At 44.4% G+C, this 56,455-nt stretch carries 58 protein-coding genes and 1 pseudogene (1 of these 59 only partly in view); 33 read left to right on the forward strand and 26 right to left on the reverse strand.

The window, feature by feature from the left end:
- On the forward strand, window positions 1-713 hold the 3' portion of the coding sequence (locus tag ACWYVB_RS06650) for a cytochrome c oxidase subunit 3 (protein WP_161444679.1). 172 nt of this gene lie to the left of the window's left edge; the window shows 713 of its 885 coding nt (coding positions 173-885); its start codon lies beyond the left edge, outside the window; its stop codon occupies window positions 711-713.
- Window positions 714-726: 13 nt separating this feature from the next.
- Here the strand turns inward: ACWYVB_RS06650 and ACWYVB_RS06655 are convergent, their stop codons facing one another.
- Window positions 727-963: a DUF2909 family protein gene (locus ACWYVB_RS06655; RefSeq protein ID WP_005391169.1), complete on the reverse strand. Its 237-nt coding sequence runs from the start codon at window positions 961-963 to the stop codon at window positions 727-729.
- Between ACWYVB_RS06655 and ACWYVB_RS06660 the strand changes: the two genes are divergently transcribed.
- The 4 genes from ACWYVB_RS06660 to cyoE are packed head-to-tail and all read left to right on the forward strand — an operon-like array spanning window position 956 to window position 4,203.
- On the forward strand, window positions 956-1,753 hold the full coding sequence (locus ACWYVB_RS06660; protein ID WP_457528429.1) for an SURF1 family protein: 798 nt from the start codon (window positions 956-958) through the stop codon (window positions 1,751-1,753). The genes ACWYVB_RS06655 and ACWYVB_RS06660 overlap by 8 nt on opposite strands.
- Complete coding sequence (locus ACWYVB_RS06665) at window positions 1,743-2,279, forward strand: hypothetical protein (RefSeq protein ID WP_047008370.1); 537 nt, start codon at window positions 1,743-1,745, stop codon at window positions 2,277-2,279. Before ACWYVB_RS06660 ends, ACWYVB_RS06665 begins: the two co-directional genes overlap by 11 nt.
- Window positions 2,280-2,291: 12 nt before the next feature.
- Complete coding sequence (locus ACWYVB_RS06670; RefSeq protein ID WP_193447324.1) at window positions 2,292-3,311, forward strand: COX15/CtaA family protein; 1,020 nt, start codon at window positions 2,292-2,294, stop codon at window positions 3,309-3,311.
- Entirely contained in the window at window positions 3,304-4,203 is a 900-nt protein-coding gene (gene cyoE / locus ACWYVB_RS06675) for a heme o synthase (RefSeq protein WP_457528432.1), read from the forward strand. The genes ACWYVB_RS06670 and cyoE overlap by 8 nt, the downstream gene beginning before the upstream one ends.
- 81 nt (window positions 4,204-4,284) lie before the next feature.
- Here the strand turns inward: cyoE and ACWYVB_RS06680 are convergent, their stop codons facing one another.
- Both ACWYVB_RS06680 and ACWYVB_RS06685 read right to left on the reverse strand, forming a co-directional pair.
- Complete coding sequence (locus ACWYVB_RS06680) at window positions 4,285-4,758, reverse strand: FKBP-type peptidyl-prolyl cis-trans isomerase (protein WP_005391162.1); 474 nt, start codon at window positions 4,756-4,758, stop codon at window positions 4,285-4,287.
- Window positions 4,759-4,771: 13 nt separating this feature from the next.
- The gene (locus tag ACWYVB_RS06685) at window positions 4,772-5,404 is read right to left on the reverse strand and encodes a thiol:disulfide interchange protein DsbA/DsbL (protein ID WP_134645874.1); all 633 of its coding nucleotides are present in this window, start codon (window positions 5,402-5,404) and stop codon (window positions 4,772-4,774) included.
- Between the two features lie 279 nt (window positions 5,405-5,683).
- On the opposite strand from ACWYVB_RS06685, the gene ACWYVB_RS06690 reads away from it, so the two are divergent.
- Window positions 5,684-6,310 (forward strand): OmpA family protein, encoded by a 627-nt coding sequence (locus ACWYVB_RS06690; protein ID WP_048625248.1) that lies wholly within the window; start codon window positions 5,684-5,686, stop codon window positions 6,308-6,310.
- 191 nt (window positions 6,311-6,501) lie between these two features.
- Here the strand turns inward: ACWYVB_RS06690 and ACWYVB_RS06695 are convergent, their stop codons facing one another.
- The 4 genes from ACWYVB_RS06695 to ACWYVB_RS06710 form a co-directional block, all read right to left on the reverse strand.
- Window positions 6,502-6,861 carry a glutaredoxin family protein gene (locus tag ACWYVB_RS06695; protein ID WP_193447321.1) on the reverse strand — a complete coding sequence of 120 codons (360 nt, stop codon included), beginning with the start codon at window positions 6,859-6,861 and terminating at the stop codon, window positions 6,502-6,504.
- 111 nt (window positions 6,862-6,972) lie between these two features.
- Entirely contained in the window at window positions 6,973-7,515 is a 543-nt protein-coding gene (locus ACWYVB_RS06700; RefSeq protein WP_124007598.1) for a hypothetical protein, read from the reverse strand.
- Window positions 7,502-8,047, reverse strand: a complete 546-nt coding sequence (locus ACWYVB_RS06705) for a YaeQ family protein (RefSeq protein ID WP_005391156.1) — start codon at window positions 8,045-8,047, stop codon at window positions 7,502-7,504. The genes ACWYVB_RS06700 and ACWYVB_RS06705 overlap by 14 nt, the downstream gene beginning before the upstream one ends.
- A 91-nt stretch (window positions 8,048-8,138) precedes the next feature.
- Window positions 8,139-8,348, reverse strand: a complete 210-nt coding sequence (locus ACWYVB_RS06710) for a cold-shock protein (RefSeq protein ID WP_005375625.1) — start codon at window positions 8,346-8,348, stop codon at window positions 8,139-8,141.
- A gap of 365 nt (window positions 8,349-8,713) precedes the next feature.
- Here ACWYVB_RS06710 and ACWYVB_RS06715 point away from each other — a divergent pair, with 365 nt between their 5' ends.
- From ACWYVB_RS06715 to ACWYVB_RS06755, 9 genes are all read left to right on the forward strand, one after another.
- On the forward strand, window positions 8,714-9,010 hold the full coding sequence (locus ACWYVB_RS06715) for an alternative ribosome-rescue factor A (protein WP_193447320.1): 297 nt from the start codon (window positions 8,714-8,716) through the stop codon (window positions 9,008-9,010).
- Window positions 9,011-9,197: 187 nt separating this feature from the next.
- A complete protein-coding gene (locus tag ACWYVB_RS06720; protein ID WP_193447319.1) occupies window positions 9,198-10,640 on the forward strand; it encodes a transporter substrate-binding domain-containing diguanylate cyclase in 1,443 nt (480 codons plus the stop codon).
- Window positions 10,641-10,757: 117 nt separating this feature from the next.
- Window positions 10,758-11,504, forward strand: coding sequence for an outer membrane lipoprotein-sorting protein (locus ACWYVB_RS06725; RefSeq protein WP_193447318.1), 747 nt, complete (start codon window positions 10,758-10,760; stop codon window positions 11,502-11,504).
- A gap of 34 nt (window positions 11,505-11,538) precedes the next feature.
- Complete coding sequence (locus ACWYVB_RS06730) at window positions 11,539-12,768, forward strand: ABC transporter permease (protein WP_005391149.1); 1,230 nt, start codon at window positions 11,539-11,541, stop codon at window positions 12,766-12,768.
- Window positions 12,758-13,993, forward strand: a complete 1,236-nt coding sequence (locus ACWYVB_RS06735; protein ID WP_457528437.1) for an ABC transporter permease — start codon at window positions 12,758-12,760, stop codon at window positions 13,991-13,993. Before ACWYVB_RS06730 ends, ACWYVB_RS06735 begins: the two co-directional genes overlap by 11 nt.
- On the forward strand, window positions 13,993-14,709 hold the full coding sequence (locus ACWYVB_RS06740; RefSeq protein ID WP_005391145.1) for an ABC transporter ATP-binding protein: 717 nt from the start codon (window positions 13,993-13,995) through the stop codon (window positions 14,707-14,709). Before ACWYVB_RS06735 ends, ACWYVB_RS06740 begins: the two co-directional genes overlap by 1 nt.
- Window positions 14,699-15,907, forward strand: a complete 1,209-nt coding sequence (locus ACWYVB_RS06745; RefSeq protein WP_457528439.1) for a hypothetical protein — start codon at window positions 14,699-14,701, stop codon at window positions 15,905-15,907. The genes ACWYVB_RS06740 and ACWYVB_RS06745 overlap by 11 nt, the downstream gene beginning before the upstream one ends.
- Window positions 15,908-16,051: 144 nt before the next feature.
- Entirely contained in the window at window positions 16,052-18,052 is a 2,001-nt protein-coding gene (locus ACWYVB_RS06750) for a HAMP domain-containing methyl-accepting chemotaxis protein (RefSeq protein WP_301657016.1), read from the forward strand.
- Window positions 18,053-18,352: 300 nt separating this feature from the next.
- Window positions 18,353-18,832 carry a Dps family protein gene (locus ACWYVB_RS06755; protein ID WP_457528441.1) on the forward strand — a complete coding sequence of 160 codons (480 nt, stop codon included), beginning with the start codon at window positions 18,353-18,355 and terminating at the stop codon, window positions 18,830-18,832.
- A 98-nt stretch (window positions 18,833-18,930) separates the two neighbouring features.
- Here ACWYVB_RS06755 and ACWYVB_RS06760 read toward each other — a convergent pair whose 3' ends face one another.
- The 5 genes from ACWYVB_RS06760 to ACWYVB_RS06780 form a co-directional block, all read right to left on the reverse strand.
- The gene (locus ACWYVB_RS06760; RefSeq protein WP_046873693.1) at window positions 18,931-19,551 is read right to left on the reverse strand and encodes an HAD family hydrolase; all 621 of its coding nucleotides are present in this window, start codon (window positions 19,549-19,551) and stop codon (window positions 18,931-18,933) included.
- A 142-nt stretch (window positions 19,552-19,693) separates the two neighbouring features.
- Complete coding sequence (locus ACWYVB_RS06765) at window positions 19,694-20,770, reverse strand: PQQ-dependent sugar dehydrogenase (RefSeq protein WP_457528444.1); 1,077 nt, start codon at window positions 20,768-20,770, stop codon at window positions 19,694-19,696.
- A gap of 138 nt (window positions 20,771-20,908) precedes the next feature.
- Entirely contained in the window at window positions 20,909-22,057 is a 1,149-nt protein-coding gene (gene yiaY / locus ACWYVB_RS06770) for an L-threonine dehydrogenase (protein ID WP_005391135.1), read from the reverse strand.
- Window positions 22,058-22,390: 333 nt separating this feature from the next.
- On the reverse strand, window positions 22,391-23,041 hold the full coding sequence (gene elbB, locus ACWYVB_RS06775; protein ID WP_046873691.1) for an isoprenoid biosynthesis glyoxalase ElbB: 651 nt from the start codon (window positions 23,039-23,041) through the stop codon (window positions 22,391-22,393).
- Between the two features lie 12 nt (window positions 23,042-23,053).
- Entirely contained in the window at window positions 23,054-23,203 is a 150-nt protein-coding gene (locus ACWYVB_RS06780; RefSeq protein ID WP_006742043.1) for a hypothetical protein, read from the reverse strand.
- 120 nt (window positions 23,204-23,323) lie between these two features.
- Between ACWYVB_RS06780 and yddG the strand changes: the two genes are divergently transcribed.
- The gene (gene yddG / locus ACWYVB_RS06785; protein WP_457528446.1) at window positions 23,324-24,226 is read left to right on the forward strand and encodes an aromatic amino acid DMT transporter YddG; all 903 of its coding nucleotides are present in this window, start codon (window positions 23,324-23,326) and stop codon (window positions 24,224-24,226) included.
- A gap of 90 nt (window positions 24,227-24,316) precedes the next feature.
- Here yddG and ACWYVB_RS06790 read toward each other — a convergent pair whose 3' ends face one another.
- Window positions 24,317-25,213, reverse strand: a complete 897-nt coding sequence (locus tag ACWYVB_RS06790; protein WP_457528448.1) for a cation diffusion facilitator family transporter — start codon at window positions 25,211-25,213, stop codon at window positions 24,317-24,319.
- 176 nt (window positions 25,214-25,389) lie between these two features.
- Window positions 25,390-26,268, reverse strand: a complete 879-nt coding sequence (locus tag ACWYVB_RS06795; RefSeq protein WP_006742040.1) for a LysR family transcriptional regulator — start codon at window positions 26,266-26,268, stop codon at window positions 25,390-25,392.
- A gap of 171 nt (window positions 26,269-26,439) precedes the next feature.
- On the opposite strand from ACWYVB_RS06795, the gene ACWYVB_RS06800 reads away from it, so the two are divergent.
- Window positions 26,440-27,015, forward strand: coding sequence for a class I SAM-dependent DNA methyltransferase (locus ACWYVB_RS06800; RefSeq protein WP_006742039.1), 576 nt, complete (start codon window positions 26,440-26,442; stop codon window positions 27,013-27,015).
- Between the two features lie 155 nt (window positions 27,016-27,170).
- Here the strand turns inward: ACWYVB_RS06800 and ACWYVB_RS06805 are convergent, their stop codons facing one another.
- Entirely contained in the window at window positions 27,171-29,144 is a 1,974-nt protein-coding gene (locus ACWYVB_RS06805) for an acetoacetate--CoA ligase (RefSeq protein ID WP_457528450.1), read from the reverse strand.
- Between the two features lie 222 nt (window positions 29,145-29,366).
- Between ACWYVB_RS06805 and phhA the strand changes: the two genes are divergently transcribed.
- On the forward strand, window positions 29,367-30,161 hold the full coding sequence (phhA, locus tag ACWYVB_RS06810) for a phenylalanine 4-monooxygenase (RefSeq protein ID WP_005391119.1): 795 nt from the start codon (window positions 29,367-29,369) through the stop codon (window positions 30,159-30,161).
- A complete protein-coding gene (locus ACWYVB_RS06815) occupies window positions 30,151-30,489 on the forward strand; it encodes a 4a-hydroxytetrahydrobiopterin dehydratase (protein ID WP_005375563.1) in 339 nt (112 codons plus the stop codon). Before phhA ends, ACWYVB_RS06815 begins: the two co-directional genes overlap by 11 nt.
- Before the next feature lie 70 nt (window positions 30,490-30,559).
- Here ACWYVB_RS06815 and ACWYVB_RS06820 read toward each other — a convergent pair whose 3' ends face one another.
- Window positions 30,560-32,329 carry a choice-of-anchor I family protein gene (locus tag ACWYVB_RS06820; protein ID WP_457528452.1) on the reverse strand — a complete coding sequence of 590 codons (1,770 nt, stop codon included), beginning with the start codon at window positions 32,327-32,329 and terminating at the stop codon, window positions 30,560-30,562.
- 199 nt (window positions 32,330-32,528) lie between these two features.
- Here ACWYVB_RS06820 and ACWYVB_RS06825 point away from each other — a divergent pair, with 199 nt between their 5' ends.
- Complete coding sequence (locus ACWYVB_RS06825) at window positions 32,529-32,873, forward strand: HopJ type III effector protein (RefSeq protein WP_046873686.1); 345 nt, start codon at window positions 32,529-32,531, stop codon at window positions 32,871-32,873.
- Window positions 32,874-32,911: 38 nt separating this feature from the next.
- On the opposite strand, the gene ACWYVB_RS06830 is transcribed toward ACWYVB_RS06825, so the two are convergent.
- Entirely contained in the window at window positions 32,912-33,220 is a 309-nt protein-coding gene (locus ACWYVB_RS06830; protein WP_080955956.1) for a cysteine-rich CWC family protein, read from the reverse strand.
- 143 nt (window positions 33,221-33,363) lie between these two features.
- Between ACWYVB_RS06830 and ACWYVB_RS06835 the strand changes: the two genes are divergently transcribed.
- A complete protein-coding gene (locus ACWYVB_RS06835; protein WP_104972767.1) occupies window positions 33,364-33,579 on the forward strand; it encodes a DUF3820 family protein in 216 nt (71 codons plus the stop codon).
- A gap of 40 nt (window positions 33,580-33,619) precedes the next feature.
- Window positions 33,620-33,865, forward strand: a complete 246-nt coding sequence (locus ACWYVB_RS06840; protein WP_017821096.1) for a hypothetical protein — start codon at window positions 33,620-33,622, stop codon at window positions 33,863-33,865.
- 140 nt (window positions 33,866-34,005) lie between these two features.
- Here the strand turns inward: ACWYVB_RS06840 and ACWYVB_RS06845 are convergent, their stop codons facing one another.
- Together ACWYVB_RS06845 and ACWYVB_RS06850 are read right to left on the reverse strand one after the other, a co-directional pair.
- Window positions 34,006-34,254 carry a hypothetical protein gene (locus ACWYVB_RS06845; protein WP_012842472.1) on the reverse strand — a complete coding sequence of 83 codons (249 nt, stop codon included), beginning with the start codon at window positions 34,252-34,254 and terminating at the stop codon, window positions 34,006-34,008.
- Between the two features lie 779 nt (window positions 34,255-35,033).
- On the reverse strand, window positions 35,034-36,638 hold the full coding sequence (locus ACWYVB_RS06850; RefSeq protein ID WP_457528455.1) for a S8 family peptidase: 1,605 nt from the start codon (window positions 36,636-36,638) through the stop codon (window positions 35,034-35,036).
- A gap of 421 nt (window positions 36,639-37,059) precedes the next feature.
- On the opposite strand from ACWYVB_RS06850, the pseudogene ACWYVB_RS06855 reads away from it, so the two are divergent.
- Both ACWYVB_RS06855 and ACWYVB_RS06860 read left to right on the forward strand, forming a co-directional pair.
- Window positions 37,060-37,409, forward strand: a pseudogene (locus tag ACWYVB_RS06855) (IS1-like element transposase); the annotation flags it as partial.
- 340 nt (window positions 37,410-37,749) lie between these two features.
- Window positions 37,750-38,064: a Fis family transcriptional regulator gene (locus ACWYVB_RS06860; RefSeq protein WP_225492073.1), complete on the forward strand. Its 315-nt coding sequence runs from the start codon at window positions 37,750-37,752 to the stop codon at window positions 38,062-38,064.
- A 495-nt stretch (window positions 38,065-38,559) separates the two neighbouring features.
- On the opposite strand, the gene ACWYVB_RS06865 is transcribed toward ACWYVB_RS06860, so the two are convergent.
- On the reverse strand, window positions 38,560-39,435 hold the full coding sequence (locus ACWYVB_RS06865; RefSeq protein ID WP_225492093.1) for a LysR family transcriptional regulator: 876 nt from the start codon (window positions 39,433-39,435) through the stop codon (window positions 38,560-38,562).
- A 160-nt stretch (window positions 39,436-39,595) separates the two neighbouring features.
- Between ACWYVB_RS06865 and ACWYVB_RS06870 the strand changes: the two genes are divergently transcribed.
- The 6 genes from ACWYVB_RS06870 to ACWYVB_RS06895 all read left to right on the forward strand — a co-directional run bounded on the left by ACWYVB_RS06870 (window position 39,596) and on the right by ACWYVB_RS06895 (window position 45,479).
- Window positions 39,596-40,390 carry a putative hydro-lyase gene (locus ACWYVB_RS06870; RefSeq protein WP_406707489.1) on the forward strand — a complete coding sequence of 265 codons (795 nt, stop codon included), beginning with the start codon at window positions 39,596-39,598 and terminating at the stop codon, window positions 40,388-40,390.
- Between the two features lie 21 nt (window positions 40,391-40,411).
- Entirely contained in the window at window positions 40,412-41,146 is a 735-nt protein-coding gene (locus ACWYVB_RS06875) for a 5-oxoprolinase subunit PxpA (protein WP_225492071.1), read from the forward strand.
- Window positions 41,143-41,862, forward strand: coding sequence for a 5-oxoprolinase subunit PxpB (gene pxpB, locus ACWYVB_RS06880; protein ID WP_182035735.1), 720 nt, complete (start codon window positions 41,143-41,145; stop codon window positions 41,860-41,862). Before ACWYVB_RS06875 ends, pxpB begins: the two co-directional genes overlap by 4 nt.
- Window positions 41,859-42,821: a 5-oxoprolinase subunit C family protein gene (locus ACWYVB_RS06885; RefSeq protein ID WP_225492070.1), complete on the forward strand. Its 963-nt coding sequence runs from the start codon at window positions 41,859-41,861 to the stop codon at window positions 42,819-42,821. Before pxpB ends, ACWYVB_RS06885 begins: the two co-directional genes overlap by 4 nt.
- A gap of 69 nt (window positions 42,822-42,890) precedes the next feature.
- The gene (locus ACWYVB_RS06890; RefSeq protein WP_182035733.1) at window positions 42,891-44,132 is read left to right on the forward strand and encodes an NRAMP family divalent metal transporter; all 1,242 of its coding nucleotides are present in this window, start codon (window positions 42,891-42,893) and stop codon (window positions 44,130-44,132) included.
- A 345-nt stretch (window positions 44,133-44,477) separates the two neighbouring features.
- Window positions 44,478-45,479: an alpha/beta hydrolase family protein gene (locus tag ACWYVB_RS06895; protein WP_457528459.1), complete on the forward strand. Its 1,002-nt coding sequence runs from the start codon at window positions 44,478-44,480 to the stop codon at window positions 45,477-45,479.
- 123 nt (window positions 45,480-45,602) lie between these two features.
- Here ACWYVB_RS06895 and ACWYVB_RS06900 read toward each other — a convergent pair whose 3' ends face one another.
- Complete coding sequence (locus tag ACWYVB_RS06900) at window positions 45,603-46,409, reverse strand: sulfite exporter TauE/SafE family protein (RefSeq protein WP_395207863.1); 807 nt, start codon at window positions 46,407-46,409, stop codon at window positions 45,603-45,605.
- A gap of 122 nt (window positions 46,410-46,531) precedes the next feature.
- Here ACWYVB_RS06900 and ACWYVB_RS06905 point away from each other — a divergent pair, with 122 nt between their 5' ends.
- Window positions 46,532-47,326, forward strand: a complete 795-nt coding sequence (locus ACWYVB_RS06905; protein ID WP_457528461.1) for an AraC family transcriptional regulator — start codon at window positions 46,532-46,534, stop codon at window positions 47,324-47,326.
- 181 nt (window positions 47,327-47,507) lie between these two features.
- A complete protein-coding gene (locus ACWYVB_RS06910) occupies window positions 47,508-48,758 on the forward strand; it encodes a DEAD/DEAH box helicase (RefSeq protein WP_457528462.1) in 1,251 nt (416 codons plus the stop codon).
- Window positions 48,759-48,908: 150 nt separating this feature from the next.
- On the opposite strand, the gene ACWYVB_RS06915 is transcribed toward ACWYVB_RS06910, so the two are convergent.
- Entirely contained in the window at window positions 48,909-49,322 is a 414-nt protein-coding gene (locus ACWYVB_RS06915) for a VF530 family protein (RefSeq protein ID WP_185090676.1), read from the reverse strand.
- 486 nt (window positions 49,323-49,808) lie between these two features.
- Between ACWYVB_RS06915 and ACWYVB_RS06920 the strand changes: the two genes are divergently transcribed.
- Window positions 49,809-51,266 (forward strand): DUF3360 domain-containing protein, encoded by a 1,458-nt coding sequence (locus tag ACWYVB_RS06920; protein WP_005391067.1) that lies wholly within the window; start codon window positions 49,809-49,811, stop codon window positions 51,264-51,266.
- A 196-nt stretch (window positions 51,267-51,462) separates the two neighbouring features.
- Here the strand turns inward: ACWYVB_RS06920 and trpB are convergent, their stop codons facing one another.
- The 4 genes from trpB to ACWYVB_RS06940 all read right to left on the reverse strand — a co-directional run bounded on the left by trpB (window position 51,463) and on the right by ACWYVB_RS06940 (window position 56,397).
- A complete protein-coding gene (trpB, locus tag ACWYVB_RS06925; RefSeq protein ID WP_457528464.1) occupies window positions 51,463-52,686 on the reverse strand; it encodes a tryptophan synthase subunit beta in 1,224 nt (407 codons plus the stop codon).
- 401 nt (window positions 52,687-53,087) lie between these two features.
- The gene (gene rnr / locus ACWYVB_RS06930; RefSeq protein WP_457528466.1) at window positions 53,088-55,334 is read right to left on the reverse strand and encodes a ribonuclease R; all 2,247 of its coding nucleotides are present in this window, start codon (window positions 55,332-55,334) and stop codon (window positions 53,088-53,090) included.
- 294 nt (window positions 55,335-55,628) lie between these two features.
- Window positions 55,629-55,841, reverse strand: a complete 213-nt coding sequence (locus ACWYVB_RS06935; protein ID WP_005375644.1) for a cold-shock protein — start codon at window positions 55,839-55,841, stop codon at window positions 55,629-55,631.
- A gap of 307 nt (window positions 55,842-56,148) precedes the next feature.
- Window positions 56,149-56,397 (reverse strand): hypothetical protein, encoded by a 249-nt coding sequence (locus ACWYVB_RS06940; protein ID WP_005391061.1) that lies wholly within the window; start codon window positions 56,395-56,397, stop codon window positions 56,149-56,151.
- Window positions 56,398-56,455 lie beyond the last annotated feature (58 nt).

Genomic DNA, 56,455 nt, shown 5'->3' on the forward strand with positions numbered 1-56,455 from the left:
TCTTGCTTTACATGTTGGCGGGCTGGTTTAGTAATGTGATTACTGAGTCACTGAGTGGAAAGTACAGCTCGCAAATTACTCGTTCTTTTCGCCAAGGGATGAGCTGGTTCATCTTCTCTGAAGTGATGTTTTTTGGTGCCTTTTTTGGTGCGTTATTCTACGCCAGGATGATTTCTGTGCCTTGGTTAGGTGGGGCAGATAACAACTTCATGACCAACGAGGTTTTGTGGCCAACCTTCGAAGCGATGTGGCCACTCACACTGACTCCGGGTGGAGACACAACGCAAGCTATGCCGTGGCAGGGCATTCCCCTTACTAATACTATTTTGCTGTTATTGTCGTCGATTACACTGCATATGGCGCACATAAGCCTTGAAAAAGACAAAAGAACGGCACTGATTGTTTGGTTGGAAATCACCATCGTGCTTGCGGGCTTTTTCCTATATTACCAAGCGGTTGAGTATGCTCATGCTTATCAAGAAATGGGGCTCACGTTGCAATCTGGTATCTACGGAAACACCTTCTTTATGCTGACGGGTTTTCACGGTTTGCACGTTTGTCTTGGGACGATTTTCTTAATCGTATTATTGCTCCGAATCGCTAAAGATCATTTTTCGTCTAACAACCATTTTGCCTTCCAAGCAGGTAGTTGGTATTGGCACTTTGTGGATGTGGTTTGGTTGTGTCTGTTTGTGTTTGTGTACGTGTTGTAGGTGCATTGGGCGATTAGTAAGGACGGGGATTCGGAGCCAGCCAGCCTGAACTGAGCGCAATAAGTAGAAGGATAACTACTAAAGCGGAGAACATGACTCGACGGCCTAAGTAATGACTCATAGGTTTGTCTCTTTTTTCGGGATTATCTGGGTCTTCACGAACCATTTCGATAAGCGCTTTTGCGAGGTTGAAGATAATGAAAAGCAGCAAAAGGACAAGCGTCAGTTTGAATAGAAATACGGTGGACATAGCACCTCCGGTTTCATCGTTGTTGTTATCGAGACAATTATGGCTATCGAAACGGTTTTGGGTTGCAGTTGGTTTAACTGTGGTTGTGTTTTCTCTTTTGGTCAAACTGGGTTTTTGGCAGCTTGAGAGAGGGCAAGAAAAACAGGCTTTGGAACAAGCCATTCTTGCGCGAGCGGATAGTGCGTACCAAACATTAGGCGAAGTTCTTGAAGAAAACGATTGGAGAGAAGGCAGCATTCTCGGGAAAAAAGTGGAAGCTAATGTTGTTCCTCAGGCGTTTCCCGTGATTTTACTGGATAACCAAACGCATCAGGGCAATGTGGGCTATTTAGCATTTCAGATTGTCTCTATGAGTGATGAATCAGGAACCTATGCATTATTAGAGCTTGGTTTTTTGGAGGGAATAGCAGATCGTTCAGTATTACCAACCGTCACAACACTCGAAGTCTCGACCTTTATCACGGGACGTCTGTACCGAAAATCTGCTAACCCGCTGAGCTCTGAATTAATGCCAGAAGTTGGCGATGCCATTCGTGTGCAGAACCTGAATATCGTGCAACTGAATCAGCTACTTAATATTGAACTTATGCCCGCAGTCTTGCAGCCAGACAATCTAAAAAATTGGCCTTACGACTTTCCTTGGAACCCATTGCCGCTCAACAGCGCCAAGCATTTCGGTTATTCGATTCAGTGGTTTTCGATGGCGGGCGTTTTCTTATTATTGACCTTAATTGTTTTTGTTCGTTGGCAAAGAAAATTGCGTCATATGGAGGTGAAGCATGACATCTAAAGTAACCAAAGGGCGGCTAATGTTGATTGCGTTGGTGTGTACGTTTGCGCTTCCTGCCGTCATCGCTAAGGTCATTCTCACCCAAGGGTGGTATCAAAGCGGTGTGACCAATAGAGGTGTGTTAGTTGAACCATACACAACGTTAGAGCTACTTGGTCAAGAGTCACCGCTCAAGGAGCACAGGTGGCAACTCGCTTATGTTTTACCTAATGAGTGCACAGAACAATGCAGGCAGCAGCTTTACCTGCTTCAGCAAAGCCATGTCGCTTTAGGAAAATATCAAGAGCGTGTGGTGCCGGTGCTTTGGCAGACAGAGTTGTCCGGTACCGTAGATGTATCGATGACGACAATGCAAATGAATCAATCGGTTACCGCCAAAGTGAAACCTGGACAAATGTTAATCGTTGATCCTCTTGGGCAACTGGTAATGTCTTACTCGCCAAAACCGAATGAAGATTTAGTCTCGTTCAACAAAGGTATGTTGGCGGATTTACGCAAGCTCTTAAAATTGTCACGAGTTGGTTAGAAAGGGGCGTATATGAAGTTAATTCAGTTGGTTAAATTCAGTTTGCTCCTAACTTTCGTGGTGATCATGTTAGGCGCGTATACTCGCCTTTCTGATGCAGGGTTAGGTTGCCCTGATTGGCCCGGCTGCTATGGGCATCTTGCTGTGCCTCATCAAGAAGAAGACGTAATACGTGCCAATCTTAATTTCCCTGAACGGGCTGTCGAGCATGAGAAAGCATGGCTTGAAATGATTCATCGCTATTTTGCAGGAACGCTGGGTCTGGTCATTTTTGTTATGACAGTGATATCAACGAGATCTGAGCGCGTGAATCCTACTATTCCGATGCTGCTCAGTGTACTGGTGGTCGGGCAAGCACTTTTGGGGATGTGGACCGTGACGCTCAAATTAATGCCCGTCATCGTAATGCTTCATCTGCTTGGTGGATTTACTTTACTGGTTCTGCAGGCGATTTTTTACTGCCAGTTAAAAGCGCAAAATAATCTCTATTTTTCTCCATCTTCCAGCTCGCTGCGAGGCTTCTCATTATTGGTCTTTCTGGTTGTTTTTATGCAGGTGCTGCTAGGAGGGTGGACTTCGTCAAACTATGCCGCGCTCATGTGCACCTCACTGCCGATTTGTGAGGGAGATTGGATGAGTCATCTCTCATGGAAAGAGGCGTTTTCTTTCTGGCAAACCGGATTCGAGAATTACGAGTTTGGTGTATTGGAGTATCCGGCAAGAATGACCATACATGTTACGCATCGCCTCGGTGCGATGGTCACCGCTACCGTCGTATTGGCTTATAGCATTATGCTCATGAGGCAAGATTCCCATCATTCACAGCGCATTGGAGGATGGTTACTACTCACTTTAGCGTGTCAAGTTATGTTGGGCGTGAGCAACGTTGTATTCCAACTTCCTATTTATGTCGCCGTGGCACATAACTTGGGTGCCGCCATTATGTTGAGTCTTGTTTGTGTGAGTCAGTTTTATTTGTGGCAGGGCAAAAAAGCTTGGAGTTACACCGCGAAAGGAGTTCGCTATGAGTAAAGAAATCGCACTGTCGTTAAATGAGCGAAAGCGACTAAGTGCCGTTTATTTGAAGTTAACGAAGCCTAAAGTAGTCGCATTAATGCTGGTGACGGCCGTTGTCGGGATGAGTTTAGCGCCTGTTCCTGAGTTTCCTTGGTTGCAGGCGGCGGTTGGCCTAACAGGCATTGGTTTGATGGCAGGCTCCGCGGCAGCGTTTAATCACCTGATTGACCGCCGCATTGATGCGAGAATGGCTCGCACACACAAACGTCCGTTGCCATCGGGTGAAGCTAAGCCGTTATCGGTGATAACCTTTGCGACGGCTTTAGGCGTCATAGGATTTGTTCTTTTATATGCGCTCGTCAACCCACTGACGGCATGGCTGACTTTGATGAGTTTACTCGGCTATGCAATGGTGTACACCATGTACCTCAAACGCGCTACTCCGCAAAATATCGTAATTGCAGGTATTGCGGGTGCGATGCCGCCTCTTCTCGGTTGGACTGCCGTAACAGGGCACTTGCATGCGAATGCTTGGCTGCTTGTGATGATCATTTTTATCTGGACGCCACCACACTTTTGGGCACTCGCAATTCATCGCGTAGAGGACTATCGTAAGGTGGATATTCCAATGTTGCCAGTGACACATGGTATCGAGTACACCAAAACTTCTATTCTGTTGTATACGGTGTTGTTGACGTTGGTTTGTGTGCTGCCGGTGTTGGTTGGAATGGTCGGCGTAGTTTATCTTTTTGCCTCGTTACTACTTAACGCTGGCTTTATGTACCATGCATGGAAGCTAAAATACGCGCCAGAGCCCAATACCGCGATGGAGACGTTTAAATTTTCTATCTATCACCTTTTTGCGTTGTTCATTGCATTGCTTTCGGATCACTATATTGGCTTGTAGCCTCTCTTTAAACAGAAAACGCCGCGTGGTTCGCGGCGTTTTTGGTTTTGATAGTTTGGCTTTTATGCAAAGTTTCTAGAATTATTGAATCTCTAACAATTCAACATCAAAGATCAAAACACTTGCTGGTGGAATCGGGCCTGAGCCACTTTTGCCATAACCGAGCGTGCTTGGTACGAAAAGGCGGATTTTTTCACCTTCGACCATGTATTGTAGGCCTTCTTGCCAGCCTTTAATGACTTGGTTAAGACCAAACGAAATTGGCTCACCGCGATTAACGGAGCTATCAAACACAGTGCCATCAATCAACGTGCCGTGGTAGTGCACTTTGACTTTGCTTGTCGCGGTTGGGTGAACCTCACCTTCGCCTTTTTCAAGAACAATGTATTGAAGACCACTTTCTGTTGTAATGACGCCTTCTTTCTTCGCATTCTCGAGCAAGAATGCTTGGCCTTTCGCAAAGTTTTCATCCGCTACTTTATGGTTTGTCCAAGTACGGTAAATGAAAAAGCCCGCCAGAATGAAAATAATGAGAGGAAACAAAAATTTAGACACGTAAGCTCCTTGTCTATTTAGGTTGTTTTAGCAAATAGTTAATGGTTTCTGCCATGGCTTCGACGCTGTCATGACCACCAGTAATGACTTGGTATTTTCCGTTAACGATAAAGGCTGGAACGGAGTTAATTTGGCCGCGAGTCGTGACCGCTTCTGCCTTAGTGATGTACTCAAACAGCGTTTTTTGCTGTGCTTCATCTAAATGGTAAGGGCTGATAAGGTTGCGAGACTCAAAGGCTTTCTCTACGGCGATTTGACGTTCCTCAGCAGTCGCATCAGGACCCATTTGTACGGCAGCAAAAAGATCCGCCATAAATGCTTTGTCAGGTGTCGACTCTAGTTGCATGACTGCAGTGTAGAAGATGATGGCGCTTACTTGTGCACTCTCATTGAAAGTTACATGCATTTTTTCAACGCTTTGCTCAGTTAGCGATTCGATTTGAGGGACAAACTCTTCCATTGAACGGCAGTGGCCGCAAGTTAGGGCAAAAGCTTCTGTCAATGGCGCCAAATCATATTCTTGAAGAGATACAGGCAAAACTTCGTATTGTTTGCCTTGCTGAGGCTGAGTGTTGCCGCTATCGCATGCCGACAAGGCCATCATGGCGGCAATCACAGCAAAGCCTTTCGATATGGTTTTTAACATAATAATGCTCTAAGTAAGAAATTTGCGTTAGTTTATCGGTTAACGATAGTGACTAAAACCATTAAATAACAATAAAGTGAGACGATTGGTAACAGACTTTTCCTGATGTGTAGGCTGCAGGGAGGTATTTTGGCATCGCTTTTTAATTTGAGAGATACTTGATATTGATTCCAGTGGCATGAACGCTGCATATACAAACCAATCGGTGGATAAAAGCGCTAAAGATTCGGCGTGTTTTGTCGACACAATGGACAAGAGTTTTTCTACGTTGGTAATGGTATGAAGCAGTGGTTTTTAATTGTTTGCGGCATTCTGACTGGGTGCAGTAGCCTTGATCAAGACATGGTTCCTGGCGGGAACATTTTAGATACAGCTCCTAAAACAAACACCGAGCTGAGACATCCTGAGTGGGGCTATCCGAGCGCCTCAAGTGTGGCTTCTTCACCTCGCACGTATCAGACTGAGAGGGCATCAGTAAAAAAGTCGCAAAATGTGACCTCTCTGGAAATGTTTCTGAACAGGCACAATATTCCTCATGAGACACTCAGTGGCGGTCACTTAATGATACGTTTGAAAGAGCAAGTGCATTTTCAAACTGGCTCTGCTCAGTTATCAGCGCAATCTCAAGACTGGATTCGAAACATTGGTCACTATCTAGCAGGAAGAACGGATGTGGATGTCGTGATCGATGGCCATGCCGATAGCACGGGAGCTGCCAGCTTTAATGACACGTTGTCAGAAAAGCGAGCTCGTGAAGTGGAAAAGCAACTGCTGGCGACGAGTATTCCTCGTCAACGCGTGTTTTCTAGAGGTTTTGGCGAGTATGTGCCGCAGTGCAGTAATTCGACAGCCAGTGGCAAAGCTTGTAATCGACGCGTAGAGCTAACGCTGATCGTTGATGAGTAAGGCGATGGTTGGTCGATAAACTACGTCGTTTGTTTTCACTAAGCCCTTATGTGTTTACTGGCGTTTCCGCCTGGGAATGAGCAAGAAGAGTGAACCCAAAGGCTAGGCATAGCAACGAGCAGCTAGACTGAATAGAAAAGAGGCACCTGTATGGTGCCTCTTTTACATCCGCCAATGTTCATAGGGGGAACTTAGGCAAATTCTTTTTCAACGTAAGCGACGATGTCAGATGACTCGTATAGCCACTGTGTTTCGCCATCTTTTTCGATACGCAGGCAAGGGACTTTAATTCGTCCACCACCTTGCTCTAGTTCAGCTCGATGAGTCGGGTTATTTTTTGCATCACGTAGCTCAATGTTCACTGATTGACGCTTCATTGCACGGCGGACTTTTACGCAAAAAGGGCAAGCTTCAAATTGGTAAAGTGCGTATTGCTTTGCTTTTGCATCAATACGTTGTTGTTCTTCTGCACTGCGTTTAATACCACGAGGTGAGAACACGGCGTTCAGCAATAAGATAACCTTGCCTAAAATCCAACGGATAAACTTCATAATGATCCCTTGATGTTCATTGGGTAATTGTCCTTTAAAAATGCAATCATGATGCTTGTTGCATTGAGCGTGAAGTCTATCAGTTGTTTGAAATGGATAAAACCATGTATTTTATGCGGAAAACAAGCGTTTTAACCTGCCCCAAAAACCGCTAGTCGAAGCTGGACTGGCTTCTCTACCTAGATAAAAGCTTTGCATCAGTTCGGTTCTGAATGCATCAACATCCATGCGTTTTACAACAAGCTCGTGTTGCAATGTATTCTGAGTTTGCTCGGCATGATCGTGCGCCAAGCTAAAGTCCATATTCAAATAGCCTTGAGTATAAAGCCAAAGGTGGGTTATCAAGATAAGGTCTTCTGCGGACTGGTTAGTGAACTTATCCGCGTGCTCATCACCCAAGGAGTCAGTCAGCACTTGCTGCATTTGCTGGGCAGAATGCGCATGTTGCTCATAGTTAGCGCTGGCTTCAATATGCGACTTAGTCAAAAGACCAAGCAGGTGAAGAGTAGGCGCCGTGGCGGGTTTGTTCTCACAAACTTTTGTAAACAGTTGTGACTGTTCTTTTAACCAACGTCGCTTTGCCGCTTTATGTTCTTTAACGAAGGGAATTTCTTTGAATCCCATCTCTTGACTCAGTTCACTAAGAGACGTCATGGCTTTTTAGTTCCTTCACCGTTACTTCGACGTGTTGATCGTTGATATCAACAAAAATAGAGCTGCCGGTAATCATAACAGAAAGGCTAGTGCCTCGGTCAAGGTGCTGACAAATCAAGTCGATAGCGTCGTAGTCAAAGCTTTCTACGTTGACGGGAAGCATTGAGAACTTTCCTGACATTTTATCCCACCATACCGTCGCTTTAGTGTTATAAGTGTAGACTTTTACGTGTTTTGCTAGGCGAGAGGCTTTCTTAATTCTTTCTGGTTCTGGTTCGCCAATTTCAATCCAGTGAGTAATGCTTTGATCATCGCCAACATGCCATAAATCAGGCTCTTCAATTGTAGAAAGCCCTTTCGTAAACTCTAAGTTACTTTGAGCGTTTAAGCAGTAAGCTAAAACACGAGCCAGCATTCGTTGAGGTTTTTCTGAAGGGTGAAGGGCGATAGTTAGATTTTTAGAATCGTAATAGTCGTTATTCATATCGGAAATGGCGATACGAAATTTATAAATAGTTGGTTTAAGAGCCATGGATTTATATCGTTTTTGTTGGCAAAAATAAGTTATAGACAAAAAAATAGCCAGCTTTAAAAGCTGGCTATCGTATCAAATTCTTTAAGAATTAAAGTACTTTGATTTGCTCTGCTTGAGGGCCTTTTTGACCTTGAGAGATAACAAATTCTACTTTCTGGCCTTCAACTAGAGTACGGAAGCCGTCACCAGTGATTGCAGAGAAGTGAGCAAATACGTCAGGACCGTTTTCTTGTTGAATGAAACCGAAGCCTTTAGTTTCGTTGAACCACTTAACTGTGCCAGTAGCTGTGTTAGACATGTCTATTTCCTAAATATCTAAATAATGTAATCTTTCGCCTCAACGGCGCTTATAGCGTGGAAAAATAAATTGCTATTGCGTACCACAGGACGACGGGTTACAAGTAATCCAACGAAATGTGAAAACAAAGAACTTTCTTTCTAGCCGTGTTTGAGTCTAGGTTAATTCCACGAAGAGTCAACATATATTAGTGCTTTATGGACAAATATTTGTATTTAGTCACTATTTAACCAGCATGTTTTTGATTAAATTTCAAATAAATGACGGTGATGTGAAGTTTTTTAGCATAAAATTCAACTAAATCTATAAATTTGACTTATTTATATAATTATTGTCCAATCTGGTTCGACCATTAAGGAGGATTTATGGCAAAACCTAAAACCAGTCCTCAGCCGAATGAGTTACAACACGAGACCGATTTCGGCAGAGGTGAAATCAAGGACAATGCGTTAAAAGCGGTTGTCACCAGTCAATTGTTCAGAACACGAGTCGTAAAAGCGAAAAAAGGTAAAGGCAGCTTCAGTCGGAAAATGAAGCATAGAGGCAAAGAGCCCTATTCAAAGTTCTCCCCGATGTGGATTTTGAATAGGGCTTTTTTAATGATGCTGGTTTTTATCAAACTATTCAAATTCAATGGTTTAGTGTTAGTTAAATCACTCTGATCTCACCTTATACTGGCTAGCTTTCTTCTTAAAACTAGACGCTGAAAAGTACCAAATAAGTACTAAAACCTACTAAGTTAGATTCATATCAATAGGAGCCACTTCCTGTCCGACACCGCTCTGCTATATCTTTAGATCAGACAAAACAGCCGAGATTATGGTTTAAAAAGACTGGTGAGAAGTAGGTATGTCATCGACGAGTTATGGTACTTATGGTTGCAAGTGTACAAAAGCGTGTGCTTCTTTGTTACTACTATGGCTGTCTATTTGCCCGATGACGTATGCGCACAAGTCAGAGTCTCATTCTTTAATTGTTGCTAACTCCAAAGCTTGGAAGCCATTCTCTTACCTTAGCCCAGACGGTGAACCCAAAGGCATTTTGATCGACTTCTGGAAAGCGTATGCGGCGGACAACCAAATTGATGTTCAGTTTCTGCTTCTTGATTGGGAGGCTTCTTTACAGGCCGTAAAAGAGGGGCGTGCTGACTTTCACGCGGGATTAGTTTACTCATCGGAAAGAGCCGATTACCTGGATTTTGGCGCAGTTATCATGTCCATTCAAACCAAATTATATGTCAATCAAGACGTGCTTTCGATTGATGTCAAAAGTGTTTTAGCTGGTGAAATGACGTTGCCAATTGGTGTCGTTAAAGGAAGTTACGAGTCTGAGTTTATTAAGACGAATTATCCTAATGCGCCTATTGCAGAGTACATTAATAACGACACGATGATACAGGCCGCTGTCGATAAGAAGGTGCTGTATTTCGTCGCGGACCTTCAAGTAGCTAACTTTTATATGGCAACTATGCCGGGAGCAGGCATGTTTGTTCCTGTAATAAATTTATATAGTAAAGACCTTCGGATTGCAGCAGGGTCGCATAGTTCTGCTTCCATTTTGGATGTCTCTCGAGCGTTTGAAAAAGTTATCGATACAGATCGAGAAAGGATCCTCAATCGCTGGAGTGTGGTGAAAACGGTCTATCCTCTTTATCTCCTACCTATTGCGATTTTCATTATGGCGGTCGCGACGCTGTATCATATCTTCGCACTCAAACGCATGGTTGCGCTGCGCACAAGACAATTGACGATTGCCAACCAGCAATTGCTGGAGATGACGTTAACGGATTCCCTAACAAAACTCTACAACCGTAGACACTTGATTGAACAATTGGCACTCTTGAATCACTTGCAGCGAAGCTTGACGGTAATGGTATTTGATATTGATGATTTTAAATCAATTAATGACCAATACGGTCATCTTGTCGGAGATAGAGCGATAGTGGCCGTGGCTGAAACAGCAAAATCAATGACTGATGAACGTATGACATTGGCGAGAATTGGCGGAGAAGAGTTCGCACTCGTGACGGCATCGCTCTCTGAGCGAGAAGCGCGCAACTTTGCTCAAATGCTCTGCAAAGCCGTGTACGAACAACCTATTATCCTTGGCGGGCAAGCGATTCATTTGAGCATTAGCTTAGGCTGCGCATACTACCCTGAATTTACTCACATCGTGAATTTACAAGACGCTGATCAACTGATGTATCAAGGTAAGTCTGAAGGTAAAAATCGCGCTGTGTTTCAAGTCATAACAGACAGCCAGGTTCAACCTGAGCTTCGTCAAGTCCCTTAGCGTTTTTGAGTCACCAATCGCTATTTCTAAATCCTCACTTGCTATACTCAATTGAATTTAAAATTATTATACCCGTTTCGATTCAAATTCTAGGTCGTGTCGGTACAAAGGGAAGGTATGTATAAAACGTTTTGTGTTCTCGCTTGTGTACTTCTCTCTTCTTTTTCTTACGCTGAGAGCGCTTTCGATATAGTCCAAAAGTCTGATCAAGCGATGCGCGGAAAATCCAGTTATAGCGAAGCCACCATGAAAATTGTTCGCCCTGACTGGTCACGTTCAATGACTATGAAGAGTTGGACGAAAGGTACGGAATTATCTTTGGTCTTGGTGACTGCTCCGGCGAAAGATAAAGGTAGCGCCTCGTTAAAACGTCATAGAGAAATGTGGAATTGGGTGCCGAGTATCGAGCGAGTGATTAAAATTGCGCCATCCATGCTCAGTCAGTCTTGGATGGGATCAGACTTCACGAATGATGATTTAATTAACCAATCTTCTATTGTTGTCGATTATCAACATCAACTGCTCCCAAGTGAAACCTTTGATGGTGACAAAGTTTGGGTAATTGATGCACTTGCCAAGCCTGACGCCCCAGTGGTTTGGAGCAAAGTCAGACTGTGGATCTCTCAAACGAGCTTGTTACAGCGCAAAGTCGAGTTTTACGATGAATTTGATGAACTGGTAAATGTTTTGACGACTTACGATGTGCAAACGTTGGGTGGGCGAGACGTTGCGACTCGCATGGAGATGCAGCCGATAGATAAACCAGGAAATAAAACGGTTTTAATTACGCACGAAGCGCAATTTGATTTTGATATCGATGATGACTTTTTCTCCCAGCAGCAAATGAAGGCTCTGCGAGATTAGGGTGGATTTTGGTTTAGATAAGAGGTGAGATCGGATGCTCATCAAGCTCGCATGGCGAAATCTATGGCGGCAAAAACGGCGGACATTGTTAACCGCTTCTGCGTTAGCTCTTGTTCTGTTTCTCTCCTTACTGACTCGAGCGTTCCAAGAAGGAAGTTACTCCTCAAATATTAAAAACGCTGCGAAGTTCTATACGGGATTAATTCAGCTACAACATCCCGATTTTGGGGACTCCTCTAGCATTGATGATGTCCTTCCTCAAACGCCTGCGTTCATTGCATCTGCCAAAAATAATCCTGATATCGACATCGTTCTGCCGAGAATTGAGTCATTTGCGCTTGCCGCCAAAGACGAACGATCCAAAGGCGTGATGGTGCTCGGCGTTGAGCCTGACGCTGAAGATAGCTACTCCAGCATTAGTGACAAAATCGTACAAGGGCGCTTTATTGCATCTGGACAAAACTCGGTGCTTGTTGGTGAGGGCTTGGCAAACTACCTTCATTTGAACGTTGGTGATGAACTGGTGTTGTATGGTTCGGGTTATCGTGGTCAAACGGCGGCTGGACTGTATCAGGTGTCCGGTATTTTGCACTTTCCTTTGCAGCAGTTAGATTCTCAGTTGGTCTACATGCCTCTTGATACCGCACAAGCGTTGTATTCGCTTGATAACCAAGTCACCGCATGGGTCCTTAACACTCAAAGTTTACGCGTGTTGCCTGACATTGTTAAACAACTAAAGCGCCACTACGGGAATGGCGTCGCAGTAAAAAGCTGGCAGGAGCTGTCGCCAGAACTTTCTCAACAGATAGCCTTGGACAAAGCGGGTGGGATCTTTTTGATCTATATCTTGTACGGCATTGTTGGTTTTGGCCTGTTTGCCACGATTTTGATGATGACGTTAGAGCGCCAGCGTGAATTTGCGGTGATGCTCGCGACGGGTATGTTGCGCAGCAAGCTGATGGGGCTCGTCGCCATTGAATCGATGTTTATCTCCGTTATTGGTCTTGTGCTCGGTGTCTTGATCAGCGCGCCTGTGCTTGCGTATTTCTATATCAATCCGATTGAGATTACAGGCGATGCTGCACAAGTGATGCTGGAGAGTGGCTTTGAACCAATCGTACCTGTTTCGCTAGACCCGTATTTGTTAATGGATCAAATTCTTGTCGTTCTCGTTATTTTATCGTTATGTCTGATGTATCCGATGGCTCGACTTCTTCGCTTGCCCATTGCTAGTGGGCTAAAAGGAGGCGCGCATGTTGATTAAATTGGCTTGGCGTAATTTATGGCGGAACAAGCTCAGAACTTCCATTATGCTGGGAGCGATGGTGTTCGGCTTAATGGGCGTTGTTGCCATGATTGGATTCATGAACGGTTTGGTCGACAGCATGATCAAAAACGCGATTGCGTGGCAAACCAGTCATCTACAAGTGCATCAGAAATCCTACCTTAATAATCCTGACCTTAGTGACACAATAACGAATTATCAAACGATAACGGCCGCTTTGGCTGCACATCAAGATGTTAAAGCGGTATCGGCGCGATTTCTTGCTGATGGCATGATTGCTTCTGCGCGTAGTACGAGAGGCGTTCGGATCAATGGCATCAATATTGAACAAGAGCAAAGTATCACACCGCTTAAAAGCCATGTGATAGACGGAGAATGGTTAAACGAAGTGGGAAGAAACCCCATTCTTGTTTCGCAAAAAACCGCAAATCGGTTGAAGCTGCGTGTTGGATCGAAAGTGGTTTTAACATTATCTGACATCAAGGGTGATGTATCTGGCGCAGCTTTTCGCGTTCGAGGTATTTTTAAAACGCCATCCACCACGTTTGATGACGGTAATGTCTACGTCCGTAAAGTCGATCTCGAAACAATCGCAGGCTTGTCGGGTGCGCATGAAATTGGCGTTTTGTTGAACTCCAACGAGACTAAACAGCTAGAAAGTGCAGAGGCATTTACGTTATCAATATTGCCACAAGTCAACCGTGAACAATTGGTCGTGAGAAAATGGCAAGAAATACAGCCTTTACTCGCAACAATGATGAGCTCAATGGATATCTCTAACCAAATTATGTTGGTCGTTTTCGTACTTGCCATGACTCTCGGAATCATCAACATCATGCTGATGTCAGTTTTTGAAAGAACGAGAGAGTTTGGGGTGTTAATGGCGGTTGGCATGCAGCAGCATAAAATTCGCACACTGATTATTTTGGAAACGCTATTCCTTGGTTTGAGTGGTTGCGCGTTAGGGTTATTAGGAAGCGCAGTCATGCTGAAAATACTGAGTATTACTGGCTTATCGCTTGGCGCACTTGCTGATGGATTAGGTGCTTATGGCGTCGATACCTTGCTTTATCCAAGAGTATCGTTTTACGAGTATCAATTGATTATTGTGGCTATTTTTGTCGCGAGCTTATTTGCGGCTTTGTATCCAGCAAGGCAAATTCTCAAACATCGACCTGCGGATGCCATGGCGGAGAAAACGTAATGACGATTAAATTGGAAGGCTTATCCAAGACGTACAACCCAAAGAGTGACTTTCCGGTACATGCGGTTCAGAGCGTAGATTTGGAGATCAAGCAAGGTGAGTTTGTCGCTATTATGGGACCTTCTGGTTCAGGGAAAACGACCCTACTAAACATGTTGGGCGGGATCGATTCTCCTACATCAGGACGCGTGGAAATTGATGGATGCTTAATCTCTGATATGTCAGAAAAAGAGTTGATCGCTTATCGACGCGATAACATTGGCTTTATCTTCCAAGATTATAGTCTGCTCCCCGTACTGACAGCTCTTGAAAACGTCGAGTTTGTTATGCAATTGCAAGGGAAAACAGAAAGGGAATGTCGTGAACGCGCCAGCGCGCTACTGCAACAGGTTGGATTATCACAGCAGATGCATAAACGTCCGAGTAAAATGTCTGGAGGCCAACAACAGAGAGTTGCGGTTGCAAGAGCATTGGCACCAAAACCAAGGTTTGTAATGGCAGATGAGCCTACCGCCAACTTAGATGCAAAAAGTACAGCCGAGCTGCTTGATATCATGGAACAACTCAGTGAAAAAGAAGGCACGACATTTATCTTTTCTACCCATGATCCTAGAGTTATTAAGCGCGCACATCGAATCATAGTATTTGAGGACGGGCGTTTGGCACGAGATTTTGCCAACATTGATAACACCATAGAGAAGAGCCATGCGTGGTAGAGTAGAAGGCGTAAGCTTACTGTCCAAGTTATTGCGGCTTTTTTTTGCGTTAAGTCCTGCGGTAATTTGCATTAAAACTAATGCCAGCATACCGGGTTTGGAGCCTGAAAAAGCATGGGATATCAATGGCTATGTGAAATACATGGCGACCTATAGTATACCTGACGAGCAGGGTAATACCCTTGACCATCTACTCCATAACCGTATTAACGTTGAATATCGTTTTTCTCCTGAATGGCGAATAAATCTTGGTATCAGGAATAGAGCATTGTGGGGCGATGCGCTTGAGAACCCTCGATATGCAGAACTCGTGGCGCTTGATAATGGGTATTTTGATCTAAGCAAAAACTGGCGAGAAGATAATGTAATCCTCAATACCCAACTGGATCGACTCTACGTCTCTTGGAGTGACCAAGATTGGAGTGCAAGGTTAGGGCGGTTCCGGGTCAATTGGTCAATGAACACCATTTGGAACCCAAACGACATCTACAACGCCTATTCTATTTACGACTTTGATTACGAAGAGCGGGCGGGCACCGACGCTGTCATGTTGAGTAAAAAACTTGGGTTTGCCGATGGGTTAGATCTCGTTTTCTCTCCGTCAAAGCAGTCTAAAGAAAACAGCACGTCACTACGATATTTCTCCAACGTTTCTGGTTGGGACTATCAAATCATTGCGGGTCGATCTCGGCAAGACTATGTTCTTGGAGCAGGGTTCGCGACTGATATCTATCAAGCCGGGTTTCGAGGCGAGTTAAGCTGGTTTGATCCTATTGATACAAAGCATCAAGGTCAGCCTACTGAGGATACGACAGTCGCTAGTTTGGAATCAGACTACAGTTTTGGTGGTGTGCGTAACTGGATGGTGAGAGGTGCTTGGTTGTTTATTTCTGAACCAAAGCCAGCGAGCAGCGCATTATCTTACCTCAACCTCCCTCTCTCTGCGAAAACCTTGAGCTTCACGGATCATACTGTTTATGCCGATGCTAGCTTCGACTTAACGGCGCTCAACCGCGTCACCTTATCGGCTAGTTACTATGATGATGGCTCTTACTTTGCTGGATTATCCAGCAGCTATTCACTCAGTGATAATTGGCAACTGCTAACTGTAGTTCAACATTTTAACGGTACGGACGGCAGCTTATTTGGAGAAACACCTGCAACTTTGGTGTTTGCTAATATCCGGTATAGTTACTAGAGACGCCTTTCATTTAGCTGCTATCCCTAAATAATGCAATCAATCACAAATAATGCCTTGTTCTGAAGTTGTTTTTGATACAAGCATTTAACATTTTTATAAACATCGTTATATTTAAGGCTCATCGTTGTCAGGAGTTTATGGATGAACCTTACGATATCAGGGAAGTTGCAGCTCAGTTTTGTGCTGCTAGCCGTACTTTTTATGGCATCAGCGGTATTCACGTATCGCAACGTCACTACTGTAGAGCAATACGCCTCTTCGTTACTTAAATCCGATTTACCGACCGTCGACACCAGTCGCGGTATCCAACAGTCCGTTCAAGCGTCGCTGTCCTCTATTCGAGCCTACATGTTGCTAGGTGGCGATGAAGAGGCGAGCGCACGTCTAAGTGAGGATGTGCGTAATATCATGGCATCTACAGACGAGTCGCTTCCGACGTTGCAGGCTTTGATCTCTGAACAGGATTTTCAAGCGATCCAAAGCCAGTGGGACGCAGTAAAAGTTTCTCTGAACAAGTTGATTGAACTTAGCCACAGTGACGAAAACTTACCCGCGCATAACCTCTTTATTAACGAAGCGGCACCCATTGCAGAAGTAGCACTTGATCAGCTTCAAAGCTTAATCAATGAAGAGTCAGGAAACCCATTTGGTGGAGACAGAAAGCGTCTGTTTAAAGTTTATGCCGACAGCTATACCTCACTCGCCAATGCACTGTCTGCTTTGCGAGATTTCCTGTTGTACGGGCAGCAAGATCATCTGGACAAATACCACGACTTGATTAAGTACCACAATCAGTCCGTGGCGGAAATCGACAGTAAACTCGACAGACTGACTGATAACGACCAATCATTGTGGTCACTGTTTAAAGAAATGCAGCAACTGTACTTTCCTTTAGCAGAGCAGGTAATTGCATTGCGTCAATCGCCAGAGTGGAACGAATCAAACTTGCTGATGGCGAACGAACTGTTGCCAGCAGCAGATGCCCTAGACCAAAGCTTAGAGACGATCGTATTGGCGCAGCAAAGTCGTGCTGATCAAAGCGGACAGGGCATTAATCAGTCCATCAAGAACGTACTCACCACCATGCTGATTGCGGCAGCGTTGGTTTTGTTTGCCGCAGTAGCGATTTCAAAATACATGGGCAACACCATTGGTCGCCGAGTGAAAAACTTATCGGAGCGAGCAAAGACGATCGCTTCAGGGGACGTTTCTCAGCCTTCGCTCACTGTTGTTGGGAAAGATGAATTGGCAGACCTTACCGATTCGATTAACCGCATGAACCAATCGTTAGCGAGCATCGTGGCCGGGGTGAGTGAGAAAGCGCATCAAGTGGATACCAGCATGGGAGCTTTGTTGGAATCGGCGCAAGTCACTTCATCGAATGTTGAACAGCAACAGACCAGCATTGTTGAAATGGGAAGCCAATTGGATGAAATCGCTTTAGCCGCGCGTAACACTCTAGATCAAGCCAATCAATCGGTGCAGAAGCTTTCTGATTCAAAAGGCGAGATTGAACAAGGTCGTGATGCTTTAGAGCAAAATAAAGTCACCATGGAAAGCTTGCACGGCAGCATTGAAACCGCGAGCACGCAAGTAACGCAGTTAAGCAAAGAGAGCGAAGCCATTGGTCGAGTGACGGAAGTGATTGAAGGCTTGGCAGAGCAAACTAACTTACTGGCATTGAATGCCGCGATAGAAGCGGCGCGTGCGGGCGACCAAGGACGAGGCTTTGCAGTCGTGGCAGACGAAGTGCGTATGTTAGCGACGCGAACTACTCAGTCGACGACAGAAATCAACGGTATCATCAATGCGATTCAACGCTCGACCCATTCGGTGGTTGAGGAGATTGAACACAGTCAATCACTTGCGGAGCAGGGCGCTGAGCACATTGAAAAAGCGGTAACTCGTTTGCTTGTCACGACCGAGCAAATTGGTTCTTTGAATGAACAAATGGCAGAGCTTGCGGCAGCGGCAGAGCAGCAATCTCATGCGACCAATTCGATCACTGGATTGATGTCCGGTATTACTCAATCAGTGGATGAGGTTTCGAATAACAGCCAACGTGCATCAGAGACATCATTGCAAGTAAAAGAGCAAGTTACTGAGCTGAATCAACAGATGGCAACTTTTAAAACGGCGTAGATAAGGTTTACGTCTGTTCATCTACTTTTGAACGTTAACCAAATAGTAAAAAAGCCCCAATCCTTTTTACACAAAAAGGGTTGGGGCTTTTTGTTGGATGATACGCCGATATTCGTCTGCTTGCTCATTGGATTTGGCTATTTAAATCATAGCTAAAACCAAATTTTCTTCACCGAGGTGGAGTCGTAATATGACTCCATCGGCAGCAAATACTGCAAAAGAATTTTTAAACTTTATACCAATCCCGGTAAGAGAATCGTTCGTTACTACGATTGGTATCATCCTTCTAGGAGCAAGATTATGAACAAACAAGTAAGCCTAATTGGTCTAGACAGCGAACAATCAGCACAACTAGCTCAACAGCTAAATCAACTACTAGCGCATTACCAAGTGTTGTACATGAACTCACGCGGTTACCACTGGAACATCAAAGGTCAGCAATTCTTCGAACTGCACGTAAAATTTGAAGAGATCTACACGGATCTACAAACCAAAATCGATGAGCTTGCAGAGCGTATTCTTACCTTGGGTCATACACCAGCGCACGCATTCAGCAACTACTTGGAAGCAAGTGAAATTAAAGAACATCAAAACGCGACTTCTGGTAAGGAGTGTGTACAAGGTCTGGTTCAAGGCTTTAGCGTTCTACTTCTAAAACAGCGTGAGATTCTACAAAACGCGGGTGGAGCAGGCGACGAAGGTACCGCGGCATTGATGGGTGACTACATCCGTGAGCAAGAAAAATTAATGTGGATGCTTAACGCTTACCTACAAGGCTAAGCGACGCATCACCGAGCACTCACTTGGGGGCGCATAAATAAATCGGGAATAAGTCAAAGGAGCACGCGAGTGCTCCTTTTGTTTATGAAAGTGCCCAGTTAGTCGTGAATGTGCTTAAAAGACTGAAAATGTTCGAGTAAATCGGTCAGTTCTGTTACAGCAAGAGAGGCGGAGTCGTGGAATTGTGCAGTCGTATTGTGGTGAACAAGGCAGGATGGCATTTGGGCGTTGTATGCGGCTTGTAGGTCATAAAGGAAATCGCCCACATAAAGTACTTCATCTGGCATTAATCGCCACTCTTTGGCTAGGACTTGGAGCGATAAAGGATCAGGTTTTGCTGGGTAGCATTCACGAGTGAGGACATGTTCAACATCAATTCGGTTATGTTCCAACTTACGCTGCGTAGCGATCAAACAGTTGCGCGTTACTATCGCGGTTTTAACTTTATGCTGATGTAAGTATGCCAAAAGCTCGTGGCAACCCAGCATCGGAGATGATTGCTCAGCATCAGAAATTTCATGATCAAAGATAACATTATGGGCATGCTCTCTCTGATGTGGATGGTCAAGCTTATCAACAAAATCCAATAAATCTTCGTTTTGTGGACAGCCTAGTTGCTGACGAAGATCTTTGAAGTTCATATCGGAGCTGACGAGCGTATTGTCTAAGTCGAAAATAACGGCTTTGACTCTTTCAAGTTTTAATGGAAAAGGAACCATGATGACCTCGTACGACTTAAACCAAGCTATCTTTCTAAAAACAAAAGGTTATTGTTAATTTTATATTCAAACGTGTTACTTGTACGAAAATAAATCACTGATACGTCACAAATTAAATAGTCTCAATAATGTTGGTGTTTGATTACTTCTCTTCAAGACGGAAAATTTTGCCTGTATCTGTTGAAAAATAGACATAGCCATCCGGACTGATGGTGATATCTCTGACTCGCTCGCCAAGATTCTCCATCAATCTTTTTGATTCGGTGAGCTTGCCATTCTCAATAGAAACCACGTTGATGTGCGCCAGCTTCAAGGCACCGGCGAGGATTTTTCCATCCAACTCTGGGTACTTATCACCACGATACACCACCATATTGCTTGGCGCGATAGACGGAATATAAACCAACTTTGGGTCTTCCATATTCGGTAAGCTTTTCGCTTCTCCAACGTCTAACGGTCCCCAATACTCTTTACCCTGAGAGACTTTTGCCCAGCCGTAGTTTGCACCTTTCTTAATCAGGTTGATTTCATCACCACCACGAGGGCCATGCTCAATCGACCAAAGTAGTTTTGTTGCTTCGTCGTAAAACATGCCTTGTGGGTTACGGTGCCCGTAACTCCATATTTCAGGGCGAGCCTCAGAAGTCTTGAATGGATTATCTTGTGGCACCGAGCCATCAAGGTTGAGGCGAAGAATAGTGCCTGCATGGGTTTGAGTGTCTTGCCCATCATCACGTTCGCCACGGTCCCCAATTGAGAAGTAAACCTTGTCATCGATAAACGCAATACGGCTGCCGTAATGACGGCTGGTGTCCGTGATGGCGTCGGCGACAAAGACGTCTTTCCAACCCACAAGTTGATTGTTTTTTAATTGTGCGGTCGCTAAGGCTACAGTATTTCCTTTATCGGTACGTTTGCTGTAAGTAAAGAAAAGCTGTGGATTTTGTGGAGCGGTATTCGGCACTAGAGCTACATCTAATAAACCAGCTTGCCCACTGGTGTTCACATTCGGTACTTTGAAGAGGGTTTGCTGTTTTCCCGACGCAATATTAAGTAATGAAACGGTACCGTTTTTTTCATTCACGATCATTTGTTGCTTATCGAGAAATTCAATTCCCCATGGAATTTGAAACCCATTGGCAACCTCATTGGCACGATATTCCGCAGCATCAATAGAAAAAGCTAGGCAAGCGAGTAGGGTCGCAGTGATCGTTCTCATGGTTCCTTCCAATATGAATCCAAGATACTTAAAAACTAACACTAAAAGAGGACGTTTGGCAGGGTATGCGAACATAAAAAATCCCCAATACGAGATCGGGGATTGAATTAAGACTAGAGAACTGTTTACTTAGCGAGCCTACATCGCTTCTTCGAAGATCTTAGAGATCTCTTCGTGCGTTGCTTGTTTCGGGTTAGTGAAACCACAAGCGTCTTTTAGCGCGTTGTCCGCTAGGGTTGGGATGTCTTCTAGCTTCGCACCAAGTTCTTTAATGCCTGATGGGATGCCGACATCTTTAGCGAGCTCAACGATAGCATCAATGGCCGCCGCAGCACCTTGCTCTGCTGACATACCTTCAACATCAACACCCATTGCTTTAGCAACATCACGTAAACGCTCTGGACATACTTGCGCATTGTAACGTTGTACGTGAGGTAGAAGAATTGCGTTACATACACCGTGTGGCAGGTCGTAGAAGCCGCCTAGTTGGTGCGCCATTGCGTGAACGTAACCAAGAGATGCGTTGTTGAATGCCATACCTGCCATGAACTGTGCGTATGCCATTTGCTCGCGAGCTTCAAGGTTTTCACCGTTTTTCACTGCTGTGCGAAGGTGAGCTTGAATCAGTTCAATTGCTTTGATTGCTACCGCGTCAGTGATTGGTGTCGCAGCGATAGATACGTAAGCTTCAATCGCGTGTGTTAGCGCATCCATACCTGTTGCGGCAGTAAGAGACGCAGGTTTAGCAAGCATCAATTCAGGATCATTCACTGACATCAATGGTGTTGTGTGTTTGTCCACAATCGCCATCTTAATGTGGCGCTCTTCATCTGTGATGATGCAGAAACGCGTCATTTCAGAAGCAGTACCAGCCGTTGTGTTGATTGATACGAGAGGCAGCATTGGTTTTGCGGATTGGTCAACGCCTTCGTAATCGCCGATCTTGCCGCCGTTTGACGCCACTAAAGCGATACCTTTTGCACAATCGTGCGGTGAGCCGCCTCCGAGTGAGATAACGAAGTCACATTCGTTTTCTTTTAGTAAAGCTAAGCCATCATTAACGTTGGTGATAGTAGGGTTTGGTTGAGTGCCATCGTACACAACGGTTGCTACGTCGCGTTCAGTGAGAAGGTCTTGAACTTGTTTGACTACACCGATTTGGTTAAGGATCTTATCCGTAACGATCAAACCTTTTTTAAAGCCTTGAGATTGGATGCTGTCTGCTGCGTCTTTTAAACAACCAGCGCCCATTAGGTTTACCGTAGGGATAAAAAATGCACTTGTCATATTGGATAGCTCCGTCGTTATTTTTAATAATCTTTCTTAATTTGCCATTTACTGTCGCACACTCGTTTCCAGATTGAAGTTGATCTGAAGCAAGTTTACCTATTTAGGGGTATTTGCAAGAGAAAAACTGTGACAGTGATCTTGTTGCACAGCGTATAGGTGCAACACAGATATAAAGTAGAACAAATATGAAACCAGTGACGCAATCGATTGGCAAAAATTGATATCTAATACGGATATATCTCTAAATTAGACTAAAGTATAAAAAATCCCCATTAATAACTTAACTATCAATGGGGATGGGAGGTAGGTTTATAAGTTATCTATCAATAATTAGGCAATATCAATCAGCTTTGATACTAACTTTTCGATACCTGATGCTGCTTGAGAGATATTCTCTGCCAACATATAAGCTGGGGTTGATAGAACGAGGTGTGTTTCATCAAAAACGATATCCTCGACAGAGCAAGTGATGTGCTCACCGCCCATTTGATTAAATGCTATCGAGATCGCTTCATCGTTGCCTACGGTGCCTTTCACGCCTTGATCATAAATCATCGGAATAATGACAGGTGAAATACACAGATAACCTGCTGGCTTTTTCGCATGAGCGAATGCGCGACATGCTTGAGCTACGTGTGTATTAATCGAGCACTCAGCTCCTGATACAGCGAAGTCAGTGAGGTTTTTAGCGGCACCAAAACCGCCAGGTAAGAGTAGGGCATCAAACTCATCTGGGTTTAATCTTGCAACATCATCAATATTGCCACGTGCAAGGCGTGCAGATTCCACCAAAACATTTCGTGTTTCGTCCATCTCTTCGCCAGTTAGATGATTAATCACGTGTAATTGATCGATGTTAGGAGCAAAGCAATGCCATGATGCACCTTCTTTTTCAATGGCATGGAGTGCTAATACGGCTTCATGTAGTTCTGTGCCATCGTAAACACCTGAACCACTGAAGATAACTGCGACTTTTTTCATTTGAGAATTCCTTTAGTCTGAGGTTTCCGTTTGTTGCTCTGTTTCTTTTAGATGCTGAGTGCTCGAATCAGTTTCGGCGATTTCGCTATCGTCGTCTTCTTCATCATAGTAGCGCACAACAAAAGGTGTAAGCATAACACTCGAGGGCAGAAAATGTTTCATATCGACTCCAACTGCGTAATGGAGTGATTTTTATACTGATTTTTATAAAACAGTACGTTGAACCTGATCATTTTTGAGTTAAGCTGATGTTTCCTTTGGCATTCGTGAGTGGTAGGTCACATGAAATCAGTGCAATTTCGTTTCACACTTTATGGTTGTATTGCCATCCTCTCTTGGAGTTGCTTACTTGGCATTGCCAGGTTGGTTACCGAGAGCCTAGGTCCCGTGGGCGGGGCGGCCATGTTGTACTCTCTCAGTTCTATTTTCCTTCTTATCGTAGTTGGCATTCCGAAGTTATCGTACTTTTCTCCAAAGTATCTCATGCTTGGTGGCGCGATGTTCGTTTGCTATGAAATATTTCTCGCTTTATCTCTGGGATATTCCAACTCGCGTGCGCAGGCTATTGAAGTGTCGATTGTCAATTACCTTTGGCCAGCACTCACCGTTTTGTTTGCGGTTTTAGGCAGTAACAAAAAAACAAACTTGCTGCTTTATCCAGCGGTTGCGCTGGCGTTTATTGGAGTCGCGTGGACGGTGAGTGGTGAGAATGGCTTATCCGTTACTCAGATTATGTCCAATGTCAGTAGTAACCCTTTGGTTTACTTTATGGCTTTCGCAGGAGCAGTTATATGGGCCTTTTATTGTAATTTAACCCAAAGGCAGCAATCTAAACATAATGCGATTACGTTGTTTTTCATTGCTACTGCTGTTTCGCTATGGGTGAAATATGCGTTTGCTGATGAGCCAGAGATGACTTTTTCATGGGAAGCAATGGGCTACCTTTTTGCTTCTGCGGCGTTGATGGCTGGTGGTTATGGTTTGTGGAACATCGCGATTGTTGGCGGAAACATGGTCTTTCTCGCGACACTTTCTTACTTTACGCCCATTTTCTCTGCGCTATTTTCTTCCATTATTCTTGGTGTGACGTTGAGTCCGAGTTTTTGGCAGGGGGTTGTGATGGTTACGGTGGGCTCTTTGCTTTGTTGGGTTGTCACCAAGGAGAAGCGTGAAGCAGCAGGTTAAAACAAAATTATCTGGTTTTATCTTTGCGCTGTATGCTCAAATGACAGAAAGAAAAAAGCTCCCTCGGTCGGGAGCTTTTTCTTTCGTGTTCTAACAGTTTGCGACGTTTAAATGGAGTTGCAGTTTAAATCTGTGCTTCGACAGACGTTTTGTTAACTGAGTACGAGTTTGTTCCAACTTATCCAATGCAATGGTGTCTTCATCGACGTGCAAATCGATGTTAATGCGAAGCTCTTGGCCCACTTTAGTGATACCTGCTAACTTTAGCTGGTGGTCAGATGTTTTTTCTATCTCTAGTACATCATTGCCAACGACCTGACATAGCTCTTTGCTTGGTGTCATCATTAGTAGCTCACGTAGTGCACCAACCAACATATCAAAAGGAACTTTCAGAAAGTAGAAGCCCATTAGCACCATCATCATAGGATCGGCATAAACCGCATATTCAGCGAATGGCGTTAGTGATACAGCCCAAGCAGCAACAAATCCTACCGTCACCGCTACACTTAATAGCGTATCCATCTGCCACTGTTTTTTCTCTGCTTCAATCAAGCCTGATGAGAAGCGACGGCTGCGTTTAGCCATAAACCACCAAGCGTAACCACAACCGATGACGTTTACGATGCCGAATAGAGTGGCAATAGAAGCATCGACTTCACGGCCTCCGGACATCAATGCTGAAATTGCAGAGTAAAGAGAAAAGCTTACAACCACTAAAATAACAGCCGCTTTTATCGCAATAACGATTGGCTCTAAGACCGCTTTTCCAAATGGGAATACAGATTTTGAGGGCTTGTTAATATAGTAGGAAGCGGCCAGTGACAATAAAGTTAACAGTAAGCTGACCAAAGAGTAAACACCGTCAAAAACGATGACAATTGATCCTACAAGCAAGCCAAGTACCATACCACCAGCAGCGAACCCAGATGCTAAAAGGGCTGAAATGGTTAGAATACGGTTTTCGTTTTTGCTTGTCCTGTCACACATAAAAGATGCCTTTAAATTTTAATACCTTACTATTCTTCTCGCATAAGGTAATTTAGGCAACCACTAAGTGAGCAGGTTCTAATCTAAAAAGTTGCGTTTTTGTTTATACTCTTATAAAACAATGAGTTGCTGTATGATCTTGGTGCCAATAAAATTGGCGCTCACTGATAAAATGTTTAGAAGTCAAATAAATACTCGCTCAATTTATCCGCTAACCATGTCATTGCTGGGTGCTCAGTTTGACCGTTAGGTGAAAACATACAGTAGTCTTCTTGTGTCAATCCGTATGTATGCTTGATAACGGCGAGCTTTTGCTGGCGAAGGTAATGGCGGATTAATGGTTCTGGCAGTACACCCCAAGCGTCTTCTTCTAAGATGGTGTTGAGCATGTAGTCAAAACTCGAAAAGCCAATGTATCGAGTCGAGAAAGGCTGCAGTTCAGGGTTGTCTTTCTCATTTAGGTAAACCATCAACGCTTGCATCTGGCTGCGCAGATCTTCGTCTGAGACTCGGCGCATCTTACTTAGGCGGTGTTCTGCACTGCATACAGACATCATACGTATCTTGCCTAGCGGGTTATATACGATACGAGGATCGTCGACGCGCTCATAATCAACGCCGAAAGCAAAATCCACTTGGTGGGTACTGACTAAGTTGGCCAAGTCGCCACTGGATGCCAGGATTAAGTTGAAGGTTGTGGAAGGGAAGCGGTTATTCAATGTATGCGAAAGCTCTTGCCAGAGATCATCAGGTAAGGAGTCGTCACGTGCAACCCAAACTTCCGCGTTAAAACCTTCTGAGATTTGAGCACAGGTTTTTCTTATCCGCTGTGCGATGATAAGTAGGTGTTCGCAATCTTTGTAAATGGCTTTCCCAGCTTCAGAGAGAGTGAGCTGGTTGCCAGTTCGGGTAAACAACTCAACGTTGAGATCTTTCTCTAAAGCCTTAATCGACATACTGAGTTTGGTGCGATTACAATCGAGTTGCCTTGCTGCTTCAGAAACAGAACCACACTCAGCGATGGTGCAGAAGGCTTCTACTTGAGTTAAGTTCATGATTTGACACAACCAATAAATGAATTCAAATAATTTGGGTATTATGCAGATATGCTCCCAAAGCCGTGAAAGATTATCGAAAAAAACGCGAATCCGCCAGATAAGTCTATGGTCTTTTAACGGTTTTGCGGTAATCTATGTGGGTTACAAAAAGTGAACATGGAGGCCACGATGGCACAAGATTGGGACGGCTTAGCAAAAAACTGGGAATCAAATCCAGCAACAGAGCAATTTGCGCAGTCGGTGTTTGAGCAGTTACAACAGCTAACTCAGCTTGATGGCATTAAAGTACTAGATTTTGGATGCGGAACCGGGCAGTTAAGTCAACGATTGTCACCGATGGTTAAAGACATCGTAGCATTAGACGCATCGGAAGCCATGATTGAAGAACTCGATAAAAAAGAGCTTGCCAATGTAGAACCTGTCGTAGATGCATTGTCTCGCGGCTTGGTCGCTCAGCATCCAGCGTTTCGTGGACAGTTTGACCTAGTAGTTGCATCGTCAGTTTTAGCGTTTGTGGAAGACTTAGATGCGTCATTAAAAATCTCGCATTCTTTACTTAACCACGGCGGTTACTTTGTTCATTTTGATTGGATTGCAGAATCTGAACAAGACGGTTTTACCCTTGCGAAGTCTAAACGTGCTTTGAAAGATGCAGGTTTTACTGAGGTTGAATCGCAACACGTTTTTGACATTACATCTGACGGTAAAACGATGTCGGTATTAATGGGGCTTGGTCGCCGTTAAGACTGAATAAAGAACACTACATGATAAAAGCGAGCTACCTAGCTCGCTTTTTTCTTATCGGTTGAGGGTATGTACCCAAGTTAACCTCACTTGTTCTTCAACCTGTCGCTGCGGGTGTACGCAAAGTGGTTCTGTAACAACCAAGTGTTTTGAGGTTATTTTGGGGCGACTATCCTGCGGATCTCCTCCAATACTTCAGGATTGGCTATTGCGCCTAAATTTTCTACACTCCGGTTGTTAACGACTTGCTTAACGGCTAACTCAACCAGTTTTCCCGAACGGGTCTTAGGTATATCGCTTATTGCGTAAATTGCACTAGGTACATGTCTTGGAGAACATGCAGATTTTAGCTGTGCTTTGATGGAGGCGATCATCTCGTCGTTGAGCTCTATCCCTTTCATTAATTGGACAAACAGCCATATTTTTTCGTTGCGATCGACTTCTTTTCCTACTGCGATGGAATCTAGAATACCGTCTATACTGTTCACTTGCTGATAGATTTCGGCCGTGCCGATTCTTACGCCACCGGGATTCAACGTGGTATCACTTCGACCATAAAACACGTATCCACCAACGCTGGTTTGTTCAACATCGTCGCCGTGGTGCCAAATATTGTCGAACTTATCCCAATAAGCACGATGGTATCTTTCCCCGGTGTCGTTCCAAAAGCCAGCGGGGAAGTTGGGCAATGAATTGGCACAAACCAACTCACCGCGCTCTCCAATTACGCTATTACCTTGTGGGTTAAAGACTCTGACATCGACCCCTAATCCCGCTGATTGGCACTCTCCTCGATAAACGGGAGAAATAGGGTTGCCTAACACAAAGCAGCCACAAATGTCTGTCCCGCCTGAGATCGATGCGAGGTGGACATCTTCTTTAATGTGCTGATAGACATAATCAAACTGTTCTGGATACAGAACTGAGCCCGTTGAGCAAATGGTTTTCAGACTTGGAAATTCATCACTTTTCGGCGGAGAAAAAGAAACTTTTTCCAATGCCTCTAGGTATTTCGCCGAAGTTCCAAACAGCGTCACTTCGGCTTGTTCAGCGAGGTCCCAAAGCACGTTATGAGTGGGATAAACAGGGCTACCATCAAAAATTACTAAACATGCGCCGCTCGCGAGTGAAGAAACGTGCCAGTTCCACATCATCCAGCCACAGGTCGTGTAATAAAACACTCTGTCGTTCGGTTGGATGTCGCAATGCAGTTGATGCTCTTTCAAATGGTTAAGCACTGTTCCGCCGACGGAATGAACGATGCATTTCGGTTTGCCTGTCGTGCCTGAAGAATAGAGCACAAATAGCGGATCGTTAAAATTAACACGAGTAAAAGTCAGCGCTTCAGGTGTGTATTGATTCAGGACGTTTTGCCAATCTTGAGTGCAGACGTCGCATTCAAAAATGTGTGGTTTCAGGTAGCTAATTTGGCAAACCTGTTTAAGACCATCAAGATGATCCGCAATATGCTGGTTTTTCTCAGACATATCGAAAGTTTTGCCATTGAATGTATAGCCATCACAAGTAAACAGGATTTTAGGTTTCACTTGACCAAAGCGCTCCAAAACGCTTTCAACGCCAAAATCAGGTGAGGTAGAAGTCCAGGTTGCCCCTAAACTAGTGGTTGCTAACATGGCTATCACCGTTTGAGGTAAGTGAGGCAAATAGCCAGCGACGACATCACCTTGCTTGATTCCACATTCTTTCAACCATTGCTGGACACTCGAAACTTCTTCACACAATTGTTTCCATGTGTAGGTTTGCTTTTCTTCACGTTCATTTTCAAACCAAATCGCGAGATCATCGGGTTGGTGGCACGCGTAGGTTAGCAAGTTTTCTGCGTAGTTAATTTGTGCGTTAGGGAACCATTTCATGTCCCTATTTTCGACGGGTTGCTGCCAGCGACTTTCTGCTTGCTCCTTTACGGTCTCTCCTTGAGTACCAATGACGTCGCAGAATAACCAGACTTCTTGCCAAAATTTTTCCACATGATCGAGCGACCATTGATGCAGTTCGGCGAAGTTTTCAATGGTATTTCCTTGTCGATTAATGTGTTCAATAAACTGTGTGATGTTGGCTTCTTCGATACGACTTTCGCTCGGTTGCCATACTTTGCTGCTCTCGCGCATAGGTCCCTCTATAACAAAGTGGTAACAGATTTTAGTGTGAGAGGAATACACGATAAAGTCAAACAAGCTAGATATTATATCGTGTCATAAAAATCATGCAGTTACGTCGTGTTGTAAACAATATGTTACATCGAATCGATACTGAGAAAATCGTGTAGGGATTGGAAGCTCTTAAGACTGCAGATAGGCTTAATGTAAAGGATTTGTTAATGGAGATGTGCCATGACTCAGTATCGTTCTAAACCCGTAAACCAGGAAGGCAGGGTTGAATGGAGCCGTGAAGAAGACGCCATTTGGCGAGATTTGGTAACACGACAAATGGGTGTGATCCAAAACAGAGCTTGTAAGGCTTATTTACACGGTTTAACGCTGCTTGATTTACCTCAAGACCGCGTTCCTCAATTGCCAGAAATTAATCGTGTCCTGATGGAGACAACAGGTTGGCAAGTGGAGCCCGTTCCTGCGCTTATTGACTTCGACCGTTTTTTTAATCTGCTCGGTAATAAGCGCTTTCCCGTCGCCACATTCTTGCGTACCAGAGAAGAGTTCGATTACTTGCAAGAGCCGGATTTCTTCCATGAAATATTTGGTCATTGTGCGATGTTAACCAACCCAGATTTTGCTGCATTTACCGAACATTATGGTCAACTAGGGCAAGCCGCTACCCCAAAACAAAGAGCCTATCTCGCTCGCCTCTACTGGTTTACCGTAGAGTTTGGCTTGGTGAAAGAAGGGGACAAAACCAAAATTTACGGTGGTGGTATTCTCTCATCTCCTGGCGAAACCCTCTACGCATTAGAGAGTGATGTAGCAATTCGCGACCCATTTGAATTACAAACTGTGCTGAGAACGCCTTATCGTATCGACATCATGCAACCGAAGTACTACGTGATTGATGACTTTTCTCAGCTCTTTAAAATCAGTCAGTTAAATTTATTGAAACAAGCCGATCTAGCGATTGAAGCCGGACTGCTTCCTCCACTTTTTGAACCAAAGGAACCTGCTCATGTTGAATGAACAAAAATGCGAAGCTTGTAGTATCGATGCCATTGCACTAAGCAAAGAAGAACAACAATCTCTGCTGCTGCAATTGTCTGATTGGCAGATCATTGAAAGAGAAGACATACCTCAACTAGAAAAGGTGTATAAATTTAAGAACTTCAAACAAGCATGGGCTTTCAGTAACAAAATCGCGGAACTGGCAGAAGATGAGTTCCACCATCCTTCTATTTTGTTGGAGTGGGGTAAGGTCACCGTAACTTGGTGGAGTCACTCGATCAAAGGTCTGCATAAGAACGATTTTATCTGCGCATCAAAATGTGACGCGCTAGCATCGGCAGAGTAGGACATTACCTCATACAAAAAACGCCCGGCTTACGTCGGGCGTTTTGGTTCTAAATGACTTTTACATTACTTTATAGATTGATTCGGAAGACGGATGTCGTGCCCGATACCTCATTGCCAACAGCGATAAAATGACCACCACTACGGGTAAAGTAATTGATGGATTCTGGGCCTAAATCGCCTGCTTTTGGATTGTATGTGCCGTTCGCGCATTCACCATCTTCGACTTCTGTACACACTGGCTGATTGTAATCACGACGGTTTACGTAATGTAGGAACTGCGCTTGTTTCGGATCGGTAATGTCATAAATCATGATCCCGCCTTGACGCTCCAAGCCGATAAACGCGTAATGACGACCGTTAATTTGTGCTACTTCAATCGCCTCTGGCTCAATGCCTTTATCATCACTTCGGTCATCGCCACTGTGATTGTTATCGTTGGTACTGTTGAAGTTTTTACCTTCATTCAGCAGCGCGATGGTCGCGAAATCGTCACCACTATCGAACACCAACTTGCCGTTTTCATCCCAAATCGAGAATGAACGTGCGCCAAATGCTTGAACCTTATCTTGTGCAGAAAGCGTTTGTGCCGGCTTAATCACTTTTAAACGCGCGAGTTGTTTGTTGTCTTTTAGTGCCTCTGCCAATGGGTGTTCTGCTGCTACTTTCAGCTTCTTACCGCGCACTTCATCAATATGGCTTAAACAGCTCCCTTGCTCAGATGTGTATTCATCTGTACCAAGGTAATCGTCTTCATCCCACATAAAGCCAGCTTTGTCGCACAGTTCTTGAGTGGTTTTGAATCCGTACTCACGCCCGTCGCCTTCATTTGCGGATACGATGTAAGTACTCCCATTCACTGAGTAGCTGTCGATGGTGTCAGGCATAAATAAGCCAACCAGTTGTGGGTAGCTTTTCAAGTTTCCAATAATTTTGTCTTTGTTAGATGCATCGAGTTTAGCGTCCGACCAAGACTTCTCACCTAAGCCAACAATTTTTTCTACCGATTTGCTCACTGGATTGACGATTGCCATGGCGTTATTTTCTTGTAGCGCGACATAGATTTTACCGTTATCTGCAAAAGTGAGGTATTCAGGCTCTAGATCTTGAGCGATAGTGGCGTTTGGCCCCGAAATACGCACATTCATTGGGAGCTCTGCTTTTCGTGAACCATCAAACTCATTAAAGCCAATTTGTGTCACTTCTGCTTGAGTAACGCCAAGGTTCAGATCGATCAAAGTGACGCTACCTTCAGGATCGACGCTGTAATCGCTGTTTGGTTCGCCCTCATTAGCGGTTGCGATGTATCGGCTATCTTTCGAGAAGCCCACCATGTCTGGCAATGCGCCTGTTGGGAACGTCGTGACTAATGACAAATCGTCGGAGCGGTACAAACCAACAATACCATTCGCTTGTTTATTACTGCTTTCAATCGCAACCGCGACCAAACCATTGAATACAGCGACACTGTTTGCAGCGCCAATTTCAACGCCAGCTGCTTCGCCAGCGCTGTTGAGATCAATGAATGCGGTTTGCGTTGGTACGCCGTTGTCATCCATAGAAAGTACATCGACACGTTTTGCTTCAGCATTGATCACATAGAGCTTATCCGTACAGGCGTCATAACTGACGATTTCAGCTGCCGATGTGTCGAATGGGGCATCAGCAACGGATGTCCCGATAAACGTTAACCCTTGAATTGAAGTTTCCCCAGCAACGGGCGCAGTGGTAGGTTTGCATTGTGTAGCGAATGAAGCCACGGTATCTTCGGGTTGTGATGAACACGCGATGGCAAGTGATGACAATGCGAGTGCACCGATTGCCTTTAAAGGGGTGATCATGATATCTCCTTATCAATCCGATACGTTGTCAATCAGCATGGGGTTTATGCTTCTGTCCATTTCCGCAATTGGAATGATGGAACGCTGAATGACGTGTGATTTGGTAAGGCTCTGAATATATGTATGATTGATGACTCTTATATTGGCTTTTTATGAAACTAATGTGTCATCAAAATGATGAAGTAGGGATAGAGGAATAATGGAATTAAAATCGTTTTTAGATTTGTTGGCAGCTTCACCAGAGCAGGTCGAATTTGAAGCAACGATGGCGGTGATCGAAGAAAACTATACGTTTGAGCCAACCGCTTTTGTTAATGGTGAGACGCAAAACAACGCGGGTGAGAACAACGGTTCGTGTAAGATCTTCGCTTTCGGCTTGCTAAATAACCTAGACAAAGAAGCGACGCTAGCCTGCTTTGGCCGTTTTTATCGTGAAGATGTATTGCAGCATCCAGAGAACAGCGATCACCAGAATATTCGTAATTTTATGGTAACAGGGTGGGATGGTATTAAGTTTGAAGCACCCGCTTTAACCGCTAAATAAACACCAGTCAGAAAACGCAGAACAGTAAGCCAGTCGTATTATGCGACTGGCTTTTTTTCTAGACATTTACGGCACAAACACAGCTGGTTGGCGCTTGGCTTGGGTAAATCACGAGTTTCAATAGTAAAGCACCAGCATGTCTCTTTGCCTGCGGCGATATCACAATGGGCTTGAGTCCCGCACTCAGGACAATTGTGCGTTGAATCTTTCCCTGCGATTTGTTCGATAATCGTATCTCGTTGGAGATCGGTTTTGTCTTTCCATTGGATGATTTCATCCATCGTTCGGTGACAACCAGAGCATATTCCGGCGTTATTTTTACATGCTGCTCGACAAGGTGACTTCATTGCTTTCTCGTTCTCATTTTTTATGCCGCGTACTCTAGCACAAAGCGAGTCAAAGCCGCCAAAATAAACGTGAGTGCGATTTGCTGGTGAGGAGAGGGCGGCAGTGATATTCTTGGACGAGTTACCTCAAATCTTTGTCACTTATGTTAGAAAAAGAAAACCTCATTAAACTCGCTAGAGTGCAAATGCCATTTGGAAAATATGCAGGGCGAGTGTTAATCGACCTACCTGAAGAATACCTATTGTGGTTCGATAAAAAGGGCTGGCCAACTGGCGAGCTAGGGGATTTGCTCAAGCTGTGTTTAGCATTGAAAATTGAAGGCTTAGATAGTGTCGTGAAGCCTTTGAAGCGTATGTAACTAGCCACAGAAACTCCCACTCTTAATGAAAAGACTTATTATGAATTTTGATATCGATGCACTGAAACACCACCAATTGGTCGAAGATGGTAAATTAGAGGGATGTTACATTCATCAGCCAGCTCAAGGTAGCCAGCAAGATGACAAAGCTGTTTTGGCAGAGCGCCAAGCGTTGGAAAAGTTGGGGTATAAGGTAATACAGGTGAAAGCTAAAGGCGGGACAACAACGTTTGCCGAGGCGATGCAAAAGCTTGCGAAGGAAACTGGTCACCTGCCTAAGGAGTAAGTGAGTGTAATCTGCCACAGCCTCCCTAGTTATTCCACGATACCATGTGTTTTCATTCAAAAGAGCCAGACCGTTAGGCTGACTCTTTTTTGCTCCAAACCCGTTGAGAGCTTAAACATTGATCGTATCAATAAAGTCTGTCAGTAGAGAAACCAGTTAGTTGCATAAATAACGAGAAGGACTAGAAGACCTAGAAGGAATGGGAAGGTTAGCATCATTACGAACTTTTTCTTGAAGCTTGGTTTATCGAATACCACGCCTTCGGCCTCCCTTACTCTTCGCTCTTCATCAAAATGCCATTTAATAGCTAAGTAGGCTCCAATACCTAGTACAATAAGCTTAAAAGCGCCAGCAAAGTACGGAAAGAAGTTAGCCCAACTGTCGTTCATTATCCATCTCTCTCAAATTAAATATGGACTTTACGGTAGCAGAATCCAAGGTTTATGTTTAGTGCTCTCCCAATGTCAGGCGCCCTGGCTAGCACAAGCCTACTGATACTGCTAACTGTCCACAACTCTCTTTGCAATATCCTTGGTTATTAATGATTTAATAGAAAAGGACTCGAACATTTATATCCAGAGGCGTGTCGGTATGGTTTGTAACGTTTTTACCCCATTCCAATTTAGCTCGTTTGATCGTCTCTTTGCCTAATAGTTCCCATTTATAATGATCTTGCGTGGTTCAAGGCCCATTTCACCCAATGTTACCGTTGCCAGCCCATCAACATGTGCAGTATAGGGTCTGAGTTTTGAGTGGATACAACCTTCTCGGATTAGCCACTATATCGTTCACGATGATCAACAGCCAAGGTCAGGTCACGCGTTTGTCTCACAGCCTAAAATTGCAAGTGAGAACCGCGGTCACAGTAAAGAATTTGTTTTGAATCATCTTGGGTTTGCCATCATGCCAAGATTTATGATGGAGAAAGAGTTAGCTCGAGGAGATTAAGTTCGCATCCTATTTGATGTACACGACTTGGAGAACCCGACTTATGCGGTGTACTAACTACTAACTAATAGAAAGCTTCGATGCCGCTTCGAGTTGAGTTCTTGAAGAAAAAGGCCGGTGCGTTTGAATAGCATCGAACGCCACCTATTAAACTCAGTATTCCCAAAGCAAAGCCCACCGACAAGTGGGCTTTGTTCTCTTTCAATAACGAAAATAATAACTAGTAGCTCGCTTGAATGCTGACACCGCTATAGTTTGAGTAACCTTGAATCATGACGTGGTAGCGTCCACTTTGTGTCGCGCTGACCGTACATGTTTCATTGTTACCGTATTTGAAAGGTCGGCAGTCCCATGCGTTCAGTGCTGGTTTTGCACCAAAACGGAGATACAGGTCTGCATCACCACTGCCACCATACATTTGTACGGTTAAGCGCTGCCCAGCTTCGACATCAACATAGTAATACGCTACTTGACCAGTTGAACCACTTAAACCACTTACTGGCACGCCCGAGGTTAATTTGCCTTCTGGGTCCGGTGTTGGATCTGGGCCACCGCAGTCTTGGCCACAATCTGCATCCGTTAAGCTATAAAGTAGCTTGTTCACGCTGCCTCTTTTGTCCGTCACCTTTCCGCTAGTTGCGCGGCTAACGATCAAGGCCTCTACTTGGCTTGGAGACAGTGAACTGTTTTCTTGAAGATACAGTGCTGCTACACCCGCTACATGTGGCGTCGCCATCGATGTACCACTAATGGTTTTGTAACCACCGTCATACCACGCAGATTTGATTTGTGAGCCTGGCGCAAACACGTCCACACAACTGCCCCAGTTTGAAAAACTCGAACGTGCATCCGTGCTTGTGGTCGAACCGACAGTCACTCCTGTAGCTACGCGTGCTGGAGAGTAGTTACATGCATCGGCGTTGGAGTTACCTGCTGCTAGCATAAAGCTGACACCTGATTGAACCGCACTTTGCACTGCGCTATCTAGAGCAACAGATTGACCGCCACCTAAACTCATGTTGGCGACTGAAGGTCCGGAAGCGTTCGCAGCCACCCAGTCCACACCGGCAATAACACCAGACGTAGAACCCGATCCGGTACAGCTCAATACTCTCACGCCGACAAGGTTGACGTTTTTCGCAACACCATACAAGCTGCCGCCAATGGTGCCCGCAACGTGTGTCCCGTGTCCATTACAGTCACTTGCATCTGCATCGTTGTCGACAAAGTCATACCCTGAAACTGAGCGACCACCGAACTCAACATGTGCATTATTCACACCAGTATCGATAACATAAGCCGTTACACCAGTCCCATCAAAGTTGGCACTGTAGTTGTTATCGAGTGGCAAGTTACGTTGGTCGATTCGATCTAGTCCCCAAATGGCATTGGTTTGATTTGCATCTACCGAGACTATTGGGTCAAGCGATAGGATTCTGTCTTGCTCAATGTAGTCCACACGAGGATCAGAACGTAGATCTTGTAGCTGCTCAGGGCTCAAGTTAGCGACAAATCCACTTATCGAGTGGTCAAAAACCGACTCCACTTTTATCGAATATAAACCGGACATGCGGTCTACAGACTGTTGCGTGAATTGCTCGAATTCTGTTGAGTTGCTCGCCATCATTTGCGGTTGTTGAAATACCACTATGTAGCGATCTGCAATGGCGATGTCGTCCGGTGCAAGCATCAAAGTGGCAGGCAATGTGTCGGGAGCTTGTTGTAACTCTGCACTGTCCGCAATCTCATTGGGTTGCGAAAAAGCGAGAGAAGAATGAAAACAGAGCGCGGAGGTGATACAACAACTTAGTAGTTTCTTTAACATAAAATGTTCCTTGAAATCATAGTCTTGTTGATTTTACCTAGTACCAAACTGTCAACACGAAAACACAGACAATCAGCGTAGTACGCTCAATACGTGCTGCAGTGACGTTACACAAATCAAACTAGACAATGAGTAACTATATGCATAATTGATAATAATTCGCATACTCAGAAACATGATCAATAACTAAGCTTTATTGAAATTGAAATGCAAAGATTCATTTAGATTTAGAGCGAAATCCCTAAAATAGAATAATTCTACACACCTGGCTTATTGCCTGTTATATGCACTATTCTTACCGATAATTTACGCAATAAAAACCTAACTATCCTTTCATTGGTCATGACTCAAATTGGTTGATAGATGTTAATATAGCCACCTGGTTTCTGATGTTTTTTAACTCATGGCTACTATCTAAGTTCAATGTCGTTTCTGTAATAAAACAGAGCCCGTCCGTGAACATGGAAAAGGGCATTCTGGCTTTCCTCGTTTCAGGTGTATCGAATGTCGAAAGGGCTTTCAACTCGATTAAGTTTACGAAGCCCGCAAGCCAGATGTAAAAGAAAAAATTGTCGATATGTCAATGAATAGCTCTGGAGTTAGGGAAACAGCACAAGTGTTGAATGTCGCATACAACACGGTATTGAGCACTTTAAAAAAATCTCGCCAAGGTAAGTAACCTCAATCCCTTTAGATAGAGCAAATATAAGACTAATTTGTAAACTTGAAAGGCTAGCTGCATTGGTTAAGGAATATGAGGAAAAACACTTCCCCATTTAAGAACTGCAACACACCTTTGCCCCAAGACGTGTTTAGAGCGCATGAAACCAACATGAGATTTATTTGTGCAGCAAGCTGCTGCACAATTAGGAAATCGCCTGCTTCATCGAATGTCCAACAGGCTGTTGGACAAACTCCAACCCCAATTTTGCAACAGCCTGTTGCAAAAATCACTATGAAGCACTTCTGCCCCTAAATGTGTTTAGAACACAGTAAAACTTCATAAAAATAATATGGTCAACAGACTGTTGACTATATTCCACTGCCCAATAGCGTTTAAGACAATATATACTGAAGCCTTTTTAAAAGTGTTAAATAGGAAGTTTGCTTCATGCGCAAATCAGATAAGAAGGTCGATAATCTAATTAGAGACGTGTTAACCGAAGTCTGTGAAGATACGTTAAAAGGCTACGATGGTTTTCTTTGGGTGACTCATACGGTCAAATTCTCTTCTTTTCCACAAAGCTTAGAAATAGTCTGCGTATTCGAAACGAATCAAGATAGAGCAAACTTTTTAGTTGGAGAAGGCCGCCAGCATGTCTCAACAACTATCCAAAAGGCGTTTAATAAGGTAGGGGTGCAACTAAAGAACGTAGATAAAAAAATCAGTTACGATACACAGCAAAGGCGTAAGTGCAGCCATTAATGAAAGTGAATTAGGGTTGTAGTGGGTATCTAAGGCTTTATTTTGCGAGTTTTGATATAAAGCCTGAAGGCTAAGCCTACGTTCTTAGTTAGGAGACTAATACATGCCCACTTAAGTCCAGGGCTATGCCTGAGCTTCCTTTGACAAACTCACCTTTGTCCCATTATCAGCCTCGTCAAAAATGTTGCGTTCATGGGCTAGCTGAATTTGCCCAACTACAGATTACGTGATGCCAACAAATCATTTGGCCTTAATCATCATCAATAGCAACAACCCACTCTAAGGAAGAATGCGTCAATTATATACGACACAATCTAATTTTAGTTTGATCCGAGAAGAAGTTGATTCGCGCAGCAAAGAATTCTGAAGCTGTGATTTCTTGGCTAACTGTCCAGTCTGATTGATGCGGATCACTTGGTTATAATTGGAATAGTTGGGCTGCCCAACCTATTTCAATAGGCCTACTATAATAGCGAATTTGTTGAGTATAGCGATTCAACAAAGCCATTCAAAGGCGAGCTTGACGATTTCTTCGATCAATAAGCTATTGGGGGTTGTAATGTATGACACCGTAAATGTCAGTGGCTGTGGTGTCCAATTCGTCTCGATGATTGATAGTCGCCCCTCTTTAAGCTGCTCTTTGATCACTTCTTTAGGGAGGGTTGCGACCCCGACGCCACTCTCTGCCAGCCTTACACTCGCAGATAATGAGCTTGCCGAATAGAAGCGGACGGGATGGACTTTTTGGGCTGTGAAGTGACGGTCTATTTCGTGGAACGGGACTGTATTTCTGGCATAGGTGATAATCGGCCAGCGGGTAAAGGTATGTGTTTCTGCCGGTCCATTTAAACCAAGTGAGGGGCTCGCAACCCAATAGAGAGGATACTCACATATTACTTTATTGATCACTGACGGCTCAGAAATGGGGCCAAGGAGAATGGCGATATCAATATTATGCGCCATCAGTTCTTTGCTTAAGTTCACTGTTGCATCAACAATCAACTCAATTTCAACATCAGGGTATTTTTCATTAAGACTTGTTAGAAATTCAGGTAGCCAAGTGTGTATCAGTGTTTCTGATACACCAATGCGGAGTAATCCAGAGAGGGCGCTGGCTGCGTCGGCTTTATAACAAAGTTGCGCTGTACTATTGAGGATATTTTCCGCCAAAGGGAGTAACTCTCGTCCCTTTGCCGTCAATGTGACGCCGCCTTTTTCTCGATTAAACAGCGTTGTATTAAGTGTGTGCTCTAGGTTGGTAATACGGGTTGAAATGGCGGGCTGGGTTGTACATAAATGCTCAGCAGCTTGGCGAAAGCTACCTAAGTTGGCAATCCAGACAAAAGTTTCAAGCTGCTTTAAGTTTAACATCCCAGACACTTCTCTTATTCCTTTAAGGTATCAGCAGTCATGAATTTATGACTATATAAATTATTTTTATCAATATACGCAAAAAATCACAAATAGACATTATCTAAATAAGCAGTATTGTTATTTGGCGTTAACATATTAATTACCAATGGATGACATTATGACAGCGTCAGTATCACAACTTCCTCTTCCTGCATTACGTCAACGTATTCGTGAAAATGCATTCACCGATTCGACCAGTGGTTTAGCAAAGGGGTATTTGCAAGCCAATCTTGTGATATTGCCGGCTGAGTGGGCGAATGATTTTTTGCTATTTTGCCAGCGTAATCCAGTTGCTTGTCCATTGATAGGAATGACCGAACCCGGTGCTAAAAATTTGGCTGAGATTGGCCTCGATATCGATATTAGTAGTGATGTGCCTGAATACCATGTGTTCTACGATGGTCAGTTTGAACTTGCGACACCGGATTTAACTCAGCATTGGCGTGATGATTTGGTCACTTTCGTTTTGGGCTGCTCGTTCTCTTTTGAAGAAGCGATGCTTCAGGCTGGCCTGAGTGTTCGTAACATTGACCAGCAATGTAATGTCTCTATGTACGATACTAATATTGCCTGTCAGCCCGCAGGGCGATTTCATGGAAACATGGTGGTCTCGATGCGCCCGTTCACACCTGCTGATGCTATTCGTGCAATACAGGTGACCACTCGTTTCCCTAAAGCCCACGGTGCCCCGGTTCATTTTGGTACGCCAGATGCTATTGGCATTGAAGACATTAATATTCCAAATTATGGTGACCCGGTAACGATAAACCCGCAGGAAGTACCCGTATTTTGGGCTTGTGGTGTTACTCCGCAAAACGTAATGCGCAACAGCAAGCCACCTCTGTGTATTACTCATGCTCCAGGCAAGATGTTGATCACCGATCGGTTAAATAACGAATTTGCATTCCTGTAAGGCGAAACCAAGGAGAACGTCATGAAAATTAACTGTGATATGGGTGAGAGCTTTGGTCTTTGGCGGTTAGGTTGCGATGAGCAAGTGATGCCTTTTTTAGATATGGCTAATATCGCCTGTGGTATGCATGCGTCAGATCCTGTGGTGATGAAGAAAACAGTGCAGCTAGCAAAGCAGCATGGTGTGATTATTGGCGCTCATCCGGGGTATCCAGATCTGCAAGGCTTTGGCCGTCGTTTTATCGCTATGGAAAAAGACGAGCTGGCCGCGTTTTTTATTTATCAGCTGGGTGCGCTACAGGCTATTTGCCAGAGTGAATCGGTGGTGCTTAGTTATGTTAAACCTCATGGCGCACTGTATAACGCGATGATGAAAGATGATGACGTTTTTCTCGCGCTGCTCTCTGCCCTTAATCAGTACAATTCTGATCTTCCGTTGGTTGTTATGGCTGTTCCGGATTACCGGAGGTATCAAGATTTAGCTGCAACTTACGGTATTCAGCTTTGGTTTGAAGCGTTTGTCGATAGAGCCTATGACGACAGCGGACGTCTTACCCCGCGCTCTGTTTCAGGCTCAAGCCTTACGACGATTGAGCAAATTGAGCAGCAGGCTTTAATGCTAATTGAAGAGCAAGCGGTGATCTCGCTGTCGGGACAGAAAATTGCCATTCATGCCGATACCTTATGCATTCATGGTGATGGGGCATTATCGTTGCCAACGGCGCAAGTTCTGAGTGCGAGGTTAAATCGCCAATGAAGATCTCTGCAGTAAATGAAAACACGTTGATGGTGTATTTTTCGGATTCGGTCAGTCCTGAAACGGCTGAGCAGATCGCGGCAGCAATTCCTGTCATCCGTGAGCAGTTAGGATTGTATGTGGTTGATATCGTACCTTCATATACCTCGATATTAATTAGCTTTGACTTGATCACCATCGGAATTCGCGAATTTAACCTGCGCTTACAGAAGGTTCTGATTGAATGTAGCCGTGCTTCGCTATCTGCGAATCAGGTAAGGTGTATTGAACTACCTGTTTATTATGGGCCTGAAGTTGCGCTGGATGCGCAAGAGATCTGCCGTCATACCGGCTTGTCATTTGATGACGTCGTTAATATCCATGTATCTGCTACATACCGCGTTTACGCGATTGGTTTTGCGCCGGGCTTTGCGTATTTAGGTAATACGGATAAACGGATAGAAATTCCCCGCAAACAAACGCCTCGTTTGAAAGTGCCAGCCGGAAGCTTGGCTATCGCAGATCGGCAAACGGCTATTTACCCGAAGCAGTCTCCGGGGGGGTGGCAAATTATTGGTCGAACCCCCATTAGTTTGATTGATTACCAACGTGAGAATCTAACGGTGTTTGAAATGGGGGCACAAGTTTCATTTACGCCTATTGATAGGGCGACGTTCCTAGACATGGGTGGGGTGCTGCTGCCAGAAGAAATTGCGATGGATGGGGAGGTGGCATGACGCTACGAATTTTAACTGCTGGCCCGTTGAGCCTACTGCAAGACCTTGGTCGATTTGGTCATCAGGCTATCGGGGTGAGTACTGGTGGGCCAATGGATGAACATGCGTTCTTATGGAGTAATCGCCTGTTAGGTAACGACCGTAATGCGGCACAAATTGAGATTGCGATGGGGCAGTTTAGCTGTGAATTCTATGCCGAAACCACAATTGCTTTAACGGGCGCGGATATGGCGGCCACATTGAATGGCCAGCCTATTGCATTCTGGCAGTCTTATCCGGTTCGTCAAGGCGACCAATTAGCACTGCGAGGAGCTCGTTCTGGGATGCGGGCATACCTTGCTGTTCAAGGTGGGTTCAAGGTGCCTACACCACTCAATAGCTGTGCGACTGTCATTCGGGATGAGCTAGGCGGCCTTCAAGGAGTAGGTGAAAAGCTGAATGCCAAGGACTATATCCGGTACTCGGTGAGTCAACCAATGGCGACCAAGCAAGTACTGCCCCAGTTTATTCCGCAATATAGCCAACAAGTGACACTGGAAGTGATCCCCGGTTATCAGTATGACCTATTTACACCAGAGCAACGCCAGCGATTTTTCAATGCGAGTTATACCCTAACACCACAAATGGATAGGATGGGGTGTCGATTATCTGGTGAAGCCATCGAATGCCAAAAGCGTAACCTGATCTCGGAAGGGATCGCCCTTGGCGCGATCCAGATCCCTGCAGATGGGCAGCCGATTGTCTTACTACGAGACAGGCAAACCATTGGCGGTTACCCGAAAATTGGTTGTGTTACAGCTAAAGGGCTGAGCCAACTTGCACAATGCCAACCGGGTGCTGAAATTCGGTTTGTTGAAAAAAACCTCTATGAAGCAGAGGCGGAACATTCGATTCAACAGCAGTTTTTTCACGGCTATGTCGGGAAAAAATGGAGACAAGAACAAACTCTAGTCGGGTGATGTTCATCAAATTATGGAAGAAGCAGCATTCGGATAGGCGCTGCAGAGTAACAATTACAGGAGTAATACATGTCTACAGACAAAGTGATACAGCAACCGGCGAGCGACTCGATCTCAAAGCCGTCAGCTAAAGGGGGCTTTAACTGGTCATTGATCATGGGCGCTGCTTTTTTGATGGCGACCTCTGCAGTTGGTCCAGGATTCCTTACTCAAACCACCGTCTTTACTCAAACACTTGGCGCCAGTTTTGCTTTTGTTATTTTGGTGTCGATCTTTCTTGATATCGGTGCTCAACTAAACATATGGCGGGTAATTGTAGTCTCGAAAAAACGTGCTCAAGACATTGCAAATGATCTGTTACCTGGTTTAGGTTTTGCCATTGCAGGTACTGTTGCGTTGGGGGGACTGGCATTTAATATCGGTAACTTAGGCGGTGCTGGTATGGGAATGAACGTCTTATTTCCAGGGATCACGCCAGTAGCAGGCGCAGCGATTAGTGCGGTGATTGCGATCAGTATCTTTTTATTAAAAGATGCCTCGAAAGAGATGGACCGATTTACCATCGTGATGGGCGCTTCACTGATAGTGATGACGTTATACGTTTTGTTTTCGACCTCACCACCTGTTGGTGAGGCGCTGTATCGTTCTGTTTGGCCTGAGAAGCTCAATGTGTTGGCTATTGTTACTTTGGTTGGTGGTACCGTTGGTGGTTACATCACATTTGCGGGCGCACACCGATTGATCGATGCGGGTGTGACAGGGCAAGAAGCGTTGCCACAGGTTAACCGTGGCTCAATCTCTGCAATAAGCTTGGCATCTGTCGTTCGGGTGGTATTGTTCCTTGCTGCACTTGGGGTCATAAGTACAGGTGTGATCCTTGACCCTGAAAACCCACCAGCATCAATGTTTCAGCATGCAGCAGGCAACATTGGCTACAAATTGTTTGGTTTAGTACTTTGGACTGCTGCTATAACCTCGGTGATCGGTGCGGCATATACCTCTGTATCATTTTTGAAAACACTTCACCCTTTTATTGCTCGCAACACTCGAGGTTTCATTATTGCCTTTATATTAGCGTCGAGCCTTATTTTTTGCTTTATTGGTAAGCCAGTTACTTTATTGATTGTAGCGGGTGCATTGAATGGTTTTATTCTACCCGTCACATTAAGCATTATGCTGATTGCTGCCCGTAAATCTGCCATTGTCGGAGACTATAGACACCCGGTATGGATGTCGGTGTTTGGTTGGTTGATTACCATCATGATGGCAGCAATGAGTCTGTATACACTGTTTATTATGATCTTTGGTTAAGCCTAAACACCGTTAGTAAAAGCCCCACAATGCTTAATACAGGGTGGGGCTTTTTGGGGAACGCAAACTGATCTGCACTTATCAATATAGGACACCAAATTAACGACTTTCCATAATCTTTAGTTATCCATGAATTGCTAATTTAGGAAAGCCACTGACACGTTTTTGTCCAAAAGCTTGCTGGCGTAGTTCAAAGCAGACACTTGCTTTGGGTTACTCGACTCCGAGTAACTTTATTGCTATGTTTCGCAAAATATATGGAGAATCTCCTGCGCGTTATTTTTCCAGATGCCGTGCAGAGTAATGTATTGATCGGCTGGGGTAAAAATGAAAACCAAAATAATAATGTCGTTTCTACTCGCTACATTGTGTGTCAGTGTCAGCGCCAGTATGAATGGGCCGAAATACCATTCTGCGCTAACAGTCAAAACGGTATTCAGTGAAGACAGAGACAAGCCTGTAGAAGTCTACTACTGGTATCCCACAACGAACGGAAAAACCAACTTCACGTTTGGTAGGGGTAACATTTTTAAACCAGTCGAAACGCAGTTAGATGCCCCTTTAGCAAGTGGAAAATTTCCCGTTGTGCTTTTGTCGCAGGGCGGAACACGGTCAGCATTTTCCCACAGTGGTTGGATAGCCTCGAGCCTAGCGCAACAAGGTTATGTCGTTGTTGTACCAAAGCCTCCTGCACCAAACGAAATCAATGCAGAAATGGCTGTTGATGAAATCACATTCAGAACCAGTGATTTGGTGCTTGGGCTGAACGAATTAAGTTCGGTCGGGATACTGTCCGGAGGCGTAGATACAGATGCAGTGCAGGGTGTCGGCTTTTTTCTGGGCGGGACATCTATGCTGATGCTCTCCGGAGCGCAAATAAGCCCGGAAAAATATCGAACATCGTGTCACAACGTAACCAATGTAGACTGTCATTGGTTACGTGAAAATGACGTTGATATTACCAACATCCCGGATCAAAAATTCCCCCGATTTCAGTCTGAAAACAAACTGAAATCGGTTGTCGTTATCAACCCTGAGCTAACGAAAACTTTTGTCCCTGAAGCTCTGGCCTTGATGAAAAATACCATCACCGTGGTGACGCTTTCTGAACGGCTACATCCCGCACTGACACCTGCCGAATCACTCGTTGCTCTTCCCAATGTGACATTTCAAGAGATTCCCAGTGCGAGTCAGTTTAGTGCGTTCGCAGAATGTACTGAGCGTGGCATTAAAATTCTCGCATCAGAAGGGGAGGAAGCACTTTGCCAGGAGCGTGACGAGGTTTCCAGAAAGGACAATCACCAGCAAATTTTGGATATAATTCTGGCTAGCTTAACAAAGTCATAAGAATAGCAACAATGCGGAGCTTACTTACACATTGTGTGCCTAGACCTGCAAAGCGAGAAGTAAGTTTTTCAGGCTTGTCCCCACAACATATTGCAAGACATACTGATGACTGTATTACTTGCCCTAATTAAGTACTTGTACCAGCATTTTAAAACTTAGAAGAACACACAAAATACCAACGATTTTCTTAAGAACTTTATTTGGGAAATACTCTGCGCAACGCACTCCGAGGCTAGTAGTTAAGTAGCTGCTAATGGAGAAGCTGATCATTGCAGGAAGGTATATGTATCCTAATACTAAGTTGTTCCAATCTGTATTTTCCCATCCGTTTAACATGTAACCGAGGCTTCCTGATAGCGCTATAGGGAAACCTATCGCAGCAGAGGTGCCAATAGCTCGTTTTACCTCAAAATTTTGCTGGACAAGATAGGGGATGATCAGCCCCGCACCGCTTATAGAGACAAGTGCTGATACAGAGCCAATCACCGAGCCTACAGTGATATTACCGATAGCCCCATGTGGGTTAGAGTTGTACTCATTTTCAGTGTTGAGAAACATTTTATAAGCTACATACAACATGAATACGCTGAAAAAACCTGCCAGATAGATCCCCTGTAGATACGATGCTACGAATGTGGCGCAAAATGTTCCGACTAGAACTCCGCTCAACATTTTTACTACCATTGTCGAGTCTACATTCTCTTTTTTGTAGTGAGCGCGCATGCTGCCCAATGTTGTAATAATCATTGAAGCCATTGATGTCCCTAACGCAAGATGGACCACTTCTGTATCAGCTATTCCCTGTAGTGAAAACAGAAACGCAAAAATAGGGACGGCCATTCCACCACCACCCACACCAACGAGTCCAGCGAGAAAGCCAATGCCCAAGCCTGCTGTAATGTAATAGATAATAAAGATAGGTTCGTTCATGATGGTTCTGCCTTCGATAAAATGGTCGTTGCTAAAATGTTACTCGAACGCTAACTTGCTATGGTAACGTTAAGAGGACAGAAAATAATGAATAATGGCCAAAATGGAATTGAGTAAATAAAGTGACAAACTCTGATTACAGCGAATGGAAAAATGGCGCCGCACTGATCGCTAAGGAGTGGCAGCATGAAAGGAGCGACTTCAAACATTTGGATCAACGGCCACATAATTGGCACAGCCATCATCGAGGCCAGTTACTGTGTATAGATGAAGGGCTAATTCAGGTCAAAACCGATGAAGGAACGTGGATACTACCCCCTCACCGAGCTGGTTGGATCCCCCCGGGTGCGATGCACAGTGTTTATTTTTGTGGTTCTCTGAAAGGTCGTTCATTACTGTTTACTCCAGAGAGTTGTGAGCGGTTTCCAATGAGACCTTGTGTGATCCAAATGAGCGATGTGTTGAAAGCCCTATCGGTTAGAGCATCGATATGGAGCAAAACAGACGATCTATCCATACAGTCTTTACGTATTCTTGCCGTAATATCCGATGAAATCGTCAATTGCCCTCATGAGTCACTCCACATCCCCCTGCCCAGAGATCCGAGACTGCAAAAAGTTACTCAAGCGATTTTAATAGACCCAAACAGCAAACATTCTGTGGAGCATTGGGCAAATATCGGGGCAGTCTCATCTCGGACGTTAAGACGATTGATTCGAAGTGAGTTAAACATGAGTTTTAGTGAATGGCGGCAACAAGCACTGCTAATACATTCGTTAGAAATGATGGCTCGCGGAGAGTCCGTAGGAGCGGTTGCACATGCTTTGGGTTATTCGACACCCAGTAACTTTATCGCGATGTTTCGTCGGGTCTATGGCGATTCACCCACGCGTTACTTTTCGAGTCGTGGCATATAGTTGCCAAGAGCTTACCTAAATTAGGTTCGTTTTTATGTACTGAGGTTTTACATACATTTACTCACGCAACATAAGCAAGTGCTTCTCTCACCAGTCTTCTGTTTGGCTCATTATCTCTAACATCCAGACGCGAAATAGCATAAGATACACGGCCTTTACTAGCACTGAGCCACTCATCGTAATGACAGATAAAACACAGCAAGCGACATTTGCCGATCTTGGCCTGATTCCAACCTTAGTCGAGCGACTAGAAGTGTTAGAATACAGCCAACCGACGCCCATTCAATCTCATACCATTCCTTATATCCTTGAAGGGAAAGACATTGTTGGCGGTGCCAATACGGGCTCTGGTAAAACCGCTGCTTTTTCGCTGCCAATTCTGCAAAAAATTGTTCAGCAAGACGAAACAAATCATCGCCGGGGTAACTTCGTTTCTCACCTGATTTTAGTACCAACTCGTGAGTTGGCATCACAGGTTGCATACAACGTCAAATCTTACTCATACCATCTTAGAGATAAGATCAAAACGGTTGCCGTATTTGGTGGTGTGTCGGTGAACCCACAAATGCTGGCGCTTCGCGGTGGCTGTGACATTATCGTAGCTACGCCAGGTCGATTACTTGATCTGGTATCCAGTAACGCGATTAAGTTGGACCAAGTAAAAACGCTCGTGCTCGATGAAGCTGACCGTATGCTGAGCCTCGGATTTACCGAAGAACTCAATAAGATTCTTGCGTTACTGCCAGAGAAGAAGCAGACGCTGCTATTTTCTGCTACTTTCCCTGATAAAGTCACGACGCTGGCTCAGCACTTGCTCCGCGACCCTGTTGAAGTTCAGTTGCAGAGCGCAGAAGCCAGCACTTTGGTGCAACGCGTGTTTAGTGTAAATAAAGGTGAGAAAACGGCGGTACTCGCGCACTTAATCAAACAGCATCAGTGGCGACAGACTTTGATTTTTGTGAATGCTAAGAATGCCTGTAACCATTTAGCGCAAAAACTATCAAAACGCGGTATTACAGCTGAAGTTTTCCATGGTGATAAAGGGCAGGGCGCTCGTACTCGTGTACTTGACGGTTTTAAGTCTGGCGAGATTCAAGTTCTTATTGCCACCGATATCGCAGCACGTGGCCTTGATATTGAAAAGCTGCCAGTGGTGATTAACTTCGATCTCCCGCGTAGTCCTGCTGACTATATGCATCGAATAGGGCGTAGTGGTCGTGCTGGTGAAGTGGGTCTAGGGCTATCTCTTATCGATTACGATGACTATCACCATTTCAAAGTGATAGAAAAGAAAAATAAGTTCCAACTTGAACGTGAGCAGGTAGAGGGCTTTGAAGTGGAAGACGACCAAAGTGAAGCCTACTTTTTACCGATGAAGCCGCGTGCAAAGCCAGCAGGTACAGGGAAAAAGAAGAAAAAGCGTAGTCAATAGAATACGTAAACAACCTGTGAGTTTACTTACGGGAGGCGCTGGAGAAGGGGGCGCACTAGCTTGAGTATTCGCTTCTAGCCATTTCTTTAAAGAACAATAGAGCCTTGCTGGAGCTACCAGTAGGGCTCTATTGCTTTTCAAGGTAATGTGCTATCGACGCGTCGGACGTCCACGAGGTGAGCGTTTTTTAAATGCGGATGCAGCTTTAGCTTGTGACTTGAGGATAGAGTCAACGCTTAGCGGCATTGGCTCTTTAGGTTCAAGACCATGAGGGAAAGTACGAGCTCTCGGTGGTAAATCATATTCTTCTTCACTTGCGCGTGGCATGCGCTTAAAGCGATAAAGGTAAAAGTTTTCTAATTTTTCTCTCGCCCATTCGGTCTTCTTTAAATACTTCACACTACTTGCAATCGAAGGCTTAGTGTTAAAGCAATTAAAGCGCATTGCTGTATCTAGAATGTCCCAGCCATAAAAATCCACCAACTCTTGCAACATAGTTTCTAGCTTTAACCCGTGCAGTGGGTTGTTTCGTTGCAGTTCGATTCTTTCTTCGTCAGTCATCATTTTAGGGGCCTTACTCATCAAAGGGTGGAGTTTAGCAAAGTATACATTACAGAGATATCTATAGTTAGGCAGCGATGGTTTGGCTGCAACTCGATTTGATGTTGTTAGTGCGTACTTGCATGAGCAAAATTAACCAATTACCTGTGTGAATACGGATATGTTTTTTCTACCTTGAAAAGCACAGGTGGAGTTGCGACTGTTCCTCTTCTTGAATTGCTGTTCAAAAACTCTCACTAAACATCAGCGTACTCTAATGTAATGTTAAATCTTTGTGTAATAAGTGAGATTTTTGTTGTTCTTTTACTAATGTCTAATATTCCTACCGATAGCAATACATGCTTAATAGGTTCAAATCAAAAATTAGCCATACCACTTTCTTGGTGTGGCCTCGATGTTTGATGTGGGTGTTGTCTCGTATTGGTCTGTATACCAAGCGAAACTCTAGTTGGCATAGTTCAACGTTGAAATATAACAAAGGATAGCTCAATGTCTGACTCAAGTAAGACCTTTTACAGGGATGTGCGCAAAAAACCGCATGAATTTGAAAGTCGTGAAGACTTTCTAAACCATGATTTAACCATCATGAGCTTTCGTCGCTGGGGTATTCATTTGCCATCACGTGATTACAGTATTGAAATCGAAGACTGGGTGCCTGCATTAGCCGCAACCATTGGTAAAGTGGTGATGGTCACCGCCATGGTTGCTGCATTTGCTGCTCAGTTCGGTTTATCTCCGGAGTTCGTTGCAGAAAACGTGCGTTACGAATTGCTTATCGCGGGTGCTCTGTTCGTTATTTTGTTTTCCGCCATCCTAAACCCGAATGCAAACTTAGCCGGTACCCACGGCCCAATGATACCGCTGATTCCCATGATTGCTGCCGCAGGAGGGCATCCTCTGGCGCTTGGCTTGATGGTATGTGCTTTTGGCTTAATTCTCGCTTTGACTAAAGGCGGTTCTAAACTCATGACCTTGACTGGCATTGGGGTTCGAGGAGGGTTATTGATCTACCTAGGCGCTGTTGGGTTGCTCGGACAGATTAATAAGACTGAGGCGTGGGCTGCAAGTACAGACCAAGGTTACATTTCGTTTGTGGTCATAGGCCTAACCGTTATGGTTTATGCCTACCTAGCTAAGATCAACAAGCGTTGGTTGGCAATCCCACTGTGCTCTGCACTCGCGGGTATTGTTGCTTATTTGATGGGCGCTGAGTTTGCTTTTACCACAGAGCCGGGCCTGCCTAATTTCAGTCCATTCTACTGGTGGGGTGAAGATACAGGCTGGCAACTAGGTTGGCCAACCTTAGAGCACTTTATTGCCGTGACTCCATTTGCTCTACTGGCAGTCGCTATGTGGTCCCCTGATTATCTCGGCCATCGTGTGTTTCAAGAACTGAACTACCCAAAAGAAGCGAAAGGCGTACTCATGGATGTCGACGACACGATGGTCGGAGCGTCTGTTCGTCAGGGGGTTGGCTCACTCTTAGGGGGCGGAAACCTAGCTTCTTCTTGGGGAACGTACATGATTCCAGCCGCAATTGCCAAACGTCCTATTCCAGGTGGCGCACTGTTAACGGGTTTCATGTGTATTGCCGCCGCGGTAATTGGTTACCCTATGGATCTAGCGATGTGGGAGCCTGTTCTGCGTGTTGCTTTGATTGTCGGTGTATTCTTACCGCTTTTAGAAGCGGGTATGCAGATGATCCACAAGCATAAAGATTCACTCAGTGCCGGTATCTGTATTTTTGCCTGTGCATTCGTTAATCCAGTCTTTGGCTGGGCAATCACGATGCTGCTGGATAACCTTGGACTTATCGGCGACCATGAGCGTGCCAACGAACTCTCGAGAAAAGATAAATACCTGATTCCTGGCACTGCATTTATCGTTTGTGCAGGTTCGCTTGCTGTCGTTGGTCAGCTTCCGGGTATTCCTGCTCTGATCGGTTAATCGAATTATGTTCTAAAGGACTAGTTGGAGTGGTAAGTAAGATGGCTTTCTCAAGCTATGCCTATTTCTCAAAAGTAAAAGGTTTGGACTGTGTAGTTAAGCCTTCAAAGCGCATGTAGGGAAAGTAAGGCTCAAACAAAAAGCTACCTAGTAATAGGTAGCTTTATGTATAGACATTTAGCCTACGAAGTCGTGACTAAATAATTGATTCAATGCCATATTTTTCGCCGTAGTGTTCAACGACAAAATCAATGTCTTTGTCACCGCGACCGGATAAGTTGATCAGAATTGAGCCAGTTTCTCCTTGCTTCGCGAGTTTAATCGCGTAAGCGACAGCGTGTGCGGATTCAATCGCTGGAATAATCCCCTCTTCGCGAGACAGTTCAAAGAATGCATCAATCGCTTCGTCATCACTGATTGAGCCGTAATTGACACGGCTAATGTCTTTTAAGTAACTATGCTGAGGCCCAACCGATGGGTAATCTAAGCCACTTGCTACAGAGTACACTTCTTGAGGTTCGCCTTGCTCATCTTTAAGCATGTAAGACTTAAATCCGTGCATAATACCTGGCTCACCGAGTGTGAGTGTTGCAGCGTGCTCGCCAACCTTTTGCAAAGAGCGGCCCGCGGGCTCGACGCCGTGAATGGCGACTTGTTCATCGTCTAAGAAAGCAGTAAATAGCCCCATCGCATTAGATCCACCCCCAACACATGCAACGAGATTATTGGGTAACTTGCCTGTCATTTCTTTGAATTGAACTCGTGCTTCGTTACCGATAATTGATTGGAAATCTCGTACCATTTTAGGGAATGGGTGAGGGCCAACGACAGAGCCTATCGCATAAAGTTGTGTGTCAGGATCTTTTAGGTAGGCTTCGAAGGCAGAATCAACCGCTTCTTTGAGAGTCTTGCGCCCGTGAGTGGCAGGGATGACATTGGCACCAAGGATTCTCATACGGACGACATTCGGGTGCTCTTTGGCAATATCAACTTCACCCATGTAAATATCGCACTTTAAGCCGACCAGTGCGGCGGCTGTCGCAAGAGCGACACCATGTTGTCCTGCTCCAGTTTCAGCAATCAGTTTCTTCTTACCCATCTTTTTAGCGAGAATGGCTTCTCCTAAGCAGTGGTTAATTTTATGTGCGCCTGTATGGTTTAAGTCTTCGCGCTTTAGGTAGATGTCTGCTCCGTATTTCTTAGACAAGTTTTCCGCATGGAAGATTGGGCTAGGTCGTCCAACAAAGTGCTTATACAGGCGAGCAAGCTCCGCTTTAAATTCAGGATCTTTGCTGCATTCCTCATAAGCTGCGTTGATGTCACGCATGATTTGTTCAAGCTCCGGCGGCACGAAGCTGCCACCGTATTCACCAAAGTATCCTTCTTCATTGGGCATGGTGAGATCAAACGAGTTTTTCATTATTTACATCCTAGTTAACGAAAGTATTGATACTTTTATACCCAAAATTTGGAAGAGGTTGTGTGATCAGTTGCTTAAATCAGAATTCGCGATCTAGTGAACTAGTTAAAAAGTACAATTTGTGTGGTTGTTAACGGGTTGGATACAACATAAGGTGGGGTTTAAGAGGCGCAAAAAAGCCCCGAGAGATCCTAGGCTGTCATAAGAACCTCTCGAGGCAAACAGAGTGCTGGAAATACACTCTGCGATGGTGTCTGGAAACAAAAGTTAGATTCGTTTCCTTTGCCAGATATTAGGGTTTTAGAATGAGCTGATGTCAGCGAAATGTCACAAGTTAATCGCGGTATCTAAAGCTTATTTTTTATTTTTGAACAATGGGTTAGAAAATAGACTACAACAGACTAACCTACCGTGTGTTCTGCATCTTTTAAATTGAACATGATCTTTCTTTGTTTCGAATCAACGTCTTTAACCAACACGTGCACTTTAGTCCCTAAAGTAAACATGGTGCTCTGGCTAGAAATTTTTTGTTTGACTGCATCAAATTCGAACTCACCATTTTGGAAACTTGATAAAGGAATGAGACCTTCGATTCGGTTTTCCTCTAACTCAACAAATACTCCGAAGTGTGTGACCCCAGACACTGTCCCCGTGAAGTGTTGCCCGATAAATGGCTTCATGTAATGACATTTCAGTGCTGATTCAACCTCTCGACTCACTTCATCTGCCTGACGAGATTGATGCGAACAGTGCACGCTCAGTTGCTCGATCACTTTTGTATCGTAAGGGTAGTTGTTCGCAGCACCTGTCAATTGACGAATAGGCTTTAGTTTCATGAGCAGACTGCGTAGCTTGCCTGTTTTTTGCTCTCGAAGTTTAGCGCGAATGGCGCGGTGAACGAGTAAGTCTGGGTAACGACGAATTGGCGAAGTAAAGTGTGCGTATGCGTCATAGGCTAAACCGAAGTGACCCATATTCTTCGGCGAATACTCGGCTTGACTCTGAGAACGTAGCAGTAGGGTACGAATCACATCACACTCATCCAAATCTCGCACTTGTTCCAGTAATGCGTTGTAGTCATGAGAAGTTGGTTTATCACCACCCGCAAGCGTTAGCCCTTTCTCTGCAAGCATCATTCTTAATGAAGACAGTTTTTTCATCTGAGGACCAGAGTGCACGCGGTATAAGCTCGGTATTTTTTGTTGCTGCAAAAATTGAGCGGTGGCAACGTTGGCACACAGCATGAATTCTTCGATCATTCGATGGGCGTCATTTCGAACTACAGGAACGATGGACGCGATTTTCTTTTTATTGTTTAACGTGAATGAAAGCTCTTGCGTGTCAAAATCAATGGCACCACGGACTTGACGTTGACCAGATAGGTTCAAATACAAGCGATGGAGATTCACCAGATGCTGTTTGATGTTTTGTTTTGGGTTCTTACCTTGGTATGTTTTTGCTTCCGTTGATTGGGAAACAATGCGGTAAGCTTCGTTATAAGTTAAACGAGCATGCGAGTGAATGATCCCTTCAGAAAACTCTGAATCTAGCATGTTACCTTCGTCGTCAAAGGTCATCTCACATACCATAACCAATCGGTCTTCATTCGGGTTAAGCGAGCACAAACCGTTAGATAATGTTTCTGGTAACATTGGTACAACGTATCCGGGGAAGTAAACGGACGTTGCACGAGATTGCGCCTCAAGATCTAAATGGTCGTTTGGCTGAACGTAGTGAGATACGTCTGCAATCGCAACGAATAACTTCCAATGCCCATTGTCCATTTGGTATGCATAAACGGCATCATCAAAGTCTTTCGCGTCGTCCCCGTCGATAGTGACGAACGGTAAATCTCGATAATCCACTCGTGACGTTTTGTCTTTTTCTTCTACGTGATTGCCAAATGCGGAAGCAGCGTGAAGAACTTCATCATCCCAATGGTCATTGATGCCATGTCGACGTAACGCCAATTTAACTTCAATTCCTGCTTCTCCCGGACGCCCTAATACTTCAGCCACTTCAACTGTTGTTGATTGTCTGTGATCTGGATAGGCCGTGACTTTACAATGAACGAGTTTACCGGCACTTTTGGCGATAAGATCATTTGGTGTGACATGAATGGTTTGAGTCAGTTTCGCGCTTTCTGGCACTAGATAGAAGTTCGAACCTTTTCTCTTTAACAAGCCTACGATGTGGGTTGTTTTTCGTTCCACTATTTTGATGAAACGATGATTTGAGCGTCCTTGATGCTGAGCATTGCCTTTCAGAACCAGTACGATATCGCCATCAAACACATGAGTAAGTTGGTGTTTAGGTAAGAAAAGGTCTTTTTCATTACTGTCGTAAGTGACAAAACCAAAGCCGTCTGCGTGAATGCTGACCTTTCCAGAAACCAAAGCGGTTTGATCGACTTTTTTATAACCACGGCGATGCGTGAAAATCAACTGGCCATCGCGCTCCATAGCGCGTAAACGTTTTTTTAAAGCGTCTTTTTGTGGTTTCTCATCTAAGCCAGTAGAGCGAGAAATTTGCTCGTGACTTAAGTGATTTTTAACTTTATCGAATAGGCTAAGGATAGCGTCTCGGCTAGGGATAATGTGCTCGTAATTATTAGAATTTATTGATTGTGCGGATATATTTAATTTCATTTTTTTCTCTTATATTCGCCAATCGCTTTTATTTTATAAACTTTATTTATATGAGCAAAGCATGAGGCGAAGTGATTCAGATATGAATCAGATTAATTTAATTCCAAACTGGAATTGCAAGGTAGGTAGTGTGATTACCTAAAGATGTATACCAAAGTGACTTTATTGAAAGTGATTAATGACGGCGTGGGAGAGGTAAGTGATTTGGGTATATAAACTTAGATAGAGAATATTAAGGGCGGCAATAAGTGGAAGGGGATGGTGGCACCAACAACGTTGATGCCACACAAAGAATTACAGTGCAGTTACTTCAGCAGCTTGTAAACCTTTGTTACCTTGTTCAACAACGAACGATACTTTTTGGCCTTCAGTAAGAGTTTTGAAGCCTTCAGAAACAATAGAACGGAAGTGAACGAATACGTCATCACCGCCATTGTCTTGAGAAATAAAACCAAAACCTTTAGTTTCGTTGAACCATTTTACTGAACCAGTTAATTTATTAGACATAGATACCTCTATATTTGATTGTTTTAAATATTGAATTTTTAGCTAATATCAAGTGCTACTATATGATTTTAGAGATAACTATTTTGTCGCAGGAACGTAAACGAGGAATTCGATGTGGAACTGAGAGAAACTTTGATCTTTAATTACATTAATAGCTCTTTCCGTAAGAGCTGATGTGCAGTATACCGACAAAATTAATAAAGGCTAGCCTTTTCTTTTTTTATTTTTTAAGTACACCAAGCGCATTGCTTTCAAAGCATACGCTTGGTGTATAAGACGGTATGGTGTTATAGATGGTGCTGAGCGCTTAGTGTTTTCTGGTTGAGCCGTTACGAACGATGTCTTTGCCATTGTCATATACGTGCTGCGAAACCCAGCGGCCAAGGAGCAATTGGTGCTTTTCTCCTAATACGGCAACAAATGGACGGCCATCGGTATTAGAGGTGGCTAGCGCAACGCCAGTGACACCTTCAAGACCCAGAGCGCCGCTTTCTACTAAATGCAGAAATGCCTCTAACTCTTCAATCGTTTCGATTACATGGTTATCAATATTCATTGTATTCAATCTCTTCGAATTGCATTGCGGTCGCGTACTCTACCTAAGTTAAGCGTGG

This window comes from Vibrio sp. JZG10, from assembly GCF_054064075.1.

Coding starts and splice junctions, on each gene's coding strand:
- ACWYVB_RS06655 (WP_005391169.1), bottom strand. CDS start 963: ATGTCCACCGTATTTCTATTCAAACTGACGCTTGTCCTTTTGCTGCTT.
- ACWYVB_RS06665 (WP_047008370.1), top strand. CDS start 1,743: ATGACATCTAAAGTAACCAAAGGGCGGCTAATGTTGATTGCGTTGGTG.
- ACWYVB_RS06670 (WP_193447324.1), top strand. CDS start 2,292: ATGAAGTTAATTCAGTTGGTTAAATTCAGTTTGCTCCTAACTTTCGTG.
- cyoE (WP_457528432.1), top strand. CDS start 3,304: ATGAGTAAAGAAATCGCACTGTCGTTAAATGAGCGAAAGCGACTAAGT.
- ACWYVB_RS06685 (WP_134645874.1), bottom strand. CDS start 5,404: ATGTTAAAAACCATATCGAAAGGCTTTGCTGTGATTGCCGCCATGATG.
- ACWYVB_RS06690 (WP_048625248.1), top strand. CDS start 5,684: ATGAAGCAGTGGTTTTTAATTGTTTGCGGCATTCTGACTGGGTGCAGT.
- ACWYVB_RS06695 (WP_193447321.1), bottom strand. CDS start 6,861: ATGAAGTTTATCCGTTGGATTTTAGGCAAGGTTATCTTATTGCTGAAC.
- ACWYVB_RS06700 (WP_124007598.1), bottom strand. CDS start 7,515: ATGACGTCTCTTAGTGAACTGAGTCAAGAGATGGGATTCAAAGAAATT.
- ACWYVB_RS06705 (WP_005391156.1), bottom strand. CDS start 8,047: ATGGCTCTTAAACCAACTATTTATAAATTTCGTATCGCCATTTCCGAT.
- ACWYVB_RS06710 (WP_005375625.1), bottom strand. CDS start 8,348: ATGTCTAACACAGCTACTGGCACAGTTAAGTGGTTCAACGAAACTAAA.
- ACWYVB_RS06715 (WP_193447320.1), top strand. CDS start 8,714: ATGGCAAAACCTAAAACCAGTCCTCAGCCGAATGAGTTACAACACGAG.
- ACWYVB_RS06720 (WP_193447319.1), top strand. CDS start 9,198: ATGTCATCGACGAGTTATGGTACTTATGGTTGCAAGTGTACAAAAGCG.
- ACWYVB_RS06725 (WP_193447318.1), top strand. CDS start 10,758: ATGTATAAAACGTTTTGTGTTCTCGCTTGTGTACTTCTCTCTTCTTTT.
- ACWYVB_RS06730 (WP_005391149.1), top strand. CDS start 11,539: ATGCTCATCAAGCTCGCATGGCGAAATCTATGGCGGCAAAAACGGCGG.
- ACWYVB_RS06735 (WP_457528437.1), top strand. CDS start 12,758: ATGTTGATTAAATTGGCTTGGCGTAATTTATGGCGGAACAAGCTCAGA.
- ACWYVB_RS06740 (WP_005391145.1), top strand. CDS start 13,993: ATGACGATTAAATTGGAAGGCTTATCCAAGACGTACAACCCAAAGAGT.
- ACWYVB_RS06745 (WP_457528439.1), top strand. CDS start 14,699: ATGCGTGGTAGAGTAGAAGGCGTAAGCTTACTGTCCAAGTTATTGCGG.
- ACWYVB_RS06750 (WP_301657016.1), top strand. CDS start 16,052: ATGAACCTTACGATATCAGGGAAGTTGCAGCTCAGTTTTGTGCTGCTA.
- ACWYVB_RS06755 (WP_457528441.1), top strand. CDS start 18,353: ATGAACAAACAAGTAAGCCTAATTGGTCTAGACAGCGAACAATCAGCA.
- ACWYVB_RS06760 (WP_046873693.1), bottom strand. CDS start 19,551: ATGGTTCCTTTTCCATTAAAACTTGAAAGAGTCAAAGCCGTTATTTTC.
- ACWYVB_RS06765 (WP_457528444.1), bottom strand. CDS start 20,770: ATGAGAACGATCACTGCGACCCTACTCGCTTGCCTAGCTTTTTCTATT.
- yiaY (WP_005391135.1), bottom strand. CDS start 22,057: ATGACAAGTGCATTTTTTATCCCTACGGTAAACCTAATGGGCGCTGGT.
- elbB (WP_046873691.1), bottom strand. CDS start 23,041: ATGAAAAAAGTCGCAGTTATCTTCAGTGGTTCAGGTGTTTACGATGGC.
- ACWYVB_RS06780 (WP_006742043.1), bottom strand. CDS start 23,203: ATGAAACATTTTCTGCCCTCGAGTGTTATGCTTACACCTTTTGTTGTG.
- yddG (WP_457528446.1), top strand. CDS start 23,324: ATGAAATCAGTGCAATTTCGTTTCACACTTTATGGTTGTATTGCCATC.
- ACWYVB_RS06790 (WP_457528448.1), bottom strand. CDS start 25,213: ATGTGTGACAGGACAAGCAAAAACGAAAACCGTATTCTAACCATTTCA.
- ACWYVB_RS06795 (WP_006742040.1), bottom strand. CDS start 26,268: ATGAACTTAACTCAAGTAGAAGCCTTCTGCACCATCGCTGAGTGTGGT.
- ACWYVB_RS06800 (WP_006742039.1), top strand. CDS start 26,440: ATGGCACAAGATTGGGACGGCTTAGCAAAAAACTGGGAATCAAATCCA.
- ACWYVB_RS06805 (WP_457528450.1), bottom strand. CDS start 29,144: ATGCGCGAGAGCAGCAAAGTATGGCAACCGAGCGAAAGTCGTATCGAA.
- phhA (WP_005391119.1), top strand. CDS start 29,367: ATGACTCAGTATCGTTCTAAACCCGTAAACCAGGAAGGCAGGGTTGAA.
- ACWYVB_RS06815 (WP_005375563.1), top strand. CDS start 30,151: ATGTTGAATGAACAAAAATGCGAAGCTTGTAGTATCGATGCCATTGCA.
- ACWYVB_RS06820 (WP_457528452.1), bottom strand. CDS start 32,329: ATGATCACCCCTTTAAAGGCAATCGGTGCACTCGCATTGTCATCACTT.
- ACWYVB_RS06825 (WP_046873686.1), top strand. CDS start 32,529: ATGGAATTAAAATCGTTTTTAGATTTGTTGGCAGCTTCACCAGAGCAG.
- ACWYVB_RS06830 (WP_080955956.1), bottom strand. CDS start 33,220: ATGAAGTCACCTTGTCGAGCAGCATGTAAAAATAACGCCGGAATATGC.
- ACWYVB_RS06835 (WP_104972767.1), top strand. CDS start 33,364: ATGTTAGAAAAAGAAAACCTCATTAAACTCGCTAGAGTGCAAATGCCA.
- ACWYVB_RS06840 (WP_017821096.1), top strand. CDS start 33,620: ATGAATTTTGATATCGATGCACTGAAACACCACCAATTGGTCGAAGAT.
- ACWYVB_RS06845 (WP_012842472.1), bottom strand. CDS start 34,254: ATGAACGACAGTTGGGCTAACTTCTTTCCGTACTTTGCTGGCGCTTTT.
- ACWYVB_RS06850 (WP_457528455.1), bottom strand. CDS start 36,638: ATGTTAAAGAAACTACTAAGTTGTTGTATCACCTCCGCGCTCTGTTTT.
- ACWYVB_RS06860 (WP_225492073.1), top strand. CDS start 37,750: ATGCGCAAATCAGATAAGAAGGTCGATAATCTAATTAGAGACGTGTTA.
- ACWYVB_RS06865 (WP_225492093.1), bottom strand. CDS start 39,435: ATGTTAAACTTAAAGCAGCTTGAAACTTTTGTCTGGATTGCCAACTTA.
- ACWYVB_RS06870 (WP_406707489.1), top strand. CDS start 39,596: ATGACAGCGTCAGTATCACAACTTCCTCTTCCTGCATTACGTCAACGT.
- ACWYVB_RS06875 (WP_225492071.1), top strand. CDS start 40,412: ATGAAAATTAACTGTGATATGGGTGAGAGCTTTGGTCTTTGGCGGTTA.
- pxpB (WP_182035735.1), top strand. CDS start 41,143: ATGAAGATCTCTGCAGTAAATGAAAACACGTTGATGGTGTATTTTTCG.
- ACWYVB_RS06885 (WP_225492070.1), top strand. CDS start 41,859: ATGACGCTACGAATTTTAACTGCTGGCCCGTTGAGCCTACTGCAAGAC.
- ACWYVB_RS06890 (WP_182035733.1), top strand. CDS start 42,891: ATGTCTACAGACAAAGTGATACAGCAACCGGCGAGCGACTCGATCTCA.
- ACWYVB_RS06895 (WP_457528459.1), top strand. CDS start 44,478: ATGTCGTTTCTACTCGCTACATTGTGTGTCAGTGTCAGCGCCAGTATG.
- ACWYVB_RS06900 (WP_395207863.1), bottom strand. CDS start 46,409: ATGAACGAACCTATCTTTATTATCTATTACATTACAGCAGGCTTGGGC.
- ACWYVB_RS06910 (WP_457528462.1), top strand. CDS start 47,508: ATGACAGATAAAACACAGCAAGCGACATTTGCCGATCTTGGCCTGATT.
- ACWYVB_RS06915 (WP_185090676.1), bottom strand. CDS start 49,322: ATGATGACTGACGAAGAAAGAATCGAACTGCAACGAAACAACCCACTG.
- ACWYVB_RS06920 (WP_005391067.1), top strand. CDS start 49,809: ATGTCTGACTCAAGTAAGACCTTTTACAGGGATGTGCGCAAAAAACCG.
- trpB (WP_457528464.1), bottom strand. CDS start 52,686: ATGAAAAACTCGTTTGATCTCACCATGCCCAATGAAGAAGGATACTTT.
- rnr (WP_457528466.1), bottom strand. CDS start 55,334: ATGAAATTAAATATATCCGCACAATCAATAAATTCTAATAATTACGAG.
- ACWYVB_RS06935 (WP_005375644.1), bottom strand. CDS start 55,841: ATGTCTAATAAATTAACTGGTTCAGTAAAATGGTTCAACGAAACTAAA.
- ACWYVB_RS06940 (WP_005391061.1), bottom strand. CDS start 56,397: ATGAATATTGATAACCATGTAATCGAAACGATTGAAGAGTTAGAGGCA.